This window comes from Streptococcus sp. HMSC056C01, from assembly GCF_001811305.1.
GTDB lineage: Bacteria > Bacillota > Bacilli > Lactobacillales > Streptococcaceae > Streptococcus.
In genome coordinates, this window is sequence record NZ_KV804207.1 from 115344 (window position 1) to 171512 (window position 56169).

Here is a 56169-nt window from a genome sequence, read left to right on the forward strand (position 1 = left end):
ACTGGAGCGCGCTTCCTCTTCTATAAAGGACTTGGGGCTCGTTTGGAACGTGCTATCTACAACTTTATGTTGGATGAGCATGGAAAAGAAGGTTACACTGAAGTCATCACACCTTACATGGTTAACCATGATTCTATGTTTGGTACTGGTCAATATCCAAAATTCAAAGAAGATACATTTGAATTGAAAGATACGAACTACGTCCTCATTCCTACCGCTGAAGTTCCTCTGACTAACTACTACCGTGATGAAATTATCGATGGCAAAGATCTACCAATCTACTTTACTGCTATGAGTCCATCTTTCCGTTCAGAAGCTGGTTCTGCTGGTCGTGATACTCGTGGCTTGATTCGTTTGCACCAATTCCACAAGGTTGAAATGGTAAAATTTGCCAAACCAGAAGAATCTTACGAAGAATTGGAAAAAATGACAGCCAACGCTGAAAACATTCTTCAAAAACTAAACTTACCATACCGTGTAGTTGCTCTTTCTACAGGAGATATGGGCTTCTCAGCTGCTAAGACTTACGACTTGGAAGTTTGGATCCCAGCGCAAAATACCTACCGCGAGATCTCAAGCTGTTCAAATACTGAAGATTTCCAAGCACGTCGTGCCCAAATCCGTTACCGTGATGAAGCAGATGGTAAGGTTAAACTTCTACATACCTTGAACGGTTCTGGACTTGCCGTTGGACGTACTGTCGCTGCTATTCTTGAAAACTATCAAAACGAAGATGGTTCTGTTACTATTCCTGAAATCCTTCGTCCATACATGGGTGGAGCTGAAGTTATCAAACCATAATTAAATAGATGTAAAAAGAGGAGGCTGAGCTTCCTCTTTTTGAGTAATTCAAAAGAAACAGGTAGAAATCTTTCATTCTACCTGTTTTTATTTATTTCTTAGTAGCCACCCATCATTGATGGATCCATAGCTGGCGCTGGTGCAGCGGGTTCTGGTTTATTAGCCACAACGGCTTCTGTTGTTAGAATCAAGCTTGCTACTGAAGCTGCGTTCTGAAGGGCTGAACGGCTAACCTTAACAGGATCGATAATTCCTGCTTCAATCATGTTAACCCATTCACCTGTCGCAGCGTTGAAGCCGGTACCAAGCTCTGCATTTTTCAAACGATCAATAACAATTGAACCTTCATAACCTGCATTGTAAGCGATTTGACGTACAGGTTCTTCCAAGGCACGAAGAACAATGTTGCGTCCTGTTGCTTCATCACCTTCTAACTCCAAGGCAGCAACAGCAGAGATAACATTAACAAGGGCAGTACCACCACCGGCAACGATTCCTTCTTCAACAGCTGCGCGAGTCGCATTGAGGGCGTCTTCGATGCGGAGTTTCATTTCTTTCAATTCTGTCTCTGTTGCAGCACCGACCTTGATAACAGCAACTCCACCTGACAATTTAGCCAAGCGTTCTTGGAGTTTTTCACGGTCAAATTCTGAAGTTGTTGTTTCAATTTGAGACTTGATGACAGCGACACGGTTAGCAATTGCTTCAGGATTTCCTGCACCTTCAACAATGACTGTGCTATCTTTATCTACAGACACTTTAGCTGCTTGACCTAAAGCTTCGATGGTAGCATCTTTCAACTCAAGCCCAAGGTCTTCAGTAATAACGGTACCACCTGTCAAGATTGCGATATCTTCAAGCATAGCTTTACGACGGTCACCAAATCCAGGCGCCTTAACAGCAACGACGTTGAAAGTCCCACGAATCTTGTTCAAAACAAGAGTTGGAAGAGCTTCACCGTCAACGTCATCAGCAATAATCAAGAGTGGACGACTGCTTTGAAGAATGCTTTCTAGAAGTGGCAAGATTTCTTGGATATTTGAGATTTTCTTGTCAGTGATTAAGATGTATGGATTTTCAAGGTCTGCAACCATTTTTTCATTGTCAGTGACCATGTACTGTGATAGATAACCACGGTCAAATTGCATTCCTTCTACGACTTCAAGCTCTGTTTCCATACCACGTGACTCTTCAATGGTGATAACACCATCTTTACCAACTTTTTCCATGGCTTCAGAGATGTATTCACCAACTTTTTCAGAACGAGAGGATACTGCAGCAACCTGCGCAATAGCTTCTTTATTGGCTACTGGAATAGCATTGTTCTTCAAGGCTTCTACAGCTGCAGCAACCGCTGCTTCAATTCCACGACGGATACCGATTGGGTTTGCTCCAGCAGTAACGTTTTTGATTCCTTCTCGAACGATTGCTTGGGTCAAGACAGTTGCAGTAGTTGTTCCGTCACCAGCGATATCATTGGTTTTAGAAGCCACTTCTGACACCAATTTGGCACCCATATTTTCAAAATGGTCTTCTAGTTCGATTTCTTTAGCGATGGTTACACCGTCATTGGTAATCAATGGTGAGCCGAATGATTTTTCAAGAACGACGTTACGGCCTTTAGGTCCCAAGGTTACTTTAACAGTGTCAGCTAGGATATCAACACCGCGAACCATAGCTGAACGTGCATCAGATGAAAATTTAATGTCTTTTGCCATACTTACTTCCTCCTATTATTCTTCCACGATTGCTAAGATGTTAGCTTCACCAACGATGACATATTTTTCGTCACCATCTTTGACCTCAATACCTGCATGAGCTTCAACCAAAACCTGATCTCCAACTTTTACACTTGGGGCAACCAAATCACCGTTCAAGGTGCGAACACCTTGTCCAGTAGCCACTACTGTAGCTGTTTTCGTTTCTTCTTGGGCTGATTTTGCGAGGACAAAGCCTCCGACTGTTTGTTCTTTTTCTTCAATTTTCAAGACCACGCGGTCTCCTAATGGTTTCAACATCTGCTTTCCTCCATAACATAATCATATTGTTAGCACTCTTTACGAACGAGTGCTAAACCATAGTTCTATTGTATCACTTAGTCAGAAATAGTCAAGAAAAAACACCTCAAAATGAATGAGATGTTCCTTTAATACTAATTGAGAATCGTCAATTTTTGATTGAAATCATTGATAACCTTTTGGAGATTGATCCGTCCTCGATAGATACCATATCCAAAAACCACCATTCCCAATATTCCAACCAAGGCAAGTAAAATTCCGAAAATTAAGATTGGGAGGAAGCTTTTATGAAAGAGATAAATTAAGACCATACCTATACTGGCAATGATAAAGAGTAAGCTAAACCAACGGCCAAGATTTTCAATCATATGACGTTGATACTTAATTTCTGTTTCATATCCATTAACAAGTTCTTGTTTTGTAACCATGAGGATTCTCCTGACAAAAATTGAGAATGAAGGGTAAGAGAAGGAGGTTAGTCTACTTCATTCTCAAAATTTTCTACTAGTAAGTATGTGCTTTTCTTGAGCTTAGTAATTAAGATGTGGGTCAAAGATACCTAGAGCAACACCGACCAAAGCGACAACAACTAGAAGCAACATTACTTTGTTTGGTGAAACTTTTTTCTTAGACATTAACCACCAGCAAATAGTGATGAAAGTTGCTGTCAAGAGACCTGGATAAACACCATCAATCTTTTCTTGGATATTTAAGAAGACTTTTCCTTCAGAATTCTCGAATTGAAGAGCTGTTGTAACAGATACCCAAGTTGCTGCTACCGCACCGATAACCATACCGCCGACAACGCTGATTGCTTTACGAAGTGCTTGTCCTTTTGGTCCTACTAGGAATTCAACGGCTTTATCCCCTAATTGATACCCTTTAAAGAAGGCAAAGCGCATACCAAAGTATACTAAGAGGTTCCATACGACGATGTAGAAGATAGCACCAGCGATGTTACCACCTTTAGAGAGACCAAGGGCAATCCCCAAAAGAACTGGAATCAAGGTCCCAACGACCAAAGAGTCACCGATACCAGCGATTGGCCCCATCAAACCGGCACGCATACCATTGATGGTTTCACCATCCACTGCATCTCCGTTTGCACGCGCTTCTTCCAAACCAGCCGTAATCCCTACAACGAGAGAGCCAAGTTGCGGTTCAGTATTGAAGAAGGCAGTATAGGTTTGCATAGCATCTTTTTGTTCTTCTTTTGTATCATACATTTCTTCTACGATTGGAAGCATAGAAGTCAAGTACCCAAAGGTTTGCATGTGTTCTTGAGAGAAACAAGTCAAATGACCATAATACCAATGATGAAATGCTTTTGCTAATGTTTTCTTTGAAATTTTCTTTCTATCAGCCATTTTAAATATCCTCCTCATCATCGTCTACGTAAACAGCCCCAGCTGGAACAGCTTTCATAGATTTGATTACTTCAAGTTCATAGTAGATTACTGCAAAGATCAATGAAACAACTGCACTCGCTACCAAGTTCAATCCTAGAGATTTAGCCAAGGTAAATCCAACAAAGAATGGAATGAAGTCAGTTGCTTTTGTAACAATTTGTTTCAACAAGATAGCAATACCGACACATGGGAGAAGGGCTCCAACTGTAAAGAGGGCTTTCATCCAGAAACCATCCATAGGAAGGTAAAGTTTCATCAAATCAACCATGTTTTCACCATATTTGGTGATAATCATAGTTGGAAGGAAAGAGAAGAGGAAGTGAGAAATCCAAGGATAAACCCAGTCAACTGCGTAGAGTTTTTTGAAGTTTCCTTCTTCAACGGCTTTCCAACCAATGTGTTGCCAAAGCAAGTTCATTGTAGCTGTACCGTAGAAAAGAACAGTACCGATTGTCCCAACGGCTGCACCGATTGGGGCTGCTGCTGCTGCAATTCCAGCTTCGTCTGTGATGTGATTTGCATGCACAAACAAGATAGCAAGAGGAACACCGATATAAGAGATTGCACGAACATCAGCAGATACGGTTCCACCAGGTGTTACCAAGGCGATATAAACGACTTGAAGGGCAACCCCGACCATAATACCGGTTGTCACATCTCCAAGAATTAAACCTGAGATCAACCCACCGATCAAGGGACGACCGAGTGTATAGTTCCCGATACTGGAACCTCCCATACCAGGCATTGAAGACAAGCTGGCGAAAACTGCAAGCAAGATTGCTTGAATCCATGAAATTGTCATAACAAACGCTCCTTTTGTTTGTAAATTTATTTACCTAACTAATAAAACTGTTAGGTTTAAAAACCAAATTTAGATTTGAAATCATCCCAGTAACCAATTGAAACATCCGGCAACAATTGGAATTTCACCTTATATCCTGCTGCTTGAATAGCCTGAAAGGCTTCTGCTTCTTCCTGGGTGATGGATTGGTTATTGCCCAATTTCATTGCACCAGGTCTATCATTTGCAGGGCCAACGATGATTTCTCTGACATCACCTGGGACAAAACCTTGATCCACCAAAATTTCCTTCATATCGATTGGGTTTTTGGTAATCAAGAAGTACCGACTGTCAGATTCCGTTACTTTTGCTGACTTTTCTTTAAAGGCTTCTTTTGTCCATACAAAGGTTTTCTTGTCTGATGCGCCTTTGTAAGCTTGGATCAAAACCTTGTTTGATGCTGCTGCATCGTTTACGGCAATCAAACCATCACATGGTTTTTCTTTTGCCCAGCGTGTGACTGTTTGACCGTGAATCATGCGATCATCAATCCGTACAAATGTTACTACCATAAGGTACCTCCCAATTAAATATCGTCATCATCTTCTTCAGCACTAGTGGCTGAAACTTCAAAAGGTTGTAGTGCAGATTTTGCTTCTGATAAGATAGTTGCTGACAAATCGTCTCCATCCAACACATCCTTCATCACAACTGCTGTCAGGGCCATGGTCAGGTTCATCCCACCAAGAATCAAAGTTCCATCTAGCTTTCCAGCTTCTTCTAGGACACTGGCTGCCGTGGTTAATGGACTACCACCTACAATGTCTGCCAAGATCAGCACAGAATCATCTGCTGTCAATTCTGAAATGCTCTCTCTAAAATCAACTGCAAAGTCATCGACTGATTTTCCTTCTTTAAGTCCAACTGCGATGACCTGATTCATCTTGTCACCAGCAAACATAGCTAGCGATGTTTTTAGTCCTTCTGCCAATCCACCATGACTGACTAAAATGAGATATTTCATTTTGCTACACCTCCTTTATTTGACTCTATTGTAGAATATTTGGAAGCGCTTTTACATTGTCAAATGTCACATGATAAACATGACATTTAGCAACAAAAAAATGACATCTGTCACTTGACACAATGTCATCTTATTTTTCTTTAAACTCCTACCTGAAGACTACTTTCAATTTCCCTCTGAATTTGAGGCAAGCGGTTCTCGACATCTTGATCGCGCAAAGCATTGCCAATCAAGTAGTCCAGCTTTTCCAACATTTCTTTAGAGACATTCTTGGGACTACTTTCAACAGCTTGTTCCATGATACGATTCAAGGTCTGATTGGTCAAGGAGTCCGTGCCAAAATCATCTACCTGTAAAAGATCTTTACTAGATTGACTTTGGACCACCTGTGGCATAACGGAAATCCCTTGAGATTGAGCAAAGAGGAGTTGTTGAATTTCTGGATCTTCTGTCAACAATTGCATCAATTCCCAAGCTAACTTGGAATGAGGAGTCCGAGCAGACATGGCAAAAGAAGTCGTCGTAACCAAAGTCGCCTTGGTAGTTTTTGACTTAGCAGGCATAGGGATACAGGTCCAGGTGAAGTTTGAATATTTTGAAACATGGTAAGGATAAGGTTTATAGGTTCTATATTGAGCCAAAGTCATGGGATAAAAAGCGACTTTTCCCTGGTCAAAATCTTTGGAACTCACCTTATAGTTCTTATTCAGCTCTTCCAATTTTTGTAAAAAAGTCAATGATTCTTTGACTTCTGGAGCCGTAAGTTTAAGCATCCCACCTTGAAAGAGACTACCCCCATTTGCTGCCAAAGCTTCTTTCCATGTATATTCTGTACTCCCAAACTGATCCAATTGACCATCTCCATTGGTATCTTTGGTTAGTTTTTTACAAATTGTATAGAACTCTTCCAAGCTCCAACCTTCCTTGGGAACCTCAATGCCTTCTTTATCCAGCAAATCTTTATTGACACACATCAAAATAGGATTACTTTCATAAGGTAAGGCATAGGATTGCCCCTGATAGACACCTGATTCAAATGCAACAGGATAAAAAGCAGCTTGGTCTTCTTGATTCATATAGTCATTTAATTTCTCTAGAACGCCACGCGCCGCCAATAAGGACAGATCTTGTTCAGAGACCATGAACACATCCGGCGTCTTTCCTGAAACAATCTTTTCTGAGAGCCAGTCTGAATAATCTGACTGTGGAATCCCATTTTCATATTCCACACGGACATTAGGATGGGACTTTTCAAATTTTTGAATCGCAAGATCCAAAGCATGGGAGCGTTGACTGGTCGGTACATCCCAACTAGACCCTGCATAAACGCCTATATGGAGCACGATCGGTTGTTGTTTCCACCAATAAAAGCCAGTACTCACAGAGACCACAAAAAGGAGAACGATTCCCCAACAAAGATGCTTTCGGTTTAATTTCATTCCGTATTTCCTTTTGAAAAATCGCGTCTAGTCACTCCTGTTTGAACTGACCAAATTGCTAATTGCGTTCGATCTCTTAGGTTTAATTTCGCCAAAATCGTTGATAAGTAATTGCGCACAGTTCCTTCTGATAAGAAGAGTTTTGCAGCAATTTCTTTGTTTGACTCGCCATAACCGACTTCTTGAATAATTCGCCATTCTGTCGTGCTCAAATCCTTGACGTTGTCCTCATCCACAGCAATAGAGAAATTCGATTTGGCCATTTGAGAGAAGATCTGAAAGACCTTGCTTGCGATATTGGGATTGATCATAGCTCCACCCTGATGCACCACCTTAATAGCCTCATAGAGCTCTTCTGTAGAGGCTCCCTTTAAGAGATATCCTGAAGCACCATACTTGAGTGCACTATAGATAAATTCATCATCGTCAAAAGTTGTTAAAATAATAATTTTGATATCCGGAAAGTGTTCTTTTACTTCTTTTGTAGCCAAAACCCCATCCATGCCTGGCATCCGAATATCCATCAGGATCAGATCAGGATGCGTCTGTGGAATACTGGACAAGACATGATTCCCATCTTCCACTGTAGCTACAACTTCGATGTCGGAGTGAGCCGACAAAATAATTTTCAAAGATTCTCGAATCAAAGCTTGGTCATCTGCCACCATTACTTTTATCACCATATCTTATCTCCCTTCTTTATATTTTGGTAAACTGACACGTGTGAAAAATCCATCACGACTTTCAAATTGAAGCTGTCCTCCTAGTATGGAAATACGCTCCATCATCTGTTTGAGTCCATAACCATAAGTTAAGGTTTCAAACCCAACTCCATTATCTTGCAAAGCGATCAAATAATTCTCTTTATCCTCAAAAAAATGGAGTTTTAGCTGGCTGGCGTGACCGTGGCGAACCGCATTGGTCATAGACTCTTGAATCACACGAAAGATCGTATCTTCAATCATGACATCCATATCGACATCTACCCATTCATAGTTTAGATCAACTTGTAAGTTGGAAAGAATTTGATACTCGCGGATGGTCTTTTCTAAAGCATCTTTGAGAGTTCGTCCCTCAAGGGCTCCCGGACGAAGACGATTAAGAGAACCTCTCACATCTTGGATTCCTTCACGGACCACTTCTGATACGTTTTTCACCTGCTCTTTTGCCCGATTTGGATCGATATCGATCAAGACCCCAACAGCATCTAAACCTGCTGAGATGCCTGTTAGTGCGTGCCCCAGAGTATCATGAATCTCACGAGCAATCCGCTTACGCTCCCGATCCTCTGCAATCTTCTCAGACAAGGCCATATAATTGTTCAACTCCGTATTAACCTTGGACACCATGGCCAATTCTTCCTCTACTTCGTGGTTCTCCGCAAGGACGTTCATAATATAAAACAAAAGTGAAATAATGAAGAGTACCATATTCGAAGCATAAAGGGAATTCTTTAAGAAAAAGGCCAGAATGCGGATAGATTCAGGATAAAAATGAATATAGACATCTAAGGACGGAATCGGGAAGAAAAGCGAAAAGACATCTGAATTTGTCACAAGGAGCATCAAAAAGCTCACTAGGATAAAGGCAAACCAATACTTCCGATCTCTCTTGGTATTCAACTCTTTGGAACCATAGAAGATATCCGCAAAAACCAAGAGAATGAGCCCGTTATAAGCTACATTTTGAACCCACATCAGAAGCAGCATCAGGAGAATCTCCAGAATATTCCTCTTATCAAAAATAGACCATCGACTCGTTTGAGGCAGATATCGACTCATCGATATCAAAGCAATCCCAGCAAACAAAACTGCAGACAACCAAAAAGTCGTAGATGGAGCAAAGGGAATACGCTCTAGGCGCTCTAATAATAGAGAAGCTTGGCGTTGAGCTATGATATAGTTGGTTGCTTGAAGATAGATGATACTGTTTAGCATAACAGCGATAAAATTGACGACCATAAGAATGGCCAAACTGTATCGAACACCTCTAAACTTTCTCATTACTGCCACCCATTCACATCAAACTGATCAATGTTTTCCTTTGTCATCATTTCAACTGGAATGCTCACCTCTTTGGTATAGCTCTTCCCTTCAGCAATATCTTGAATGACCTCCATCACGCGGTCTCCCATCTTCAAAGGAGACTGAGCAACGGTTCCCACAACATCATCCGTCGAGTGCAACAAAGATTTCATATCTGGTGAACCATCGATTCCATAAATCGCAATGGGGTAAGTTATTCCTTGCTCCTTAATTGCAGCCAGAGCTCCTATAGCTGAGCGGTCATTTAAGGCAACCAAGGTATCAATTTCAACCCCTGATTGTAAAAAATTCTGGACAGCCGGCATAGCAATCTCCGTCTGCCCCTTGGTTTCCAGTTCCGAAACAATCTGATAAGAACTGTGCCCCTCAATAGTGTCTTTAAACCCCTGAATCCGCGTATCTGCTGAAACAGTCCCCTTATGTTCCAAAAGGAGGACCCGAGCACTAGAAGAACGTTTCATCAACTCTTTAGCAATCAATACTCCCGCTTGGTAGTTATCGGATACAATACTTGCATCTGGCTTAAAATTCTTCAGTTGGGTATCGACCGCAATGATTTTAATTCCTTGTTTTCTAGCTTTTTCAAGAGCAGTTAAAATTGACTGGCTATCCCCCTTGACCGGATTGATCACTATCATATCAACTTTTTGAGCACAAAAATCATCAATCTGTTGGCTCTGTCTTTCTTCGTCCAATTCTGGATCTCGGACGTAAACAAGAGCTCCTCTTTCATCGGCAATTCGACTAATTTCCGAATGAATACTTTTATAGAACCCATTGTTCATGGTCATATAGGTGACACCAATTTTAGTCTGATCCTTGATGCCACTTGTTTGACAACGACCGAAAACCCATAATAGAACACAGACCACTGGAATCAGCAGTAATAGACGCTTTATCAGCCATTTCAACAATTCTATTTTCTCTTTATTTTTCGTCAAATTTCATTCCTTTTCTGAAAATTTTGAATATATATTACTTTATTCTACTACTTTTTCAAAAAAAGTGCTTGATTTTATTGTACAAGTGCATTTATTTGACCTATCTTAAGAAGTAATTTCCGAACAATAACACAAAAAACAATAGAAAAAGCTGGTCTATAGGCGAACCAGCTCTTCTATTTGATTGATATTAAAATGGAAGTTCCTCTTCTTCCAAGACCAAATCTGCCAAGTCTTGTCCTGCATTATTTTCACGCATAGCACGTTGGGCGCGACTTTCTAAGAGTTGGAAACCTGTACAGAGAACTTCTGTTACATAGTTGGTCTGGCCATTCTTCTCAAACTTACGGGTACGAAGTTCCCCATCCACAGAAATGAGACTGCCTTTGCTACCATAACTTGCCAAGGTTTCAGCCAATTTGCCCCAGACCACAATATTGATGAAGTCTGCTTCACGTTCCCCATTTTGATCTTTATAACGGCGATTCACTGCGATAGTTGCTCGTGCAACAGACTTGTCATTGTTGGTTTTGTGCAATTCTGGTGTAGACGTCAAACGTCCAATCATAATAACTTTATTATACATTTTTCATCCTCCTACTTATCTATTCGAAGGAAATCAAAAAAAGTTACAAAATTTGTAACTTTTTTAAAATAATGTTAGTCTCTATGAATCATAAATCCAGTTGCTTGTTGATTGGCCATGATGGTCATATCTGTAATTTGCACACGACGTGGCTGACTGGTCACATAAACTACAGCATCTGCGATGTCTTGTGCCTGCAAAGCTTCGAGTCCCTGATAGACCGTTGCAGCCCGTTCCTCATCTCCATGGAAACGGACCTTAGAAAAGTCAGTCTCTACAATACCAGGCTGAATGGTTGTCACCTTGATATCCGTTGCGATGGTATCAATCCGTAGTCCATCTGAAAATGTTTTGACTGCAGCCTTGGTTGCTGAATAGACTGCTGCACCAGCGTAAGCGTAAATACCTGCGGTTGAACCCATATTAATGATATGGCCTTGATTTGCAGTCACCATAGAAGGCAAGAGACAACGAGTAACAGCCATCAAGCCCTTGACATTGGTATCCAGCATGGTCAGCATATCCAACTCTTCATAGTCCTGATAGGGTGCTAAACCTAAAGCAAGTCCAGCGTTATTGACCAAGATATCAATCCGTCCTACAGTTTCTAGAATTTCTGAACAAACAGTCTTAACCATTGTCATATCGGTCACATCAAGGGGAAAGGTCCAGACTTTTTGATTTGGAAAGGCTTCTGCGAACTCAGTTTTGAGAGCTTCAAGTCTTTCTCTTCGACGCCCTGTGAGAACGATATTCTCACCTTTTTCTAGATAGGCGCGCGCAATTGCTTCACCAATTCCTGATGTTGCACCTGTAATCACTACATTTTTTGCCATCTTACTTTCTCCTATCTAGTTTAATAGATACTAGTTACAAATTAAGCTGTCCAGTGTTTAGCCGGATCGAACGGAGTCCCAACAACTTGGTCGTCTGACAGTTCAATGACACCACGTTTTTGTGGAGCATTTGGCAAATGCAATTCACGAGGACTACACATCATACCAAAGCTCTTTTCCCCACGAAGTTCCCCTGGGAAAATGAGATTGCCTTTTGGCATCATTGCTCCTGGAAGAGCTACAATGGTTTTCAAACCAAGACGCGCATTTGGAGCACCTGCCACGATTTGCACTGTCTTATCATTTCCAACAGCAACTTGGCAGATATTCAAGTGGTCACTATCTGGATGTGCCACCATCTCTACAATTTCTCCAACCACAAATTTCGGTTCCTTGTCATTGATAATCTCTTCGGTAAAATCTTGAGCTTGCAATTCTTGGTTCAAACGAACTACTTGGTCGTCAGTTAAAAAGACTTGCCCGCGCTCAGCGATTTCAAACATGCTAGAAACTTCAAAAATGTTCCAAGCAACAGTTTCACCTGTTTCCTTTAGGAAAACACGCGCCACATTGCCTTTACGTTCAACATCTAGTTTAGCATCGCCACTGTTTTTCACGATGACCATAAGGACATCACCGACATGTTCTTTGTTATATGTAAAAATCATTCTTTCTTTTCTCCTATTTTAATCCTGCTAAAAAGTCGTTAATTTGTGCCTTGGTTTTACGGTCACGATTGACAAAGCGTCCAATCTCCTTGTCCTTATCTAAGACAACAAGACTTGGAATCCCGTAGACATCCCAAAGTTTGGCTAAGTCCATGTACTCATCACGGTCTACTCGTATAAAGGTAAACTCTGGATTTGACTCTTCAATCTCTGGCAATGCAGGGTAGATATAACGACAATCGCCACACCAATCCGCAACAAAAAGGAAGACCTTCTTGCCATCCTGTTCAACTAGATTAGCTAGTTCTTCCAAACTATGAGGAATTATCATAAGACTTCCTCCTCATAGATAAGATCTTCATCTTCATAGACAAAGGTATAGTGACGACCATCCTCAAAAATGACACCACCAACGAGACGTTCTAGGCTACTTTCATACACTTGGACATAGAGAGTCGCTATCTCACCCATCTCTGAAAAGGAGTCACGCACAATAGCGGTCAACTCTTCCTGCGTTTTCATGAGTTTGTGATCATCGGCTACTTTCTTAGCTCCAAAAGCAAGTGCTCCGAGGCCTACTAATGCCAAACCTGTTTTAATGATATTTTTCGTTTTCATGCTAACATTGTAACACAAAAAGATAAGTAGGACAAATCGTGAATGCTATTTTCGTTTGAACTATAGTTCCTCATTTCAAGAAATATTGACTCCTATCTCCTCCTATGGTACAACACCTCAAAGTAATGATTTACTTATCTATAAAATTCTAAGGAGACTCTATATGAACAAAGAAAGTTATTTTGACGGTGGATTACTCAGCTTTATTGGGCACTCAATTGTCGCTTTTTTCATCATCGCCTTAACTCTAGGAATTGCCACACCTTGGGCCGTTTGTTTTATGCAAGATTGGAAAATCAGACATACTGTCATCGATGGTCAGCGTTTATACTTTGATGGAACTGGCGCCCAGTTATTTGGAAATTGGATCAAATGGTTCTTACTGACGATTATCACTCTTGGAATCTATTCATTTTGGTTAAAAATAAAAACAGAACAATGGATTACCAAACATACCCATCATATGTAAAAAGTGCGGTTTATAGACCACACTTTTTTTATAGCTCTTAATAATGTCTCTCACCAAACAAATCCTCTGGCAATTCATGGAAACCCTTGCCTGCCTTGAAGTTTTCAAATTTGCCTAGCAAGAACTGGTAAGCATCCAAGCGGCTTTCATAGCGAATCATGGCATCTTTAGCACGCTCATCTTGATCTTCTTCATAGACCTTTTGGCTTTCCTTGAGCGCCATATCATTAATCATGATTTGGGTATTAACCCAAGCTTCAAATTCTTTCATAAATTCTTGTTCGTAACTCATTTTTTCTCCTTATTCTAATCCACGGAAATAGTCTGTATCAATCTCACGGTAAGGCTGGATATCCTGAACATACTCCAATACACCTTGAAATTCTCCATTTTTATCGTGTACTGCAGCATAGGTGATATGGACAAACTTACCTCGTGACTCGGACTTGAACCACATCTCATACTTGTCCTTGACCCCGTCACGAAGACCTTTCATAATGGTCTTTACCTTATCAAGGTACTTGGGCGGGTGACAAAGCTCAACATTTCGCCCTACTTGAGAAGGTGTCCGCTTGAAAATCATCTCATCTGCTGGCGTATTGTCATTGTAATACTGGAAAATATCATCCTTATTAACAAAGGTAATTTCCATTGGCAGATGGTTGAGAATAAGATTAGCCTGCTCGACTGAGAGATAGCCATTACCGAAAGCCTGTTGGCTATGGCGGTCCAGCACTGCTTCCTTTTCCTTAGGTGTGAAGGTGATGGTAAACTGACCTTCTGGCGTATCGATAACCTTCTGAACTTGGCCTTCTGCTGCGTCTAGTTGCACGGGCTCTTCTGCACTCTTTTCCTCAACAAAGCTTTTACGTTCTGGCACCCATTTTTCAGAAGGTCGGATGATAGCATAACCATAAGCATCACTTTCCTCGGCAATCTGAATCCAGTCATCCTGGGTAAAGGATTCGAGTAGAATCATGAGGAGGATGGATTCTTCCTTGAAAATCATACTTTCAAACTCTGTCGCAAAAGCTTCAAAAGCTTCCTTTACAGTGCTAATGGACACTTCTGGTAGGGACTTGGCTGTCGCCAGGGCTTTCTGAAAAAGTTCCCTGATCTGGTCATCGACTCCCCACATGACTTTTGGTGGTGAATCATGTCCATAACGCTCCATAATAGGAAAGAAGAGTTCTTCCTTACGCTGGTAGTGACGGTCAAACTGGCCTACAAGCCCCATCTGACGAACCAAACCCTTACGCATTTCCGCCAGCATTTCCTCGTCTTCCATAGACTCATATGTATCTAATAATCTACGAACACGAATCAAGGCAGCACGAAGGGCTAGATTTTCATCCTTAAAGACACGCACGGGATGACCTGGATGCTCGGTATCTTCAACTTCGATACCCTTAACAGCATTTTTAAAGAGATTGGCATGGACATCACAGAGCTCCATGACGTCTTCAAATGTCACACCTGAGTCAGAGTTCATCAACTCATGCTCCATGAGAGAAATCTCGATAGCTGATACACCTGTAAAGGTCGCATCAAAGCGCTCCTGAACGGATTCAGGTGAGGCTCCATTATGCAATTCTAATAAAATATCCCGTAGGACATGAATTCGTTCATCTGCCATTAGTCTAATCCAATCACTTCGTAACCATTTGCTTCCAGTGTGCGTACAATCTTATCCATAGGAGTTCCCTCCAGCTTAGACCCCTGTTTGAGCGATACTTTTCGTCCGACTGTATTTCGCATCAAGGGATTTGCAAGAGGTTTAAAACCAAGTTCTACTAGGATATCTAAAACTTCTGGATGTTTGTCCACCACTTCCGCAACAGGAATAGATACATCAATGATATTGTCCATCATAACCTCCATCATATTCTCTAACAGTTTTTTCTTTTTTATTATACCACAAGGGCAAAGATTAAAAAACTAGCAATAGAAGACTTGCTAGTTTATTTCGTATTACTTCATTATTTCTAATTATATAGACTCTTACTAGTAAAACCTCAAAGTCTTATCCTTACCATGATCATCAGAGAAGTTTGAAAAACCAGTCTATGATCTTGAAAAGAATCTTATAAAACAACAATTGGAAGGCGAAAGAGATTAGGAACCAGAGAATTTTTATCAGACCAACAATTGGTGTTATAAAAAGAAGAGTAAAGAATCTCCAAAAAGATTTCATTCTTTATCCTCCGGCTTCATCAACCAAGTAGCTGTATCCATAAGCTTATCTACGAGAACTAATTTCGCCAAACTAACGACTGTGTTTTCATCTTTTTTTATGGTTTCTGCAACTTTTAAAGCTTGGGTTGTAAGAAGATAATTGCCATAAGTTTTGGCCAATACTTTTATGATCCCCATGTCAATCTCCTTCGATGATTTCAACCTCTTTTTGGATAGTGGCAACATCTCTTTGATATTGTGCTTCATCGTAGTTAATCAATTTGGACAATTCTTTTTGCAATCTTTCTCCCATGGGTTTCATGGTCGCAAAGGTTAAGCCACCTGATAGGACTCCACCTAAGATAGGGATAACTTTCCCCATCCCCTTAGCCAATCCTCCCTTGGTCAGATTCACTCCAAAGATTTTCAGAACTTTTTCCAAAATTGGATACCAAAGAGTCTTTGTCAAAGCCTTTCTGTTTACAATTTTCATCACTTGCTTAGCAACTGAAACACCACCAGAACGAAGTAGAGCGCCCGCACCATTTACTCCCAACATCACTCCCAGATAGAGCAAGAGGGTATTTTTAGCTTCTTCGCTCAGCTCATTTCGCGAAGCCCAGAGATCATCGTAGCCGTAAATATAGCCTAGCTCCTGGGCTAGTTTTAATGAAAATGCGTAAAACTGGGCTACATCTGTCGGAATGGTAACTGCCATGGCAATACCTCCAGGCAAACCTGCTAAAACAGATGTCCCACTTGCCAGTAAAACACTGTCTTTAATACAGGCATTGGCCACTCGATCTAAGGTTTCCTGAGGTAATAAAGCTGTCGGCCCTTCTTCCAATAATCTAGGAATATCCTTTGAAGCCACTTCCTTAGAGAATTTATCCATTAAAAATTTTGACCGGTTCACTTTGACGACAGGAAGTTTTACTACCTGTTGCAACACTTGCATCGCCACATCTTCTTTAGCCATCTCTATCTCCGTTTTTCATTCATATCAAGCTTTATCTTATCATATTTATGGAATAAATGATATTTTCAAGATCTATTTTATTTCCTTGATTTCTACTCATCTAATCTGATTAGACAACGACCTACTTATAGACACACAAAAAAGAGGGTTGCCCCTCTTTCTTATACTCAATGAAAATCAAAGAACAAACTAGGAAGCTAGCCGTAGGTTGCTCAAAACAGTGTTTTGAGGTTGTGGATAGAACTGACGAAGTCAGTAACCATACCTACGATAAGGCGACGCTGACGTGGTTTGAAGAGATTTTCGAAGAGTATTAATTTTTATCCAGATTGCGTAACATCTCGTCAATCTTATAAATCCATAATTTCTTTTTTCTTTCGATTAAACTCTTCCTGAGATAATATATCTGCATCTAAAAGTGATTTGAGTTTAGTTAGAGCTTCGATTTGCTCATCAAAAGATAAACTTGGTTTAGTTGCTTTTTCATCTAACTGTTGTGCCATATTCATACCAAAAATCATCCCCGCACCATCTCCTAGCCCATGTTGTTCGATCCCTGATGCGACTTTTTGTTGTGCAGCAATATTAGAAGCTTTCTGCGATACATCATCAAAGGCCTTTAAATTCATCTTATTTGATGAAAAGTTCTTAACTAATTCCTTAGATTCTGGTGAGAATTCTATATTAGCAATAGCAACTTTTATAATTTCAAACCCAAAACGATCTTTCCAAGTACCAGCATACTGTTCATCATTCGATACTTGTTCTGCAAGTACTGATGCTTGTGATGGTAGTTGTGAGATACGATAAGTTGTTGATAACGAATTAAGGGCAACGGTAAAGGATTGAAGAAATTCCGTGACTATCTGAGCCCTTGCTTGAGCACTATCAAAGCTATAGTAGGTTACATTTGCAGGAAGGAAATTTTTTACAAACTTGATAGCATCCGTAATTTGAATAGAAAAAGTTCCAAAAGCGCGTACTTCTAAGTCTGTTCCATAAAACAAGTCGTTATACATAACCGGACCACGAGTACCAAACCTAATATCGCGAATTTCTCTCAAATTGACAAAACAAATCTGTTTTTGCTGATCACTTTGTCCGCCAAATCCAACACGATTAACAACATTATCAAACAGTGATTTTTTTATCCCATCACCATTAAAAACACTACTCTCCCCATTTTGATATTCATATCCACCTGGTTCAGTGATAATTTCTTCTATTCCAGACTGACTAAAAATAAAAGCAGCAGTATTTTCAGGAATAAATATCTTAGACCCATTTGAAATGACACCTATAGACCCTTGACTATTAACTCCTCTACCATTATTGCTGACTTGAAGAACACCCGGACTTACAGCTGTATGTTCATCAAAAGCCTGAACTGTAATAATCTCCTTCCATTGATCTGCAAAAGTACCACTAATTGAATCTGTAAATGCTTTAATTATTCCCATATTTCATCTCCTACAAGGTCTGTTCCATATCACAAAAACTACATTTGACAGTTTGTTTTACGGTTCCAGACAGAGGAGCTCCACAAAAACTGCATTTAGTAGATAGTTTCTCTGGTTCTGCATCCTTAATACCAAGCCCTGCTTTGAAAGTGTCAAACGTATCTTTTAGAGTCTCTGCCAAAATTTCTACACCAAATAAGCTATTATCACCCAAGGTTGCAAAGTTGCTTGTATCACCAGAGATTAATTTAATAATATTTGTTGCCCACTTTTCAGTATCCTTAGTATTAGAGAATGAGAAGATAACTTGTCCACCATTATAATAGATTTCTAATCGTTTCATACCATTGGATTTTGTAACTGAAACTTGTGGTTTCCCCTCAAAAACCTTAATTTGGTTAATTGGTATAATAGTTTGATCTTTTTTTCCTCCAAAAATACCTTTTTTGATATGTATCAAGTGTAGATTTGTTAAAATTAATTCATCTGTAGACAAACCATTTTTCCCAAAACTCACATGATCACTATTCATAACCATGTATTCATGAGGTAACAATTGATAGTCCATCCCGAACTCCATTCTTATTTTTAAAGACTAGCTTTCCATTGTTCTACTTGTTCGTGTAGAGAATCACGATATTCCTTTAAAAACTTAATTATTTCCTCTTTTCCTTGAATAGGTGCTTTCTTCAATGGACCATATTGTTTTTTCTGTTCTTCCATTTCTTTTTTAGTACTATCTTTTAATTCTTGGATAGAAGCACTATCTTCTAAAACAGTTCCCTTAAAGGCTTCATCTGCTTCGGTATAGTAATTATTAACAATTTTCTCATACATAGTCAAATAATCTTCATAAGTTTTGATAGATTCAATTGTCTCATCACTGACATCTTGTGGATTAAAGTCACTAGAACCTAATTTATCTTTTGCTTTATCTAAAAATCCTTTTTTCCCAGAACTTTCTGTTTTACTATCACTAGATGAATTACTTGTTTTTTCAGACAGAGAACTACAAGCAACTAGAGTAGAAACAGACAGACATAATAAAGCTAAACGACAAACTTTTTTTACATTATTCATTAATAGAATCTCCTTTTATTTATGAAATTATCATATCATATTTCCTAAAAAAAAAGCATTTTCTGATTAGCAAACATTTTATAAATACAGAATCTCATTTTTAAAAGAATATTTTTCCATTTTAAATTCCAGCTATTTTCCACACAAAAAAGAGGGTTGTCCCTCTTTCTGCTTAATTTTTATCCAGATTGCGTAGCATTTCGTCAATCTTGTTTCCATATTCGATGGATTCGTCTTTGACGAAAGTTAAGTCTGGAATTTTGTACAATTTCAAATTGCGACCAAGTTCACGTTTGATAGTGCCAGTTGCTTTTTCAAGCCCGACTTGAGCTTTCTGATTATCTGAGGCAAGATTACTCAAAATAGTGTAGTAAACCTTAGCCATAGATAAATCACCTAGCATCTGAACATCAGTGATAGTCACACCTTGGACACGCGGATCACGGACTTTCTTTTGCAAAATCTCATTGACTTCGCGCTTGATTTCCATGCCCACACGATCCGTACGGAAATGATTTGCCATGCTTTTTCCTTTCTCTCAATTGAACCAAAAGCTAGGCCAGCAGACCTAGCTTTGTCTAGTAGATAGAGGAACTAGAGCCATTTGAATCTAGGAAACAAGCCATAGATAGAACTAAGGGTTCATCAAGGCGTTGTTGACGACGAGTCAAATCGGCTATTGTTTCTCTATTATCTCTTGATTTCTTCCATGATATAAGCTTCAATCACATCATCCATCTTGATATCATTGTAGCCATCAATCATGAGACCACCTTCACGGCCGTTTGTAACTTCTTTAACGTCATCTTTATAGTGTTTCAAGCTAGCTAGGGCACCATCGTAAATAACGACACCATCACGGATGACACGGACTTTAGAGTCGCGAGTAACTTTACCGCTGGTAACCATAAATCCACCGATTGTTCCCACTTTAGATACCTTGAAGGTTTCGCGGATGATTGCTTCACCGATAACTTTTTCTTTAAATTCTGGGTCAAGCATCCCTTTCATAGCTTCTTCCATCTCTTCGATAACCTTGTAGATGATGCTGTGGAGACGGATTTCTACATCGTCAGCTTCTGCTTGTTGACGAGCTTGTGGTGTAGGACGCACGTTGAAACCAACGATAAAGGCATTTGAAGCTTCGGCAAGAGTCACGTCAGATTCATTGATAGCACCTACTGCTGAGTGAACAATAGTTACTTTAACGCCTTCCACATCAATCTTTTGAAGTGATGCAGAGAGAGCTTCAACAGAACCTTGTACGTCGGCTTTGATGATGACGTTAACAGACTTGAGTTCTCCTGCTTTAAGGGTATCAAAGAGGTTTTCAAGGCTGACACGTTGAGTAGCTTGACGTTGCTTCATAAGAGCACGTTTAGCACGTTCTTCACCAGCTGCACGCGCAGATTTTTCATCTTCGTAAACAGCAAAGTGGTCACCTGCCATTGGCGCTTCATTCAAACCAGTGATCGATACTGGTGTTGATGGGCCTGCAACCTTCACACGACGTCCAAGATCGTTAGTCATAGCACGGACACGTCCAAAAGTATTTCCGACAACGATTGGATCTTGGACATTCAAAGTACCTTGTTGAACAAGAAGGGTTGCAACTGCACCTTTTCCTTTATCCAAACGAGCTTCAATAACAGTACCGATGGCACGAACTGTTGGATCAGCTTTGAGCTCTTGAATTTCAGCCACAAGTAGAACAGTTTCCAAGAGTTCATCGATATTTTGGTTGAACTTGGCTGAGATTTCTACGAACTCAGAATCTCCACCCCAAGCTGTTGACATAACACCATGTTCAGCCAATTCACCGATCACACGTTCTGGGTTAGCACCTGGTTTATCGATTTTGTTGATAGCTACGATGATTGGAACATTAGCCGCTTTTGAGTGGTTGATGGCTTCGATAGTCTGAGGCATTACCCCGTCATCTGCCGCTACGACCAAGATGGTAATATCGGTAACAGAAGCACCACGCGCACGCATAGAAGTAAAGGCCGCGTGTCCTGGTGTATCAAGGAAGGTAATCTTCTTACCATTTTCTTCGATCTGATAAGCACCGATATGCTGAGTGATACCACCAGCTTCTCCCGTAGCAACACGAGAATTACGAAGGGTATCCAAAAGGGTTGTTTTACCATGGTCAACGTGTCCCATGATCGTTACAACTGGTGGACGCTCTACGAGTTCATCTTCATTGAGATAACCCTCTTCAGCAAAGAAACGTTCGATATCAGCATTGTCCACCTCAACCTTTTGTTTAGCTTCAATACCGTAATCTACCATGAGGAGTTCGATTGTTTCACCGTCCAAGGACTGGTTTTGTGTCGCCATCACACCCATCATGAAGAGTTTCTTAACAATCTCAGCTGGTTCGCGTTTGATACGTTTTGCGATTTCCGCAACGGTCATACCATCTGTATATTCAAATTCTGTTGGCAATTCATGGAACTTACGCTCTGTAACAGGTTTTGGTGCCTGATTACGGTTATTTTGCTTATTGCCTTTTTTATTCTTTTTGTTATTGTTCCAGTTACTATTTCTTTGATTTCTCACTTGATTTTGACTACTTCGATTCTTTTGTTGTTTTCTAGGACCATCTTCTTCGTGATCGTAATCATCACGATCTTTGTCTGGTCGGGCTTGTTTCTTACGACGTGTATCCACTACAGGTTCTTTAGCTGCAGGAGCTACTTCAACCACTGGTTGAACTGGCTGCGCTTGTTCAGCTAACTTAGCAGCTTCTTCAAAGATTTCCTCAGGTTCCTTGCGTTTGTTTGCTTGAGCCAAGGCTTCTTTGGCAGCTTGAGACTGCTTGAAGCGTTCCTCACTTGAACGAGCATATTCTGCATTTTGCTCTGCTTTTAGAGCAGCTGCACGGGCTTTAAAGTCAATACGTGGTCCAGACTGATTTGGACGTTTGTCCTCTTGCTGACGACGATCATTCCCACGATTTTGCTGACCTTGTTGTTTTTTACCTTGATCATTGAATCGACGGTTGTCACGATTGACTTGACCTTGTTTGCCACCATTACGGTTATCATTTTTTTGACGATTCCCATTTTGCTGGTGGTCACGGTTATTACCCTTATTTTGCTTGCGTCGTTCAGCCTGCTCTTTTGCACGTGCTTCACGCTCAGCCTTAAAGTTTCGACTCTGCGGTTTTGCTGGTGCCACTTTTTCTTCTTTAGGGGCAACAGCTGCTGCTGGTTTTGCCTCTTCCTTAGTGACAACTGGTTTTGGAGCCACAGGTTTCGATTCTACCTTTGGAGCAGGAGCAGGTTTAAAACTTGCTACGATTTTTGAAGCAGCTGCTTCCTCCACACTTGATGAGTGGCTTTTTACATCCAAGCCCAACTCTTTTGCACGCGCTACAACTTCTTTACTTTCTTTTCCAAGTTCTTTTGCGATTTCGTACAATCTTTTCTTAGACAAATCATGTCCTCCTCTTCTATTCCATAAGAGACCTCATTTTCTTTGTAAATCCAGCATCTGTCACAGCCAAAACTTTTCTTGATTTTCCGACTGCTATGCTTAATTCCAGTGTTGAAAACACGGTAATAACTTCTACTTGATAATAATGACTTTTATCCTGAATTTTCTTGGCCAGGTTGGGACCAGCATCATGGGCGAGAAATACCAGTTTTACTTTCTGGTCTTGGATAGCCTTGACGACCATTTCTTCACCCGAGATGATTTTCCCTGCTCTCTGAGCAAGTCCCAAGAGATTAGCAATTTTTTGTTTATTCAAGTCCTAACTCTCTTCTTTTCACTTTGTGATCGACATAGGCAATCAACTCGTCATAAAAGCTTTCTTCAACTTCCATACTAAAGCTACGGTTAAAGACTTTTTTCTTTTTGGCCTCAAGGGCTTCTGCATTGTCTAGCTTGATATAAGCACCACGACCATTAGCCTTGCCTGTCGGGTCGATAAAGACCTGTCCCTCTTTGTTCTTGACAATACGGAGTAAATCGCGTTTATCAATCACTTCATTGGAAACCACAGACTTGCGCAAAGGGATTTTTCTAGTTTTCATCTTCCCCTCCTCTGATCAGCTTTTATTCTTCGACCAATTCGTCTGTTTCTACCTGGTCAGCTTGTTCTGCTGCTTCCATGGCTTCAAACTCACTTGCAGACTTGATATCAATACGGTAGCCTGTCAAATGAGCTGCCAAACGAACGTTTTGTCCACGACGACCAATCGCAAGAGAAAGCTTGTTATCTGGCACAACGACCAAGGCACGTTTACTGTCGTTTTCATCAAAGATAACTTGGTCAACTTCAGCAGGAGCGATAGCGTTGTAGATAAATTCAGCTGGATCTGCTACCCATTCGATAACGTCGATGTTTTCTTCGATTGGAACCATACGGTCGCTCTTGGCATCGTAGCGAGCTGGGTGGAATTTGCTAGTGATTTTCTTGATGTTAGCACCACCACGTCCGACGATTGTCCCGATCGCATCCACGTTTGGATTGTGGCTACGAACAGCAACCTTGGTACGGTCACCTGCTTCACGAGCTACGCTCATAATCTCAACTGTTCCGTCATAAACTTCAGGAATTTCTTGTTCCATTAAGCGTTTGATCATTTCTGGATGGCTACGGCTTACAAAGACATTCACTCCACGAGGATTGTCTTCAACCTTGTAGACATAAACTTCGATACGATCGTGAGAAGCAAAGACTTCTCCAGGAATTTGGTCTTGTTTTGACAATTGAGCTTCGATGCTGCCAAGGTTGACATAGATAAAGCGATTGTCGAAGCGCTCCACTGTACCTGACATGATTTCTTGTTCATGCTCTTTGTAAGTGTTGTAGGTGATAGCACGTGTTTGCTTGCGCATTTTTTCCATGATGGTTTGTTTTGCAGACTGGGCTGCTACACGACCAAACTCACCTGGTGCTTCTTCAAATTTAATCTTGTCCCCAAGCTCGTAAGCTGAGTTAATGGCAAGAGCATCTTTCAAGCTGATTTCCAAACGGCTATCAAATACTTCATCAACAACTTCACGAACAGTATAAACTGTAAAGTCACCTGTCTTTTCGTTGAAATCAATGGCTACACTATCAGACTGCCCATAGCGTCTGCGATAGGCTGAACGAAGTGATTCTACCACTGCATCAATGATGTCTTCTTTTTTGATTCCCTTGTCTTCTTCCAAAATGCGGAAGGCCTCTAGCATTTCTTTACTCATCTTCTATTCACTTTTGAATCTTCAAAAGCTTCCTTTCTTTTACTATAATTTTACTGCTAAACGTGCTTTTGATACCAAACTGTATGGGATTTGGACTGTTTTCTTACGAGTCTTGTCCATATATTCCATAGTCAACTCATCCTCTTCAAAGGCTAGCAAGGTTCCTTCAAAGACCTTTTGCTTATCGATGGCTTGGTAAAGTCCAACATGGATGTATTTCCCAACCGCTCCAGCGACTGCTTCCTTGGTTTTCAAAGGACGCTCCAATCCTGGACTGGTAATTTCTAGGAAATATTGTTCTGGGAAGGGATCTGGCTTGATAGTATCTAGGACAGGACTGATAATCTCTGTCAAGTCCGCTGTGTCGTTCAAGGTAATTCCCTCTGGTTTATCTACAAAAATACTAAGAATCATGTCACTGCCAATCTTTCCGTACTCGATATCCACGAGTTCAAAGGGAGCTTCAATGACAGGTTCTACGACTTCTCTGACTAATTCTACGATAGTTGCGATTGCGTCCACCTCCTCATAAGCAAGAGGCGAAGATATTTCCCCGCCTCACTTTCTCATATTCTTACTTACAGTATAACACTTTTGACTACTTATGTAAAGTATAAGCACTCAGAAGGCTTGATTTTAAGCTTTTTCTTAAAATTCTGCCTCAACTCGGTAGATAACTTGACCCTTACTTGAGAATTTTTGTTCATATTCTGTCATGACATTGCCTTCAAAGTCGCTGGCGTGCAAATCTAACCAAACGCCATTGAGCTTCATGCCATATTGAGAAAAACTCACTAGGCTATATTCAAACAAGCCACGGTTATCTGTCTTGAAATGAATCTCACCGTGTTCAGGCAAGATACGCTTGAAGGTATCCAAGAAACTCTTATAGGTTAGACGACGCTTTTCATGGCGTTTTTTAGGCCACGGATCTGAAAAGTTCAGGTACAAACGATCAATCTCACCATCTTCAAAGTAGTCGGTCAAATCTGAACCATCAACCCACAACAACTTGATATTGGGTACAGCAACTTCCAAGACCTTGTCCAAGGCATAGCTCAAAACAGACTTTTGAATATCAATCCCGATATAGTTGATATTAGGGTTTTGCTTGGCCATACCTGTCACAAAAGCACCCTTACCACTACCAACCTCAACATGGATAGGATTGTCATTTCCAAATAAATCTCGCCATTTCCCTTTGGCTTCTAAAGGATTTAAGACAACATACTGAGGATTAGCCTCTAGTAATTCTGTTGCCCCTTTACGATTTCTAACTCTCATCTCTTCTTTCCATACTTGTCACGGAAGATACGCAAAGCATAAATCTCCCGATTGACATTTTCTAGATCTTCATTTGTATAATATTTGGCAATCTGGCTCAAGAAGGATAACTGAGCATACCAAAATAGTTTGTTGATGACTGTTTGGTTGTATTTGTAACCGTAATAAGTCAACCACTCTTTCCACTGATAGTCTGGAATATAGTGACATAGCATATGCGCTACATCAAACATGCGATCCGTTAAACGAACGGAATCCCAATCCACTAAATAAACAAGACCGCTCTCTGTCTCAATCCAATTACTATGTCGTACATCTCCATGAACGATCGTTGCATAATCTTCCCTAAAGTTTGGCAAACTTCCTCGCAAATCCTCTACTACCATTCTTAGATATTGATTGTTCTTCAAGGATTCTGGAGCATCTTTTAACCAAGCCTGAAGCAAGTCAAAAGGTGTTTCTAAAGAATAGCCTAAACGAGTCAATTGCGTCATCAAAGGACGCGAACGATGCAAGCGGCTCAAAATATTGATAATCTGCTTGCGATTCATATCATAAGGGGTCAAAATTTTACCATTCAACCATTCTTGGGCACACATATCACGCCCATCCGATAAACGGCGAGTCCATAATAATTGAGGAGCGATTTGTTCCTTGGCTAAACCAGGTAGGATTGGAGAGGTGTTCATTTTAATAAAGACGCGCTTCCCATCAGGGTAGCTTCCCATATAAGCTTTTCCGCTTTTCCCAGGTATAGGGGTCAGCGTTAGCTCAATATCACCCAAGTCCATTTCTTTCCTCCGTATAAAGTTTCCTTACTATTCTACTAGTTTTTAGGCTATTCGTCAACCAGTCCAGACCTGATTCTCAAATAAAAGCCCTTTATCCAATTTTGTTAAAAGAAAAAGGCAAGCAGAGAGATCTGCCTAGCCTTGCTCATTCAATTTTTTTAGCAGAAAATTGTAAGGAAAAAATCTATGCTTAATCTGATAATTCAAGCTTTTAACTGGTTCTCATCATGCAAATACCCTATGTAAAAAAGTCATGATAAATGGTAAGTTTGCGATGATATTATTAACAATATGAATCGTATAAGAAGGATAGATAGTCTTGGTATAGCGTGTCAAACCACCAAAAATACAGCCAACTGCTGTATAAACCAGAAGGTCTAGTAGACTAGGAAAACTTGAAAAATGAGGTAAGGCGAACAAAACCGATGGGAATAGAATATCCAGTCCCCATCTTGAATTCTTAAAGAAGGCATGTTGAAGTAGTCCCCTACATACCAATTCTTCCATCAGAGGTCCTAGTACTATTAAGGTTAGGTAAACTCCGAACTCTGCAAAATTGGTCTCACTATAAGCAATAAACAAATTCCAACCTTCGTTTGTCCCCTGAACATGTTTAGCTGTCAGATAGTTAAAGCTTATAAGAACGACAGCTGCTAACATCGTCAGAACAGAATAACTCACCCACTTTTTCCTAGGGATACGAAAGAGATAAGCATGGCCCGATCTAACCAAGAACCACATCATCAAACCGATAAAGAGAAGACTGATGATGTTTCGAATCCAGATAAGATTTCCTACCCAAGACGAGAACTCCCAATAATTTCTCCAAAATTGGGTTGTCCAAGACAACCCGAAAAACAAAAATAAATAGGAAAGAACTGCACTCGTTTTGAAAAGAATAGAATATTTTTTCATAGAAACTCCCTAATAGCTTTGCTATCGTAACTGCCACTAATTATCATTTAATCCTCCAGCATTCAGTCTCGGTAGTTCTCACTAAACCTTTGACAAGCCAATACTTCTATCCGTAGTATACTTTTGTTGCTGTTCGAAACTGTACCTAGTTAGTCACTCGTTTTCCGTCAGGTTACAGCCAATCTTTTCAAACAAGAATACCTCATCCCTTTTTGACCCGATCATTTTATAAAACTTGATACTCTCGATGAAAAGCCTTGGCAGATACCACTCTATGATTTGTGAGGTCAAGATAATCTCCTGGATAGCCAAGGACATACATACTATAACCAGCAAAACCTCCTCCTGCCGTTCCGACTAGACCAATTTTGAGATTGGTTACAAGAGAAGACTGAAGTCCTGCCATTAAAATTCGGACATGATTGTCTAGCCATACTATGTAATTCTTTTGCAAAGCGTCTTCTACCCAACCTGGTTTAGGAGTATCTTTACCAACTTCCCAAACTTCTACTATTTGATTTTTATATTTTGCTTGCATCTTTTTAATCTTTCTTTTAGGACTCTCACAGGGTTTTTATGTTCTTCTTACCTGGTCTATGTTTTACCAGACTATAGATCGTAACAGGGGTACTTACCAGTACAAGAACATTTCTCCAGAGTTCTGTTGAAATCATGAGTACTCTTATACAAAGAACAAGAGATAGCAATATTATTACAACTCGGGCAAATAAATCTAACAATTCGACATACTTTTTCATTTGATTCCTCCATCTATTGATTTCACATCTACCAGGTCAGTTCCCTAGTCACTATGATGCCAACTGATCATCCTCTACATTCCTTTGTAAATTTAACCACTGTCAACTACTAGAAGAATGATAAACAATTGTAACAAATATGGACTAAGATAGGCACCGATAGATTTTGACTCTTTTTATAAGCAAAGCCCAGCATCAAACCTCCAAATAGATAATAGATAAATGAAGGAACATCATAAGGAGCATGCAGGAAAGAGAAGAGAGAGGCAGTCAGTATAAGCCCCAACCAAGAATTTTCAAAAACCGCACCTTGAAGGATACCTCTGAAAACAAATTCCTCCAGAATAGGCCCAAAAACTGTCACGCTTGCAATAAAGGATAAGGAAATTCCTGTACCAGTAGCCTCAAGGTGTTGATATCCAGCACCAGAAGATACTGTAAAAAAACTATAATAACCTATATTTACCAGCACACAAATAAGAAAGCTTCCAATAAAAAGTAGAATTTCTTTCTTCGTTAACCTTCTTAGCGAAACCATATCAAACCATTTCGCATAGGCAACACTCAGTGAAATCCAGAAAGTCTTTGCTATAATAAATAGGTACTCGTTTAGAAAAAAATCTCCTTGATTGATGGTATAGCCTACTGTAGTAACTATTATAAAGGCTAAAAATCCAACAAACACAGCATGACATTTATTAAAAATGGCCATAAACACAACCTCTCTCCTATTTAGAATCATCAAAATAAGGATGCAAGAATTTTGCATTTTACAGATGATCCTTAGCAGATATTAATTTGAAACTATTCATTCTATTTAGATGATCCATTACAGACCTATAAAACTTCTATGTTCAAGATTCAAAGTGGCTTTTTCTCCATTTTTTATTGAACTGAACGAAGATATAAACCGAAGCAAAGTATGCTAGTGCATCCATTACATAATACCACTCATTTCCCCTAAGCGGATAAAGACAAGTTTGCATGATTACATACAAGATGACAATCGTAATTATTTTTTTCGCCATAAGAATCACTCCTTTATTTCAGTTTAGCATTGGTATCCTTGTAACTTTTACACACTCAGTATAGCACTGCTTTTTTAGGTTTTGCATCCAAATCTTAAACGGTCGTCAAAAACTCTTAAATTACAAGAATTTCTCTTAAAAAAGACCAGCAGTCTGAAAACACTGCCTGTAAGTTCTTTTGTGAGCTTACTTTTTATAATACTTCAAGCCCCAAATGAGCAGCAGCATGATGATTAAGCAGAGAACAGAAGCAATATAACCAATCAGTTGTTGATAGGATTCTGCCGCCGTCATACCTCTATACAAACCGATAATAGACATAAAACCTGTCAATCCGATGAACATGAGTTGATTGGTTCTAGGATTGACCAACTCATCATCTTCAAACTTTCTCACTCTCATTTCTCTAGTGAGGTAAACAATCACCAAAATAGAAGACAAGTTGATAATCACTAGAAGCAATTGGAAAACCAAGGAAAAATGTAAAAACTGACGAGATAGAAATAAATAAGTAGAGATCAGTACAGGTAACTGCCCTAGGAACAATCTCGCAAGGAAGATGTTCCGTTTTTTAGCAAGAATAGTTTTCATTTCTTTACTCCTTTCTTTTTCATTAAAGCAAAATAGATTATAACTGCAATCAGATAGGCTATGGTATAAAATAAATGATACCAATTACTCTCCCCAAGCGGAGACATGATTAGATACAAGATGAAAATGACAAGTATTTTTTTCTTCATAAGACTTCCCCCTAAATATTTGTTGAGCAAAAACCTTTACACTGCCAGTATAGCACTCCTTTTGACCTTAATTTACCCAAATCATGAATGGTCATCGAAACCTCCTAAATTGTAGAAAAAAAGCAAGCACGAAAAATATGCTTGCCCTAATAAACCATAACCAATCAAAATGCTCTCATCCTTACTTCCCTTTTTTCTGATACATTCTCATGATAGCTAGGACGATAAAGGCTACCCAGCTTGCTAAAACTAGAAGGGTGACGCCTGTATGTAAGATTTCAGGTGTCCTCTCTATTCGGCTGATGAGACGGACTAAGGATATCACTGCCATCTGAATGAGGATCAAGGATTCTGCCCTAACCAATGATGTCTGCTGATTTTCAACTGCATGTAAAAAGGCTGGTAGCAAGACACAGGTTGAAACAATTATAATCAGATTAGCTCCTGTACCTTCTCCTTCGTTGACTAGAGAAAACATGAGAAGATTGGATAGGATGATCAGTACAGAACAAGCTATAAAATAAAATTTCTGGTTCATTTGTTTTTCCTCGAATATTATAAAAAGTCAGGTTGGATAAGGATAAATCGTTGCAGTGTTTTTCAACCTAAAATGCCACGGTTCTCTTGTTCACACATTCTCTAATCAGAACTTGACAGCAAATGAACCGCCAAAACCTGACGAAAGACTTGATCTTGACAGGTGGTATTGAGACTGGCATTGGGATAACTTTCCACAATCTTCATGACGGTATAGAGACCAACACCTCGGTCCTCCCCTTTAGAACTAACTCCAAAAGAGAAGATTTCAGAAACATCTATACCCTCTTCTTTGATGGAGTTTTCAATGATAAAGGTCTCCTGTGCGCCATTTTTTATAAAGGCGATTGAGACATGAGGTTGACTAGCCTCTGCACTAGCTTCAATGGCATTGTCACAAAGGATAGACACAATAGTCAGAAAATCAAGCAGACTCATACTCTCGACTTGAATCTCCTCAGGAACTTCGACATTAAAGACAATTTCCTTTTCTCTAGCTTTTAGAAATTTGCCTGCTAGGAGACTTTTAAGGGCACGGTCACGAATATTCACCAATCTGCCAAGGTCATATTTATTGTCCTGCAATTTTTGGCTAGAGTCCTTTAAGACGGAGTCGTAGACCTCTTTTATCTGCTCCATATCCTCCTCTTCAATGCCCAGACGTAAGCTGGTCAAGAGGTTGGTATAATCATGACGAAAGCTCCGTACTTCCTTGTAAAGCTCCTCTATATGCCGACTATACCGCTCCATATCTCTGTAACGCAAGTCCTGCTCTTGGTTCAGTCTCTCATGGAGTTTGTCCTTCAAATAGGTATCCAATTTCTTGATAACCCCCATAAAAAAGAGCAAGTAAAACACTAGGATGAGATGGCGCACAGTCTTTGATTGAATACCTTGTTCATATTCAAAGTAAGACAGAGTTTGTATCACCAAATAGTAGGCTCCCATTATCCAGTTAATCTTAGTCAGGGACTTTTGAAAACCTTTATCGAAAATATCTTTTTTCAAGTTAGTGAAATCATAGTCCAACCATTTCAAAAAGACTAGGGAAATGAAGAAATTGAAAATTATTATACATAACCAAGCAAATGAGTAATTGTCATCTATTTGCCCTTGGTCTAAAAACGGAAGCACAAAATAAGAAATACCTCTATGAAAGAGATTCACTAATATCATTGGGAAGAGACCATAAAAGAGGAGGAGTTTTTTAGGAAGTCCTCTTAAAAATAAGAAAGATAAGCCTATGCCGTACAAGGGTTCCATAAAATAAAATAGGTAACTATCTCCTACCATATAATCAATCATTAAAAAAACAAAGGCCAACAGTATCTTAAAAAGAAAGGCCTTAAAAATCCTCTCAAAAGTGATACCAATTCCATCCACCTTAAAGAAAATGACAATTTCTAGCCCATGAGTAACAAGTGTATACAACAATATCCAAGCAATATTCATAAACTCTCCTAGCTCAATGTAAGTTATTAATAGCCTCAGACACCTCCCTGACCTTATAACGTGCGATCAGACAGCTTCCGCCATTGGGAAAGAAAAGGAGTTTTTCTTTCTTATCCAAACGAACTACATTAGTTGGATTGACTAGAAAAGAGCGATGGCACTGCAAGAGACGAGGCTCCTGCTTGAGAACCTCCTCTAAACTCGCCGTAAATTCTAACCTGTCTGTCTTGGTATAGAGAATAACACGATGGGGTCTTGGGGACGTTTCGAGATAGTAGACCTCTTTAAAAGGATACTGAAATTGGGCAAATTTTGATTTAAAGTAAAAGCAATCTTCTGCTAGACTTTTACTGTCTTGACTATTGGCATAGAGGAGGACTGTCTCGATCTGAGATTCAAACTCCTCTGCCGATAAGGCCTTATCAATGTAGTCCAAAGCTGACACTTGGTAGCGAAAGGACAGGGGCATAAACTCCGAGTGAGTTGTCACAAAGACGATCAGGGCATAGGGGTCCCTATCCCGAATCTTTCTAGCTACTTCTAGTCCCTTCATCTCTTCATTTCGAATCTCAATGTCCAAAAAGAAAAGCTGATGCGCCCCCTTCTCATGCACCTCTGCCAGCAATTGGTCTGGCTTTCCAAAGACCTCAAAAGAACTGGGAATGATACTCTGTTTTTTCAAAAGTTTTTCAATCGTCGTTTCAATTCTTGCTTGTTGGGAAAAATCATCTTCTAAAACAAATATTCTCATCTTCTTACTCTCCTTGTCTCAACCATTTTTGGCGAATTTCTCTATAACGACGTCTGGAATACTGAACAGCATATCGATCTTCTTCTCCAAGAAAAAGAATCTTCGATTGGAGTTCCATGGATTTTACTCGTTCAAGGTTGACCAGACAATTTCGATGACATCTCGTTAAAGTTTCCCCATATTGTTTTTCAAGCTTGCTTAAATTTTGAAACAGATCAAAGCTAGCGTCTTCTGTAACAATCTGCACGGTATGGGCTTTCCTTGGATGCGTTTGGATGTAGTAGATATCCTTTATGTTTAATTTGAAAATTTCTTTCTCTTTTTGGATGATGATATAGTTCATGGATAAAACCTCCTGAAGAGAGGATACCAAAAGTCTAGAAACTATTTTTCACCAAATCCTAAACGGTTCTTAAAAATTCCTAAAGAGTCGAAGTTTTTTTCGAAATAACTATGATAACCTTACAACTATTTTATCATAAAATCCCGCTATTACCATTCAGGAAATTTCAATGACAATTAAAGATTTGTAGGTAAAAAAAGAGGAAAAAGTGATAGGCTAGGATTATAGAAAGACAAAGGCTTTAAACAACTTTAAAATCATTACAAAGGAGGAATTCTCATGACGGAAACAGACCCAATCAAAAGAGCTCAGACACTGATAACTGAGTTAAACAAAGCTTACCAAGTCTGCAAACAGGCAACAGCTGACGATGTCCGTTTCCAGGAGCAGCTGGACAATATCCTCCGCTTTCTCTCTAAAGCTGAGACAGTGGATAATCGATTCTTGATTGAGCTGGAAAAATTTTACCAAACTTCCAGTCTTCTCATGGGTCTCAGTGCTCTCAATCCAGATGCTCCTACTCGCGCCGCTTGGCGGGCCTACGACCGCTTTCACTTTGACCAAGTCAAGACCAAGTTGAGTCTCTACGGTCCAACTATTATCTTGTAGTAACAAAAAAGAAGCTGAGACAGATTGAACTCAACTTCTTTTTTAGTATCATATAAGCAATGTAATACTCAATGAAAATCAAAGAGCAAACTAGGTCGCTAGCCACAGGCTGCTCAAAGCACTGCTTTGAGGTTGCAGATGGATGCTGACGTGGTTTGAAGAGATTTTCGAAGAGTATTAGTCCTGCATCTGACGTTTCACCTGATAAGGAAGATACAAGATTTGCAAGACCAGTCCAGCTCCAAGGAGGACTAGAAGGGCTAGTTTTTCTTGGAGGGTAATCAACCCAACTACCAGTTGAACCAATAAAACAAAACCAGTCAATCCTCGGACAACTGCTTGTAATCCCTTTTCCTTTTGCCCCTTGTCTAGCGGGAAAAGTTGGGTCAAATATTGGTAATCAAAGGCATGATAGAGGGCCAGCAACTGAAAGAGCAAGAGATAGTTAAATAAAACTACCACTGCTGCGGCTATCCAAGACTGCTCGACAAAGATCAAAGCCAGCAAGGATAGGAAAAGGAGGCGAAAACTGAGGGCAAAAAGATCTCCATTTCGCAGATAAGAACGAAGATAGAGGTTCTGCCAAATCTTGCTCGGCACCTTCTGAACTGCTTTTAGGATAACATCTAGATAAGCTCGTCTCTTGACGCTGTTTGAAATTCCCTTGACTTGGGTAAAGAGGGCAAAGAAGCGAAGCAAGAACTGCTTGCGTTTACTTTCTTGGGCAATCACATAGTCCCAGTCCAGATGATTTGCACTAAAAAACTTGCCAGCCTTTTTCTGAAAAAGGAAATATTTCACGACTCCCAAAAGAAGAACATAAACACCAAAAACCACTAAGCCCAAGCCCATAGCTAAAAATAAAGGAGCAAAAAGGAGCAAAAAGAGAGTCTGTACACTAACCCAAAAGATGAAGGAAACTAGGCTTTGCTTTTGGATATGTTCTCTCACTTCTTCTTCAGCTACTAAGAGAAAGAGCTTATCAGGCGCTTCCACATAAGTCGCTATTCCTCCCCAAAGTAAGAGTAAAACAGAGACAATCCCAATTAAACCTAGGATTGGTAAATGATTCTCAGGGAAATGCTGAAGCAGTTGACTATACTGATAGGCTAGAAAACCTACCAAGACCAGTAAAAACAAGACAAAGTGATCATTGAGCACATAACGCAGATAACCGACACACTCTTTACGAAAAGCCTGCTTTCGCTTTAGAAACAAGTCTTTCATCGGTCCTCCTCTTTGGTCAAAGCCAAATAGATATCATTGAGACTTGCTTCTGGCATGGCAAAAGCTTGTCTCAGCTCTTCAAGATCCCCTTTAGCTCTCACTTGACCTTTGTGAAGAATGACAAAAGAATCACACATTTTTTCAGCAGAGTCAAGAACGTGGGTACTCATGAGGATCGACTTCCCTTTTTTCTTTTCTGCTTCTAGAAGATGAATCAAGTCCGAAATCGCCAAGGGATCAAGACCAAGGAAAGGTTCATCTACGATAAAGAGACTCGGATCCACGACAAAGGCACAGATAATCATGACCTTCTGTTTCATCCCTTTTGAAAAATGAACTGGGAACCAATCTAACTTCTGGTCCAAACGAAACATTTTTAAAAGAGGTTCTACGCGTTCAAAAGCTAAATTTTGCTCAATACCATAGGCCATGGCAACCGTCTCAATATGCTCTCTAAGAGTCAATTCCTCGTACAAACTAGGAGTTTCAGGAATGTAACCAATCTGCTGACGATATTCTCGAGGATTAGCACGTAAGGTTAGACCATCGATACTTATTTCTCCACTATAAGGTGTCAACAGTCCAATAATTTCATTGATGGTCGTTGATTTCCCAGCACCATTGAGACCAATCAAACCGACTAACTGCCCACTTTCAACGGTAAAAGACACATCTTTCAAAACAGGGACATGGACATAGCCACCTGTCAGGTTTTTAATTTCTAACATATTTTCTCCAAATCTGGTATAATGTAGCTATATTATATCAAAATTCAATACAGTAGAGGTAGATTTTATGTCAGATTGCATTTTTTGTAAAATCATCGCAGGAGAAATCCCTGCTTCAAAAGTATATGAGGATGATCAAGTTCTTGCCTTTCTTGATATCTCTCAAGTGACCCCTGGTCACACCTTGGTCGTACCCAAAGAACACTATCGCAATCTTTTGGAAATGGATGCTACAAGCGCTAGCCAACTGTTCGCACAAGTACCAAAGATTGCTCAAAAAGTCATGACAGCTACCAAGGCTACTGGTATGAATATCATCGCAAACTGCGAGGAAGTAGCTGGACAAACTGTTTTCCATACCCATGTCCACCTTGTCCCTCGTTACAGTGCAGATGACGACCTCAAGATTGACTTTATCGCACACGAACCAGACTTCGACAAACTTGCCCAAGTCGCTGAAACTATCAAAAATGCTTAAGGAGTCACTATGAAACTATCAAATTTACTACTTTTTGCAGGCTCTGCAGTCGGTTCCTACCTCCTCGTTAAAAATCGTGAAGCTATCACTGAAGAAGTTTTAGATACTACTGATCGCGTTGAAGCCATTAAGGATGACTTGGATATCATCCAAGATAGCCTGCAAATTATCGACCAACAAAAAGAACTTATAAAGGAATATCAAAAAGATTTGACCTACAAGTTTAAAGTTCTGGAAAAAGACCTTCAAACGAGACTCGCTGTACTAAAAGAAATGCAGGAAACTGAAGAAAAATAAGGAAAAGAAAAACTCCAACTTTCCTTTATTCCCTTTAAATCCATTTTGGGTTAGCAGATCCTAACAGGACAGGGAGGACATGAAAATGAAACAGTTTTTAAAAGTTCTGACGCGGATCATCCTGATCGTTTGTGGTGCTCTCTGCCTTCTTGCAGCTCTAGCATTTCTACTAGTGGCCAATCTTTTCAAGGCCTCACCAGGTGATATTCGAGAAGGAAATGAATCCTTAAGACAAATCTTCATCTCCCTTGACATGCCTCCTGAGAAAGTAGAATCAAATGGAAAGTATCAATTCGAGGGTGGAGGCTTAGATTTTTATGTGACTTTCTCAGATGAGGTCATCAATAGCAACCCTGTCCTAAAAGAAAGTCCCAACCTCACTAAAAACCGACTCAAAGTCTATGTCTTAAACACAGGAGATATTTCCTACCATTCAGTAGAAGACAACTTATTCAATCATGGTTTATTCCAATTTTTAGAGGAGGAAAGCAGGAAGTATTTCCAAGAAATCGGAAAGAAATCAAATCCTTCTTACTTTATTCTATCTTGGCAGGATCAGGAAAGTCTGAAAAAGGGAATCGCATTCTATGAAAAAGCTTTGAACTTGGTGGATATTCAGGATAATTCGGCGACTAAGCGCATTGATACCGTCACAGTTAAGCCTGGCAAAGAAGCGGAGTTCAAGCAACTCATCCAGGATATGGATGCGGCAGGCTTACTCAAGCAAAAGTATAAATAATAGGCTAACTGGAAAATGATTTTTCGACGCTAAATTTTCAAAGATAACACAAAAAGAGCCATTCGGCTCTTTTCAGATTGAAGACAAACACCATTTGGAATGTTTGTCTTCGGTCTGAAATCCTCGGCTGACCCGAAGATTTTTTCTATTTCTTAAAGCCTAAAATGCCGTAGACCGGTGAAAATCATAGTCAAGCCATGCTTATCATCTGCGATAATAGACTCCTCATCACGGACAGATCCACCTGGCTGGTTCGACCCAGTCCAACACTGGGTGTTATGTAGTCATTCGTCATGATGATATCATTTGATTTCACGTATTTGACAGCCTTCCAAGCAAAATTAAAAGTTCTTCTTTTTTATTAATATTATTTAAATCAAAACTAAATAATATGAGCTACGAAAGAAAATAATCGTAAAAATTTTCCATCATTCAAAGCATTAACCGCTTGTTATAATATGTACTTATGGTTATAAAATAGTTAAATCATACTTATCAATTCGCTCTTCGTCTTTTTTTATAACAATATGAATATCAACTTCATGTTGAAAACTATATGATTCAAATGCAAGTTTCAGTAACTGGAGTCGTTGCATAGAATTTAAACTTCCTTCTTTAAATTGAATATTCCCTCCTATAACAGAGCAAACAACTGCCTTCCCATGTGCATTATCATCTATAAATTGACAAAGTTCATATATCATCGAAAAGTAATCTGTATACGTATTTAATTCAATATTATTGGTATTTGTATACTCTGCTATCCTCAATAGAAAGTAATTATCGCAAGCGATAATTCTTTCCTCTGATTCTTTTAGTTCATTCAGTCTTTGATTATCTATACAATTGTTATCTCTAAATTGAAACTGAACTGATTTTATTCGTATATCAGCCTGATCACAATCTAAATTTCTATCCATAGGTATTACTTTTATAAATTTATTGAAATCTTCATCAAATATATTCCCATAATATATATTTAAAATTAATTTTGAATCTTTACTAACATAACGATATAAATATTTTTCTAGTATTTTATCTAATACGTATTTATTCCAAAACCAAGCTCCCAACAATGAAAACATAACAATGGCCAACTCAAATTGTAGAAAATAACATTTTGGAATAATAAGTTGCAAAAACTGTAAAAAACTAAATATTGATGCCCAGGGGAAGAGCCACTTCAATATATGTTGGATGATATCTTGTCTTTCTTTCTTTTTTTTCAAATTCATTTTTATTTTCCTAAATTTCTATAATAGTATTTTGGAGGATTCTGCTTCATAGTGTTATCTTGATTATGTAATCGTTTATATTTTATTGCATCTAAATCAACCTCACAAATATCAACATGAGTATTTTTGGCACCCTTATGGATTGAAATCTGCCTTCTATATTCTTCCTTATACGGGCTAAACACTTCAACCCCCCCTAGCTGTGAATAATTGGTTATAGTTGACACAGCCATCAAATCACGTGATAAACTTTCTGCTATCTGTTTATAATACTTAATATCCTTATTATTAGTAATTAAATGTACTACCTCTGGTTCTTCTTTTGATATTTCATACTTCAAATCTAAAGAAGCTGCTTCATAACAATTTAATACCGCATGGGTACTATCCTTGAATTTTACTATATGCTGATTTTCCCAATCGGATGAGTCAGGAATATAAATTTCCCAATTTTTGTTACGACTGAACCTACTTCCCTGAAATATTTCATATTCAATAGGTGAAGGGTATAATTTTGGTAGTAAAATAATCTCCGTATCTTTATATTCTTTCTCTCCTTTCAACACTTTAAAGGGTCTAATAATAAATGTTAAATTTAATACTTTATTCTCGTTCTCTAGATAGATAAAATCCAAGCCACCAATTACTAATATTTTTGTTTTTCTAGCAAACCTGACAAGTGAATATATTTCTTGCAATGGTATACCTTGTTCAGGATACAATAAAACATCTGTTTTATTCCTATCTGCTTCATTTAGCGTAAGTATAATGTCTTTTATATTGGATTTATTTTTTGAATAATCTTCAAAATATTTTAGTCTCTGACTATATGTTTCAAAATTACTCTGAGATAGCACAATTTTTTTCTTATAGTTATAATCCCCAATTTTTATTCCGTCATTACCATCAAAAACAATAATACCTTTTTCATTATGATAATTATTTCGAAAATTCTTTTTTACTACATCCAAAAAATTTTTGTCAACATTTGAAACAACTAATGATCTAGAGCAACTAAATTCAGCCAATTTTCTTAATTGCTTCTCAAAATAAAATAGACTGTCCTTTTCAACTATATTTCTTAATTTATATCTTGGATATCGAAAGTACTCTTGTATTTGATATAACGAAGTACCATATCGAGCTTTAAAAGTATGTTCAAGATTATTCTTGAAATTTGATAGAAAAATCTTAAACAACTTACTTTTTGGCTCTACATTTTCTTCTAGAGACTGGAGCCTTTTCATAAATTCTAATTTATCCAATTTAATACTAGATTTTTTTGCCAATTCTTCACACAATAGAATTTTATTTGAAACTAATTCAATTATAATTAACTGATACCAATAATCAAATAAATTCAAAAAAAATTCATCATCAACAAATGAGTAAAAGTATTTAAGAAACTTCTTTGCCAAGTTTACATTCTCTTCATCAATGTCCTCTTTAAGATTCCAAAAAATATAGTTGAATACCGTAGAAATAGTCCGACTAATATACTTTTTATCTCTGACTATTGTAAATAAGTCTGAAATTTTCGTAAGTCCTTGCGTTAAGTTATAGGCATTTTCAAATTCTTTATCATATTCATTAGGGTCTATTAATCTATAACTATCACTGGAAAGTTGTTGAGTTTCTTTCGCGAATTTATTCAAATAATTGATATCGTTCCGTTTATTAACAATAAAAAATAATGTTTTATCTTCACTAAGTTTGACGGACTTCTTCTCATTTAATTTAAGTGAATCTCTTATTTGTGTGATTTTTGCTTTTATATTATCTATTTCAGGCAAGTCTCCTGGTTTATATTTTTCAGAAACATCTGTTTTTACCAAAAAAACAATATCATCTACATATCGACTATAGTTTACTGGATAAAACGTTTGCTTTATTTTATTGTCTAAATCTAATAGATAAAAATTGATTAAAATGTTGCTGGGTAAAAATCCAATTGGCAAAACTGTTTCAGAAACTAAATTATTATCTACTTTTGAATCTTTTAAAAAATCTCTTATTCCTTCTAACTCATTATACTTTTCTATAATCTTAAAAATATACTCTGTAATAAATTCAAAATTCTTTGTATAATTTTGTCCTAATTCTTCTACTAATTCTTTTTTTAACTTTTCGACATTTACATTGTAATAACATCTTGACAAATCTGTTTGTACATATATGCCTGTTTCTTTTTCTTCTATCCATTGACGCATCTTATTAAAATTCGAATCTCTGAATTCAGAATAAGCATCGAAATATGGGTTAAAAAAACTACTTTGAGATTGAGAAAGTCTATTAGCATATACATCATCTTTAAGCCTACTATCAATTAATCTAGCAACAGTTTCTAACCAAATTGCACTCACAATAAAATCTTGTAAACTTATCTGAATAAAATAATTAAATTCGATCTTTCCTGATATTTTTTTAGATGAAGAAAAAGTAACAACATTGTGAGATTGATTTTCAGATTCTTCTCTAACTTTTTTATACATTGAAACTGCTTTAATTTCGTCTAAGCAAGGCTCAATTGTCTGACTTATTAACTCCTTCTTAATAGAAGAAATTCTTGAAACAAGCATATCTAGAAGATTTTCCTCTTTATCTCCACTAAACCAAGCTGACCAATTGTAAAACATTCTCTTGTTGTATTTTAACTCATTTAAAATTTTTGTAGCTACAATTTTTTCATTAACATCATTAATATCCATATTGTTTTTATCTATCAATTGATTATACCTCTTCACTCTCCATAATCTTAGTATATCAAATTTTTTTTGCATTTAAAACTTAAATATAATACTTGCAACAAAAAACATCCAATTTCTTGGATGTTTCAAATTTAAGACAAAGTCCTTAGAACTCAAGTTTCTAAGGGCTTTTCTTTTTATGGTTTCAAGCCAGTTTTTCTCATAGAGAAAAACAAGAAAACCACCAGCTATGCTGGTGGCTGAAAAGGCTTCTAGCTTCCATTTATTTTTTCAAGTATAATCTAATTGTTCAGGTTAGATAAAGGAGGAAAAATAAATGGCTAAAACCAGTTACAGTTTATCACATACCAAATGAATGTGCAAATATCATATAGTTTGCACACCTAAGTATCGCCGTAAGGCGATATATTACAAAGTCAGGTCGGATTTGATAGATATTATTAAACATCTATGCCGTTGTCGTGGCGTGGAGATTATCGAAGGTCATATGATGCCAGACCATGTACACCTGCTTGTACTGATACCTCCCAAACTTTCGATTTCCGATTTTATGGGGTATCTCAAGAGTAAAAGTGCATTGATGATATTTGATAAGCACGCTCATTTAAAATATAAGTATGGAAATCGAAAGTTCTGGGCTAGAGAATACTATGTAAGTACCGTTGGACTAAACGAAAAGACCGTAGCTAAATATATTCGCGAGCAGGAAAAGAATGACATTGCACTCGATAAGCTGAGTGTAAAAGAATATGAAGATCCGTTTTCTGATGGTGGATTTAGAATAAGGTAAAAGCCCGTTGTGACGGGCATTAGTCAAGTAATATAGCACGACCTGAACGAAGTTCAGCGAGCGTCTTTAGACGTCGCTGAAGAGAAACGGCTTATAGCCGGTGTACAAGCCACCCGTTTTCACGGGTGGTTATGATTCATTCTCCTTCAAAGGCATCTTTAATATGGTCAAAGAAGCCCTTTTTCTTAGGATTGACTTTTAGATCACCAGCAACTGCGAATTCTTTCAAGGCTGCTTTTTGGCGGTCGTTCAAGCCTGTTGGTGTTACAACATTAACAGTAACGTATTGGTCTCCAAGGGCACCACCACGAAGACTTGGAGCTCCCTTACCACGTAGGCGGAATCGTTTACCAGTCTGAGTTCCTTCTGGAATGACTAATTCTACATCACCATGAACTGTAGGGATGTCTACTGTATCACCAAGTGCTGCTTGAACAAAATTGAGGTTCAAATTGTAGAAGATAGTGGTTCCTTCACGTTCAAACTTATCGCTAGCTTCAACTGAAACCACCACGTACAAGTCACCATAAGGTCCACCGTTAAAGCCAGCTTCACCTTGACCAGCTAGGCGGATCTGTTGACCTGTTTCCACACCAGCAGGGATTTTTACGTGTACGCTATGGGCTTGTTTTTCATGACCAGTTCCATGACAGGTTGTACATGGATCTTTGATTTCTTGACCACGGCCATGACAGACATCACAGGTTACTTGGCGACGCATCACACCGAGCGGTGTTTGGGTGTCAACATTAATCACACCTGAACCATGACAGCGTCCACAAGTAACTGGACTTGTTCCAGGTTTAGCACCAGACCCATTACAAGTACGACAGCTTGCTTCACGATTGTATTTGACTTCCTTTTCAGTACCAAAAATAGCTTCTTCAAAAGTCAAATGAACGCGATACTGGAGGTCGTCACCTTGACGAGGGGCATTTGGATTACGTGATGCACCGCCACCACCAAAGAAGCTTGAGAAGATATCTTCAAATCCGCCAAAACCACCTGCTCCATCGAAGCCACCGAAACCGCCAGCACCACCAAAACCACCATTGGCACCCGCAGCACCGTATTGGTCATAGGCAGCACGTTTCTGTTCATCGCTCAAAGTTTCATAAGCTTCTTGAACTTCCTTGTACTTGTCCTCAGCTCCAGGATCCTTGTTGATATCTGGATGATATTTTTTAGATAATTTCCGATAGGCTTTCTTGATCTCATCTTGAGACGCATTTTTCGAAACGCCCAAACGGTCATAAAATTCAGTATTGTTCATACAAGATACTAAGAGCGAACAGAAAGCGACTGAAATTTAGGAAACCGACAAGAAATCCTGATTTCTTAGGAGGTTTATCTAATTTCCAAGCTTTCCGCTCGAGTTCAATTCCCCGAACGCTCTTTGTTCCTTTCTATTGATGTTGTGAATCAAACCACGAATTTAGGTCGGGTTCAATTCCTTTCTTTCATATTGAATTAGAAACTTTGGAACCCGTGTTCAGTTGCAAACACTCTTTGTTCCTTTCTATAATTTATAAGTAAATCTTTAGAGGCTGTTTTCTAAACTCTGCTTCACTTGATCAAACTCTTGGTCCGATAGAGTAAATATCAAATCCTCTTCTGCATACTCCTTGTGCTCTTTAAAATAGTTGTCCGTATTTTCTGCCAGCCCTAAACTTAGAATCACTTTTCTTGCAAACTCTTGGTACGCAAAACCGATAGCCGTAATGATTTGTTTATCTTGCACAACCAGTTTGGGTTGGAAATTCTCACGAGGAAGAAATTCAAAATAGTCAAAGAAGTTTTGCCAAATTCCACCTGTAAATTTCGTATCCTTCAACAAGCCTGCTTTCGCCAATAAAAGAGGCGCTGAAGAAATGGCTGCAATGAGGATATCTTGCTCACCAAGGCCCCTCAAGAACGAAATCAATTTCTCATCGCGTAGAGCAGGACCTATATTCACCATTCCTGGCAAAATGATACAAGAATAATCTTCTAGGTTTATTTGATCCAGTGTTTTGGTCGGTTGACAGGGCAAACCATCCTCAGAGACCACCTTCGAGTGATCTGAAGCGACATAATCAATCGTGATATCAAAAGACAGAGCTAAAGTACTCGTTAAAGCGGTTATCTCATAAAGAGAAAAATTAGGATAAATGATACAAAGTACTTTTTTCATACGCAACATCCTCTATTTTACCGAAAAACAGAGGCTGGGTTGCAACCTCTGGATTTCTTCTTATCATTACGACGTTCAAAAACAAAGTCGATTATACTATGTTTTTGAACTAGTAAGGCTGAATTGAGTTTCGGATTAAAGGAATCCTAAAATCTCGGAACCTTTCTTTATTTCAGGAGGTTCCGCTAAAACAATCCACTGGATTGTTTTACTTTTCAGTAAACTCTCCGTCTACGACGTCATCGCCTGCGTTTCCTGTTGCTTGTGCGCCTTCTGCTCCTGCTTGAGCTTGTTGAGCTGCTGCGGCTTGTTCGTAGAGTTTAACGGCAAGTCCTTGAGCTTTTTCGTTCAATGCTTCAAGTTTTGCTTTCATTTCGTCCAAGTTGTTGTCTTCTTGGGCTTTCTTAAGCTCATCGAGGGCAGCTTGGGCAGCATCACGTTCTGCATCGAAGACTTTACCTTCAGTTTCTTTGATTGTCTTTTCAGTCGCAAAGATTGCTTGGTCTACTTCGTTACGAAGGTCAACTTCTTCTTTACGTTTCTTATCTGCTTCAGCGTTAGCTTCTGCATCTTTCATCATGCGGTCGATTTCTTCGTCTGTCAAACCTGAGTTTGATTGGATAACGATTGTTTGTTCTTTTTGAGTTCCAAGGTCTTTGGCTTTAACAGATACGATACCGTTCTTGTCGATATCGAAAGTTACTTCGATTTGTGGGATACCACGAGGTGCAGCTGGGATATCTGTCAATTGGAAACGTCCAAGAGTCTTGTTATCTGCTGCCATTGGGCGTTCACCTTGAAGAACGTGGATATCAACGGCTGGTTGGTTGTCTGCTGCAGTTGAGAAGACTTGTGATTTAGATGTTGGAATAGTTGTGTTACGGTCGATGAGTTTTGTGAAGACTCCACCCATTGTTTCGATACCAAGTGACAATGGAGTTACGTCAAGAAGGACAACGTCTTTGACATCACCAGTGATGACACCACCTTGGATAGCAGCACCCATGGCAACAACTTCATCAGGGTTCACTGATTTATTTGGTTCTTTACCAGTTTCAGCCTTAACAGCTTCTACAACGGCAGGGATACGAGTTGAACCACCGACAAGGATGACTTCGTCGATATCTGACAAGCTCAAACCTGCATCTGAAAGAGCTTGACGAACTGGAACTTTTGTACGTTCTACAAGGTCACGAGTCAAATCGTCAAATTTAGCACGAGTCAATGTCATTTCCAAGTGAAGAGGTCCAGCCTCGCCAGCAGTGATGAATGGCAAGCTGATTTGAGTTGAAGTTACACCAGAAAGGTCTTTCTTCGCTTTTTCAGCTGCATCTTTCAAACGTTGAAGGGCCATCTTGTCTGTTGACAAATCAATGCCGTTTTCTTTCTTGAATTCTGCTACCAAGTGGTCGATGATTTTTTGGTCAAAGTCGTCACCACCGAGTTTATTATCCCCTGCAGTTGCCAATACATCAAAGACACCGTCACCCAATTCAAGGATAGATACGTCGAATGTACCTCCACCAAGGTCGAATACCAAGATTTTTTCTTCTTTATCAGTCTTATCCAAACCATAAGCAAGGGCTGCTGCAGTTGGTTCGTTGACGATACGTTCTACTTCAAGACCAGCGATTTTACCAGCGTCTTTTGTTGCTTGACGTTGAGCATCGTTGAAGTAAGCTGGAACTGTGATAACTGCTTTAGTTACTTTTTCACCAAGGTATTCTTCAGCGTAACCTTTCAAGTATTGAAGGATCATAGCTGAGATTTCTTGTGGAGTGTATTCTTTACCGTTAGCAGAAACTTTTTCAGAAGTACCCATCTTAGATTTGATAGAAATCACTGTATCTGGGTTTGTTACTGCTTGACGTTTTGCTGCGTCACCAACGATGATTTCACCGTTTTTGAATGACACTACAGATGGAGTTGTGCGGTTTCCTTCTGGGTTTGCGATAATTTTGCTTTCAGTTCCTTCAAGAACTGCTACTGCTGAGTTTGTTGTACCTAAGTCAATACCGATAATTTTTGACATATGTTTTTCTCCTTGTTATTTTTTCTCTTTTTTCTTTTTGATACTCTTCTTAAGTGGCGACGTCGTCAGAGCTTGACTTCGTCAATCTCTTTGACTAAACTTTGAGCCTAAGGTCTCAAAGTTTGCGAAGATACCGCCACGGCGAAGAGTATCGCCTTTGGTTCGCTTCGCTCACTATTGGCAAAGCTGAACCATTGTTTATCTTTCTTTCATAGTTTATTGTCGTTTCGGACAAGGTTTCAATGTATATAAGTTGCGACACGAGAAGTCGAAATCGATATTATTTCGACGACGAGTTAGTAAGGAGGCTAGGCAAACGCCATAGCGATTGCCGTTTTCTGACGAGTTGCTTTAGCTACCGTCAGAATTGCCTAGTTATAAACCACTACCATAGCCGGTCTTAGGATGCGGTCATGAAGTTTGTAGCCTTTTTGGAAGACTTGTGCGATGGTGTCTGCTGGATGTTCGTCATCTGCTGGAACTGTTTGAATAGCCATGTGGTAGTTATGGTCAAATTCTCCATCTGCTGGGATTTCTTCGATCCCTTCTTCTTTCAGAGCATGTACCAAACTTTCTTGGACCATTTCCAAGCCCTTCTTCACATCATCTGTCAACCCTTCGACGGCAAGGGCACGTTCGAGGTTATCAAGTGATGGCAAGATTACTTTTGCCAAATCTTGACTGCGATAGCGTTGCAAGAGTTGGCGCTCTTCGTTGGCACGGCGCTGAATGTTTTGCATTTCTGCATGAGCACGAAGGTATTTATTTTCAAATTCTTCGGCACGTTCATTGGCCAAGTCCAATTCAGACTTTTCAGGTCTTGTTTCTTCAGCTGTTTCCACAACTTCCTCTTCTTTTACTTCTTCATTTTTAATATCTTGGGCCATTTTCGCCTCCTTTAATGATTTCAATCTTAATTCACTTCATAGTGATTACTGCTGAGATAGCGGTAAAAATCCGTCAACTTCATAGTCAAAACTCGATTAACTACATTGAGTTGATTGACCAATTGTTGATAATCCAGATTAACTGGACCAATAATCGCCAGAATTCCAAACCCACGATAGGGAATCAGGAACTTACTGCTAATCACTGCTAAGTCAGCAAGACAAGATTCTTGGCTATCAGCAACTCGGACACTTTGCATCTGGTCGCCAATCAGATTCTCTCGAATTTCCAAAGCTACCTTTTGTGGCTGATCAAAAAATTGATAGGCCGCTAAATTAGCGAAATTCAAAAGATTGACTTTGCCAGAAACCACGATATTTTCATTGAACATTTCTTTGAAGATATGCTCAATAAGATCCATAACATTATCCGTTGTTGTGAAGTAACGTTGGATAATTTGCGGAATCTCCGTCCGAATCTTGTAGTGAATATCCAAAACAGTCTGATCCAGGAAACGTTCTTGAATCATGGTCTTGAGGCGGTTCAAATCCTCCTGCAAGAAATTTCTCGGAATCAAAAACTGACTGGTAACTGTTCTAGACTCATCAAGCGTAAAAACAGCAAGAGCTGTATGTTGCCCGAGGACAACAATATCAAAAGCTGTCAGCTTCTGCCTACTTGGTTCTACATCCAGTGCTACAACCGTACAACCACTCAAGTCTGACAAAATTTTCGTCGCCTCTTGAAGAATATCCTCTAGCTTGAAGAATTCTTGATCAAAGGCTTTTACAATCTCATAAACTTGATTTTCAGCTAAACGGTCAAAGGATAGGGAGTGTTTGACATAGTATTGAAAACCAGCCACACTCGGCATCCGACCACTGGAAGTATGAGCCTTTTCAAGTAAACCTTGCTTTTCTAGAGCTGCCATGTCATTTCGAATGGTAGCACTACTAGAGTTGATAGACTCTTGCAAGGCTTTGGATCCAACAGGTTCGTGCGTTTTGGTAAAGATGTCAATAATCAGATTTAAAATATTCTGCTGACGTTCTGTAACCATCTCGCTACTCCTCTCTGATAGATCTTTTTAGCACTCGAGGCATCCAAGTGCTAACTTATGATTCTATTATACACCCTTAGAAAAGAATGTCAAGACAAAAACTCAAAAAATTAGCACTCTTTTGTCAAGAGTGCTAAAAATCGGTCTGAGGACCTAAAAAATCATCTTATATTCACAAGATATTTCTTTTTAAGTCTGTAAAAACTATAGATTAGATAGGAAATCATGAGGGCATAAAGGGCAAAAATAAGGAAGAAAGATTGAGAGAGACTTTCGCGAAACAAGCTCATACAAATAACTAGACCGCCAGAGATAGAAACTATAGATGGACGAAGTCTAGATTTCACATCGGCCCATTGAAGACGATTGTCCATGAAAGATTGATCATTTGAATCTACATCACAAGTTGCTTTTCGAAAAACAGTATAAGAACAATTTTCCACAAATTCCCATCCTCTATCCTTAATACTTTGTAAATCTACCTCATTTTTTCTAAGGTAGCTAGTATTCCACACACGGTAAATCACATCATCTGGTCGGCATTGTTCAAAATAGAAAAAGCCAAAACGATTCGATTTAAATTTCCAACCTTTCAAATGCATCTCATGTAAATAATCTTCTACCTTATCCAAATCAAAAATGGTAAACATTCGAAATTGTACTTTGCTATTCATTGTCTAACCTCCAAAATGGTTTTATTTATCAGATAATTCTTTCCACTTTTGAAACAATCTCCAAAAAATATAAGAAATCTGAATCGTGAAAACTATCAATAAAGTACAGTCTATGATAACAATCAAAAACATTCCCCAACTGAAAGAACTACCTCCACTGACAAACTTTGAGAAAACCGGTAGTAGCGCTAAAAAGAGAAGCAAAATAGGAAGCATCCGCATTGTTAAAATCTTCTTGACCATTGCTAACTTCCCGGCCGCGTCATTATAAATTTCAAACTCGGCATCCGACTCAACTCCAGAATAAAGCTTTCTAAAGTAGGAAAAACCATTAAAGTCTGTTATATGCTCCCACCCACAATCTTTAAATAGTTGTAAATAGGAAGCTCTCTCTGACTTTTTCATAGGATAAAAGTCCAACTGATAAACCACCTTCTCCGGTTGGCACTTTTCAAAAGTATACTTAACCGCAACTACTAAGTTAGAATAACTTACTTCCTTAAGTTTCCAGCCCTGAGCATGCATTTCTCCGAGATAGAGAGCCTCTTTATCATAATCCGCAATGGTAGCAATTCTATAAACAACTTTCTTTTCCATCAAAGCTCCTCCCGACTGTTTCTATAGAGCCGTTCAATACGTTTCAACTCAATGTCTAAAACTTTTCGGCCCAAGTCTGTGATCTGATAGATTTTTCGTTTTTCCTCTTCTCGGACAAAGGAAATCAAACCATCCTTTTCCATCTTTGACAGGGTTCCATACATAGTCCCAGGACTAATCGAAACCTGTGAATCTGACATCTCTTTGACCTTTTGCGTAATACCATAGCCATGATTTTCCTTCTGCAGACAGAATAGAATATAAAATCCCGTTTCAGTCATGGGAAGGTAGACACGCCTAATCTTATCTGTTAATTCCATTTAACCAGACCTCCTATTTAGTTCGATATATCGCACTTCGTTATACAAAATATATCACACCTCGATACAAAATGCAAGAAAAAAAGATCGTCCTCACGGACAATCTTTCTGATTTATCATTAGTAAAGATCTAGGTAGTTATCAATTTCCCATTGTGAAACAAAGGTAGCGTAGCTTGCCCACTCGATACGTTTGGCTTCAAGGAAGCTAGTATAGATGTGCTCACCTAGGGCTGCTTTAACCACTTCGTCTTCTGTCAAAGCTTTCAAAGCATTGTGAAGAGTTGATGGAAGGTCTGTGATGCCAGCCTCTTTACGCTCTTCAGCAGTCATAATGTAGATGTTTTCTTCGATTGGTGCTGGTGCTTCGATTTTGTTTTCGATACCGTTCAAACCAACTTCTAAAAGAACAGCCATAGCAATATAAGGGTTTGCCATTGGATCCACGGAACGCAACTCCAAACGTGTTCCCATTCCGCGTGATGCTGGTACGCGGACAAGCGGTGAACGATTGCGACCTGCCCAAGCGATGTAAACAGGGGCTTCGTAGCCTGGCACCAAACGTTTGTATGAGTTAACGGTTGGGTTCATGATAGCTGTATAGTTGTAGGCATGTTTGATCAAACCACCAAGGAAGTAGTAAGCAGTTTCTGACAATTGCATTCCTTTTGGATCATTTGGATCAAAGAAGGCATTGTTTCCTTCAGCATCAAACAAGGACATATTGCAGTGCATTCCTGAACCAGCGATACCAAATTTAGGTTTAGCCATAAAGGTTGCATACAAACCATGTTTACGGGCAATTGTTTTTACAACTAGTTTAAAGATTTGAATCTTATCACAAGCACGAAGAACTTCATCGTACTTAAAGTCAATCTCATGTTGACCTACAGCAACTTCGTGGTGACTTGCTTCAACTTCAAATCCCATTTTGGTCAAGACGTTAACAATCTCACGACGAGTATTGTCAGCAAGGTCTGTAGGCGCCAAATCAAAGTAACCACCCTTGTCATTTACCTCAAGAGTTGGATCTCCATTTTCATCAAGCTTAAATAGGAAGAATTCTGGCTCTGGTCCAAGGTTGAAAGATTTAAATCCAACTTCTTCCATGTGACGAAGAGCACGTTTGAGGTTCCCACGAGGATCTCCTGCAAATGGTTCCCCTTCTGTTGTATAGACATCACAGATCAATCCTGCGACACTACCGTTCTCATCTCCCCAAGGAAAGACTGTCCAAGTGTCCAAGTCAGGGTAGAGGTACATATCTGATTCGTTGATACGAACAAACCCTTCAATAGAAGATCCATCAAACATAGCCTTATTTGACAAGACCTTGTCTAGTTGTTCATCTGTAGCAGGAATTTCGACGTTTTTCATCGTTCCCAAAATATCTGAAAACATGAGACGGATAAAGGTTACATTTTTTTCCTTAACTTCACGACGAATATCTGCAGCTGTGATTGACATGGTTTTTCTCCTTATATATGACGACTTGCGGTTGCCTAACCGCGACCAAAAGGTGATTGTTGAGAAGCGAAGCGACTTTGCTGGAGAACTTCATTCCGAAGCGCTCTTCGTACTTCAGTTTGACTCACTGGCTTTTTAGACTTCGCCTCACGTTCAGCATATTTTTTCTTGATGGCAGCAATGTTCAGACCTTCAGAGATATAATCTTTAATCTCAAGCAACCGATCCATGTCATTTAAAGAATACATCCGGCGATTACCTTCGTTTCGATCAGGTTTTATCAACTCCTGATCTTCATAATAACGAATTTGACGCGCCGAAAGATCGGTCAGCTTCATAACACTACCAATAGGGAAAACTGCCATATTGCGACGAAATTCTTTTTCCTTCATGTGCACTTCCTCTTCTTTCTGTCTATTATAGTCTAAAAAAATTCAATCGTCAATCAATAATGTTATATCTTGTGACATTATTTTGTTTTTTTCAGTAAAATGCTCCGTAAACGATCAATATCGTAATTTACAAGAATTGCTACAAAAACACCCATAAAGGTTTCAAAAACTCGAGCAAACACGTACAAAACTGTCTCACCGTTTGGAATTGATAAGGTAATAATCAACATAGCCGCAACTCCACCGATAACACCTGCTTTATTGTTCATAGCAACATTTGTCATAATGGTTAACATGGTACAAATTGGAACAACAAGGAGAGTTACCCAGAAGGCGCCATGAAAAAGATTATTTAAGAGAAAGAAAATCAGGGCATAAAAACCACCGATACTATTTCCGAGAATACGAGAAGTACCAAAATGAACACTCTTGTCAAAGTCTTCTCTTAAACTAAAAACTGCAGTCAAGGCTCCAATCTGAAGTCCTTTCCAACCAAAAAAACCAAAAATCATGAGAACTAAAAAAACAGCGATCCCTGTCTTGAAAGTTCGCATCCCTAACTTAAACTTGGATTTGTCAAATCTATACTTTTTAAAATAACTCATCATTTCAACTTTCTATTTCCATTTTACCATAAATTTACCTATTTTTGAGAAGGGGATGCAATAAACTGATGGAAATAGAAAAGAGAAGGAACTTAATCCTTCTCTATCTGATGATTCCACACTCTCTTTTTAGAACAAATACATGAAAGCCAAAGTCAAGAGACTAGCGAATAAGCCCACTCCCCAGAAAAAGAAGTCGACCTTCCACTCACTCCAAGCTTGGCCTTTCCCAGAAAAGCCCCCCAACTCAAAATGATGGTGAACTGGTGTCATACGGAAGATACGTTTTCCTCCAGTCAACTTAAAGTAGGTGACTTGCATCATAACAGATGTTGTTTCAAAGACATACACTAGACCAATCAAAAGCAGCGTCCATTCTTGGTGCAGTGCCATGGAAATAGCCGCCAACATCCCTCCAAGGGCTAGGCTACCTACATCTCCCATGAAAACTTTAGCAGGCTTGTGGTTAAAGACAAAGAAGCCAAGAAGACCACCAATCATAGCTACAATCACTAGTAAGATATCGAGCTGATTTTGCACATAGGCAATCACTCCATAGGCAGATAGGCTAATCACCACAGAAATACTTGCCAAGCCATCGATTCCGTCAGTCAGATTAACTGCATTTGAAAAACCGACCAACCAGAAGAGGGCAAAGAGAATATAAAGAACACCTAAATGCAAGGGAAAACCAAATACATTTAAGATATCTCCTCCTCTTTCATAGAAGAAATAGAAGATAACTCCTCCGACCAACTGAAGCAAGAGCTTCTGTTTAGGATTAAGTCCTTCATTGATTTTGCGGAAAACCTTGAGGAAATCATCCAAGAAACCGACCAAACCATATAAGACCAGGACAAAGAGGATCATTCCGACATTATTGGTTAATTGATTAGTCACGAGAGCAAGGACCAGACTAACTAAAACTCCTGCTAGGAGAAAGACGAGTCCTCCCATTGTTGGTGTCCCAGCTTTTGCTTGGTGTTGTTTGACATCCTCATGCATCTGTTGACCGGTAATCTGTGCTTTATGGTAAAAACGGATAAAGGCTGGAATTCCTATGACTGTTAGAATAAAGGCAATCACTCCAGCAAAGATAGAAATAAGCATTCTAATCTCCTAATGTTATTTTTATTTTCTGTAAATCTTTTAAAGCTGTATTAGAACGAACACTTTGCTTTTTAACAGTTTCTCCTGTGCCTTCAAACTCAACTTCAAGATTCAACCATTTGGCAAAGGTTTCAACATTTTTCTTAGACCAGCCATATAAGTCAGGCATCTCTTCTACCTTGTCTGAAAGGAGTAAGATTTGCTCATTAGCGTCTAGATTTGTTCCTTCTGCCACTGAACTGTCCTTGATTTTTGTTCCTGAACCGATAACGATTGGTTGAACAAGATTGCGTCTCAGTTCCTCTGCCATATCTCCCGGACTATAGTCCTTGGTCGCTGGCATTGCATAACTAGTTGTTGTTGTAACTTGATCCAGATTTTTAGCTGTAGACTGAAGATTAAGAGATTCTTTCATAGCAGAAGCTCGTTCAAGAATAGGATTAGCAAATTCTCCAAACCAAGGTGTAGAAAAGTGTTCTGGCTGTTGAACTGTTACGTAAAGAATAAAATCAGGATTTTCAGAAGGATGCATGGTTACTACAGAAAAGATATAATTGGTTTTCCCAACTAAATATCCTCCGTTTTGCTCATCGGCAATTTGAGCTGTTCCAGATTTGACAGAAACATTCTGACCAGGAACAGTAATTACTGGTTTATTATCATTACGATTATACATGGTCCCATAAATAGGGTCTGTACCAACCAAAATCATGTTTTCCCTAGTCAAACTAGCCGTTTCTTTAGAAACAGGATTACCCACAACTTCTTTTTGCGACTTCCGAACTGACTGATCATTTGGATCATAAAGGGCGCTAATAAACTTTGGTTCTAACATAACTCCGTCATTCGCAATGGCTGTAAAAGCACGTAGCATCTGGGTCTGCGTTACAGAAATCCCCTGACCAAATGCACTCATGGCAATATCGACAATATTATCTGCAGGCAATTGACCTGAATACTCATCAGTCAGACCAAAACGCGTCGGCACCCCAAACTTAAAGCGATTGAGATAATCCAACCAAGTAGCATCTCCCATTTTTTGTTCAAGTAGACTCATTCCAACATTACTGGAGAGAGCGAAACCTTGTAAGAAAGTCATCATCCTACCAGTAGTCAAACCAGCATTAACATCCCAATCTCGAATCGTCGCATCCGCTATTTTTAATTCACTGCTATTGAAAACTTCTCCTCCTGGGAAAGTGTTATTATCAATAGCAGCAGCGAGCGTCATAACCTTCATGGTTGACCCCGGCTCATAGTTACTTTGATAGAGGATATCACGCCAAACAAAGTCCTTAGTCAGCCCTTCCTTAGTATCAGCATCGAAGGTTGGTCTCTGCGTCGTTGCAAGAATTTCCCCTGTTTTAGCACTGACCAAGGTTGCTGTCATATACTTGCCTTTTACTTTCTCTTGAAAGGCATCCATTTGACTTTCCATAAAGGACTGCAAAGGACTAGATAGGGTCGTATAGACGTCTTTCCCGTTTACGGTCTGTTGGGTGACTTGTTCTGTACCAGGAACAATATTACCTAGACGGTCTTTTTCGTATGTAATAATACCATCTGTCCCTGCCAATAAACTATTTAAGGAACTCTCGATACCAGATGTCCCAATTAGACTTTTCGTGCCATCTTCATTTTCATGTAACTGTGCTAAACCAATAAAGGATGATGCAAATTTCCCATTTGGATAACTTCTATTTGGACTAGTCGTAAAATTAATACCCTCAACCTTAGCAGTTTCCAAATCCTGTTTAATGGACATCATATTAGCGTAGGTAATCCCATTTCCTTTAGCACCAAAGGAAACCTGTTTGAGATTTGGTTGAGAGAGTTGATCCTTTACGTAGGTCTCCTCCATATCCAAGTACTTATGGAAAATTTCGGCTACCTTATTGTACTGAGATTCCTCTACATATAGAACATCTCCATTAGCTGATTTATAGTCTTTATCAATGACAGCATAAACATTATAGGACGTTGCATCCTCAGCAATTGGCGTTCCATTACGATCATAAATGGTCCCCCTCTTAGCAGGAACTGTTAGAGTCGTTTGGTGAACCTTACTGGCTTCTTTGACCAGGTCAACACCAAACTTCTTCCCCGTACCAGTAATCACCGCAAAATTAACCAAAAAAACAGCAAATAGAAAGACGGCCAAGAGACTGAGGCTCTTCCCAACTCGTCTGCGGTTTTCAAGGGGAGATTTGCGATTCTTAATGGCAAAGTGTACTATTTTTTCTTTCCAGGTTTTCATATACTACTCCGCCGATCGAATATTTTCATTATTCAATTGCAACTCTTGAGAATTTGCAATTCCGGTCAAACGTTCTGATCGGATCAATTCATTAACTTCTTGTTTGGCATCATCTAGCTCTGTCTTTTTTTCCTCGATTTGTGCATTGACTCTTGTCAAATCACTCTGGACCTGAAAAAGTTTTGTCTGCATATAGACTACACTAATTGCTAAGACAAGGGCTGTGATGGCAATTGAAAAGTAAAAGGCCTTTTCAACACGTGAAAATTTTTTTATACGAGCTTGTAGCAATTGGCTCGTTGTTCCTCTGTTTTCTGCCATTATTTCCTCTTACTTGTGAATTTTTCTTGCCACTCGAAGCTTGGCTGAGTGGGAACGATTATTGGCTTCCAATTCTTCCTTGCTTGGTAAAATCGGCTTCCGAGATACCAATTCCATTTTGGGCTTGAGATCATCTGGGATGAAAGGTAGTCCTTTAGGAACTTCAACTGTAGAAGCTTCCTTAAATAACTGCTTAGTCAAGCGATCTTCAAGCGAATGAAAAGTGATGACTGAGATTCTTCCGTCCACTGCTAGTAATTCCATAGCTTGTTGGATGGACTCATCTGCAGCTCCTAATTCATCATTGACCTCAATACGGATGGCTTGGAA

66 protein-coding genes and 1 pseudogene (2 of these 67 running past the window's edge) are annotated in these 56169 nt (G+C 39.2%); 7 read left to right on the forward strand and 60 right to left on the reverse strand.

The features are described 5' to 3' along the window. A protein-coding gene (serS, locus tag HMPREF2795_RS06540; protein WP_075228500.1) for a serine--tRNA ligase crosses the window boundary here: on the forward strand, window positions 1-801 show its 3' portion. The gene continues 474 nt to the left of window position 1, outside the view; only the last 801 of its 1275 coding nucleotides appear in the window; its start codon lies beyond the left edge, outside the window; the stop codon is at window positions 799-801. 98 nt (window positions 802-899) lie between these two features. Here the strand turns inward: serS and groL are convergent, their stop codons facing one another. The 16 genes from groL to HMPREF2795_RS06620 all read right to left on the reverse strand — a co-directional run bounded on the left by groL (window position 900) and on the right by HMPREF2795_RS06620 (window position 13166). After that, a complete protein-coding gene (groL, locus tag HMPREF2795_RS06545) occupies window positions 900-2519 on the reverse strand; it encodes a chaperonin GroEL (protein ID WP_075228501.1) in 1620 nt (539 codons plus the stop codon). A 15-nt stretch (window positions 2520-2534) separates the two neighbouring features. Beyond that, window positions 2535-2819: a co-chaperone GroES gene (gene groES / locus HMPREF2795_RS06550; RefSeq protein WP_049530110.1), complete on the reverse strand. Its 285-nt coding sequence runs from the start codon at window positions 2817-2819 to the stop codon at window positions 2535-2537. Between the two features lie 134 nt (window positions 2820-2953). Continuing rightward, on the reverse strand, window positions 2954-3247 hold the full coding sequence (locus HMPREF2795_RS06555) for a hypothetical protein (protein WP_000256767.1): 294 nt from the start codon (window positions 3245-3247) through the stop codon (window positions 2954-2956). A gap of 102 nt (window positions 3248-3349) precedes the next feature. Continuing rightward, window positions 3350-4204, reverse strand: coding sequence for a PTS system mannose/fructose/sorbose family transporter subunit IID (locus tag HMPREF2795_RS06560; RefSeq protein ID WP_033586897.1), 855 nt, complete (start codon window positions 4202-4204; stop codon window positions 3350-3352). Then, entirely contained in the window at window positions 4188-5030 is an 843-nt protein-coding gene (locus tag HMPREF2795_RS06565) for a PTS mannose/fructose/sorbose/N-acetylgalactosamine transporter subunit IIC (RefSeq protein WP_000156207.1), read from the reverse strand. The genes HMPREF2795_RS06560 and HMPREF2795_RS06565 overlap by 17 nt, the downstream gene beginning before the upstream one ends. Before the next feature lie 56 nt (window positions 5031-5086). Next, window positions 5087-5581, reverse strand: a complete 495-nt coding sequence (locus HMPREF2795_RS06570) for a PTS sugar transporter subunit IIB (RefSeq protein ID WP_000261776.1) — start codon at window positions 5579-5581, stop codon at window positions 5087-5089. 14 nt (window positions 5582-5595) lie between these two features. Further along, window positions 5596-6033, reverse strand: a complete 438-nt coding sequence (locus HMPREF2795_RS06575) for a PTS sugar transporter subunit IIA (protein ID WP_075228502.1) — start codon at window positions 6031-6033, stop codon at window positions 5596-5598. A 140-nt stretch (window positions 6034-6173) separates the two neighbouring features. Continuing rightward, window positions 6174-7472 carry an ABC transporter substrate-binding protein gene (locus tag HMPREF2795_RS06580; RefSeq protein WP_000774036.1) on the reverse strand — a complete coding sequence of 433 codons (1299 nt, stop codon included), beginning with the start codon at window positions 7470-7472 and terminating at the stop codon, window positions 6174-6176. Next, on the reverse strand, window positions 7469-8152 hold the full coding sequence (locus HMPREF2795_RS06585) for a response regulator transcription factor (protein ID WP_025171300.1): 684 nt from the start codon (window positions 8150-8152) through the stop codon (window positions 7469-7471). The genes HMPREF2795_RS06580 and HMPREF2795_RS06585 overlap by 4 nt, the downstream gene beginning before the upstream one ends. A gap of 6 nt (window positions 8153-8158) precedes the next feature. Beyond that, window positions 8159-9475, reverse strand: a complete 1317-nt coding sequence (locus tag HMPREF2795_RS06590) for a sensor histidine kinase (protein WP_001224944.1) — start codon at window positions 9473-9475, stop codon at window positions 8159-8161. Then, entirely contained in the window at window positions 9475-10458 is a 984-nt protein-coding gene (locus tag HMPREF2795_RS06595) for a substrate-binding domain-containing protein (protein WP_000164670.1), read from the reverse strand. Before HMPREF2795_RS06595 ends, HMPREF2795_RS06590 begins: the two co-directional genes overlap by 1 nt. A 190-nt stretch (window positions 10459-10648) precedes the next feature. Next, complete coding sequence (locus HMPREF2795_RS06600; protein ID WP_000282453.1) at window positions 10649-11044, reverse strand: single-stranded DNA-binding protein; 396 nt, start codon at window positions 11042-11044, stop codon at window positions 10649-10651. 74 nt (window positions 11045-11118) lie between these two features. Beyond that, window positions 11119-11880, reverse strand: coding sequence for an SDR family NAD(P)-dependent oxidoreductase (locus tag HMPREF2795_RS06605; RefSeq protein ID WP_001107739.1), 762 nt, complete (start codon window positions 11878-11880; stop codon window positions 11119-11121). Between the two features lie 41 nt (window positions 11881-11921). Next, on the reverse strand, window positions 11922-12548 hold the full coding sequence (ytpR, locus tag HMPREF2795_RS06610; protein WP_000578300.1) for a YtpR family tRNA-binding protein: 627 nt from the start codon (window positions 12546-12548) through the stop codon (window positions 11922-11924). 13 nt (window positions 12549-12561) lie between these two features. Beyond that, on the reverse strand, window positions 12562-12879 hold the full coding sequence (locus HMPREF2795_RS06615) for a thioredoxin family protein (protein ID WP_000586527.1): 318 nt from the start codon (window positions 12877-12879) through the stop codon (window positions 12562-12564). Beyond that, on the reverse strand, window positions 12876-13166 hold the full coding sequence (locus tag HMPREF2795_RS06620) for a DUF4651 domain-containing protein (protein WP_000850670.1): 291 nt from the start codon (window positions 13164-13166) through the stop codon (window positions 12876-12878). Before HMPREF2795_RS06620 ends, HMPREF2795_RS06615 begins: the two co-directional genes overlap by 4 nt. A gap of 163 nt (window positions 13167-13329) precedes the next feature. On the opposite strand from HMPREF2795_RS06620, the gene HMPREF2795_RS06625 reads away from it, so the two are divergent. Further along, complete coding sequence (locus HMPREF2795_RS06625) at window positions 13330-13635, forward strand: DUF6693 family protein (protein WP_001031486.1); 306 nt, start codon at window positions 13330-13332, stop codon at window positions 13633-13635. Between the two features lie 37 nt (window positions 13636-13672). On the opposite strand, the gene HMPREF2795_RS06630 is transcribed toward HMPREF2795_RS06625, so the two are convergent. The 24 genes from HMPREF2795_RS06630 to HMPREF2795_RS06755 form a co-directional block, all read right to left on the reverse strand. Next, window positions 13673-13927, reverse strand: a complete 255-nt coding sequence (locus tag HMPREF2795_RS06630; RefSeq protein WP_000119716.1) for a DUF1912 family protein — start codon at window positions 13925-13927, stop codon at window positions 13673-13675. A 9-nt stretch (window positions 13928-13936) separates the two neighbouring features. Beyond that, window positions 13937-15271 (reverse strand): DUF438 domain-containing protein, encoded by a 1335-nt coding sequence (locus HMPREF2795_RS06635; protein ID WP_000752903.1) that lies wholly within the window; start codon window positions 15269-15271, stop codon window positions 13937-13939. Then, window positions 15271-15504 (reverse strand): DUF1858 domain-containing protein, encoded by a 234-nt coding sequence (locus HMPREF2795_RS06640; RefSeq protein ID WP_000368732.1) that lies wholly within the window; start codon window positions 15502-15504, stop codon window positions 15271-15273. The genes HMPREF2795_RS06635 and HMPREF2795_RS06640 overlap by 1 nt, the downstream gene beginning before the upstream one ends. A gap of 321 nt (window positions 15505-15825) precedes the next feature. Then, window positions 15826-16008 carry a hypothetical protein gene (locus HMPREF2795_RS06645; protein WP_000511389.1) on the reverse strand — a complete coding sequence of 61 codons (183 nt, stop codon included), beginning with the start codon at window positions 16006-16008 and terminating at the stop codon, window positions 15826-15828. 1 nt (window position 16009) lies between these two features. Then, window positions 16010-16789: a hypothetical protein gene (locus HMPREF2795_RS06650; RefSeq protein ID WP_001040188.1), complete on the reverse strand. Its 780-nt coding sequence runs from the start codon at window positions 16787-16789 to the stop codon at window positions 16010-16012. A 350-nt stretch (window positions 16790-17139) separates the two neighbouring features. Further along, window positions 17140-18249, reverse strand: coding sequence for an SPFH domain-containing protein (locus HMPREF2795_RS06655; protein ID WP_000511358.1), 1110 nt, complete (start codon window positions 18247-18249; stop codon window positions 17140-17142). A gap of 10 nt (window positions 18250-18259) precedes the next feature. After that, on the reverse strand, window positions 18260-18817 hold the full coding sequence (locus HMPREF2795_RS10335) for a hypothetical protein (protein ID WP_000386256.1): 558 nt from the start codon (window positions 18815-18817) through the stop codon (window positions 18260-18262). 20 nt (window positions 18818-18837) lie between these two features. After that, complete coding sequence (locus tag HMPREF2795_RS06665; RefSeq protein WP_001067002.1) at window positions 18838-19329, reverse strand: hypothetical protein; 492 nt, start codon at window positions 19327-19329, stop codon at window positions 18838-18840. A 172-nt stretch (window positions 19330-19501) separates the two neighbouring features. Next, window positions 19502-19852: a 30S ribosome-binding factor RbfA gene (rbfA, locus tag HMPREF2795_RS06670; RefSeq protein WP_001273596.1), complete on the reverse strand. Its 351-nt coding sequence runs from the start codon at window positions 19850-19852 to the stop codon at window positions 19502-19504. Between the two features lie 167 nt (window positions 19853-20019). Continuing rightward, window positions 20020-22773, reverse strand: coding sequence for a translation initiation factor IF-2 (gene infB / locus HMPREF2795_RS06675; RefSeq protein ID WP_000039184.1), 2754 nt, complete (start codon window positions 22771-22773; stop codon window positions 20020-20022). Between the two features lie 16 nt (window positions 22774-22789). After that, window positions 22790-23089 carry a YlxQ-related RNA-binding protein gene (locus HMPREF2795_RS06680; protein WP_001041383.1) on the reverse strand — a complete coding sequence of 100 codons (300 nt, stop codon included), beginning with the start codon at window positions 23087-23089 and terminating at the stop codon, window positions 22790-22792. After that, window positions 23082-23375, reverse strand: a complete 294-nt coding sequence (gene rnpM, locus HMPREF2795_RS06685; protein ID WP_000857562.1) for an RNase P modulator RnpM — start codon at window positions 23373-23375, stop codon at window positions 23082-23084. The genes HMPREF2795_RS06680 and rnpM overlap by 8 nt, the downstream gene beginning before the upstream one ends. Before the next feature lie 22 nt (window positions 23376-23397). Beyond that, window positions 23398-24534: a transcription termination factor NusA gene (nusA, locus tag HMPREF2795_RS06690; protein WP_000032287.1), complete on the reverse strand. Its 1137-nt coding sequence runs from the start codon at window positions 24532-24534 to the stop codon at window positions 23398-23400. A 42-nt stretch (window positions 24535-24576) separates the two neighbouring features. After that, window positions 24577-25056, reverse strand: a complete 480-nt coding sequence (rimP, locus tag HMPREF2795_RS06695) for a ribosome maturation factor RimP (RefSeq protein ID WP_000338687.1) — start codon at window positions 25054-25056, stop codon at window positions 24577-24579. A 126-nt stretch (window positions 25057-25182) separates the two neighbouring features. After that, on the reverse strand, window positions 25183-25818 hold the full coding sequence (gene trmB, locus HMPREF2795_RS06700) for a tRNA (guanosine(46)-N7)-methyltransferase TrmB (RefSeq protein WP_001266101.1): 636 nt from the start codon (window positions 25816-25818) through the stop codon (window positions 25183-25185). After that, window positions 25815-26609 (reverse strand): cell cycle regulator CcrZ, encoded by a 795-nt coding sequence (ccrZ, locus tag HMPREF2795_RS06705; RefSeq protein ID WP_000362994.1) that lies wholly within the window; start codon window positions 26607-26609, stop codon window positions 25815-25817. Before ccrZ ends, trmB begins: the two co-directional genes overlap by 4 nt. Window positions 26610-26834: 225 nt before the next feature. Then, complete coding sequence (locus tag HMPREF2795_RS06710; protein ID WP_075228503.1) at window positions 26835-27524, reverse strand: CPBP family intramembrane glutamic endopeptidase; 690 nt, start codon at window positions 27522-27524, stop codon at window positions 26835-26837. A 226-nt stretch (window positions 27525-27750) separates the two neighbouring features. Further along, the gene (locus HMPREF2795_RS06715; RefSeq protein ID WP_001148182.1) at window positions 27751-28062 is read right to left on the reverse strand and encodes a hypothetical protein; all 312 of its coding nucleotides are present in this window, start codon (window positions 28060-28062) and stop codon (window positions 27751-27753) included. A gap of 329 nt (window positions 28063-28391) precedes the next feature. After that, on the reverse strand, window positions 28392-28994 hold the full coding sequence (locus tag HMPREF2795_RS06725) for a CPBP family intramembrane glutamic endopeptidase (protein WP_000974185.1): 603 nt from the start codon (window positions 28992-28994) through the stop codon (window positions 28392-28394). A gap of 502 nt (window positions 28995-29496) precedes the next feature. Then, window positions 29497-29901, reverse strand: a complete 405-nt coding sequence (locus HMPREF2795_RS06730) for a hypothetical protein (RefSeq protein ID WP_049508531.1) — start codon at window positions 29899-29901, stop codon at window positions 29497-29499. Window positions 29902-30231: 330 nt separating this feature from the next. Next, window positions 30232-30588, reverse strand: a complete 357-nt coding sequence (locus tag HMPREF2795_RS06740) for a hypothetical protein (protein ID WP_049527003.1) — start codon at window positions 30586-30588, stop codon at window positions 30232-30234. Window positions 30589-30689: 101 nt separating this feature from the next. Beyond that, window positions 30690-32039, reverse strand: coding sequence for a sensor histidine kinase (locus HMPREF2795_RS06745; RefSeq protein WP_049508526.1), 1350 nt, complete (start codon window positions 32037-32039; stop codon window positions 30690-30692). Window positions 32040-32052: 13 nt separating this feature from the next. Then, window positions 32053-32790 (reverse strand): response regulator transcription factor, encoded by a 738-nt coding sequence (locus HMPREF2795_RS06750; protein ID WP_049527002.1) that lies wholly within the window; start codon window positions 32788-32790, stop codon window positions 32053-32055. A gap of 4 nt (window positions 32791-32794) precedes the next feature. Further along, the gene (locus tag HMPREF2795_RS06755) at window positions 32795-33133 is read right to left on the reverse strand and encodes a LytTR family DNA-binding domain-containing protein (protein WP_075228505.1); all 339 of its coding nucleotides are present in this window, start codon (window positions 33131-33133) and stop codon (window positions 32795-32797) included. Window positions 33134-33412: 279 nt separating this feature from the next. Between HMPREF2795_RS06755 and HMPREF2795_RS06760 the strand changes: the two genes are divergently transcribed. Further along, a complete protein-coding gene (locus HMPREF2795_RS06760; RefSeq protein WP_075228506.1) occupies window positions 33413-33742 on the forward strand; it encodes a helicase BlpT in 330 nt (109 codons plus the stop codon). A 177-nt stretch (window positions 33743-33919) separates the two neighbouring features. On the opposite strand, the gene HMPREF2795_RS06765 is transcribed toward HMPREF2795_RS06760, so the two are convergent. Next, window positions 33920-34969, reverse strand: a complete 1050-nt coding sequence (locus HMPREF2795_RS06765) for an ABC transporter permease (protein ID WP_075228507.1) — start codon at window positions 34967-34969, stop codon at window positions 33920-33922. After that, window positions 34966-35697 carry an ABC transporter ATP-binding protein gene (locus tag HMPREF2795_RS06770; RefSeq protein ID WP_075228508.1) on the reverse strand — a complete coding sequence of 244 codons (732 nt, stop codon included), beginning with the start codon at window positions 35695-35697 and terminating at the stop codon, window positions 34966-34968. The genes HMPREF2795_RS06765 and HMPREF2795_RS06770 overlap by 4 nt, the downstream gene beginning before the upstream one ends. Before the next feature lie 67 nt (window positions 35698-35764). Here HMPREF2795_RS06770 and HMPREF2795_RS06775 point away from each other — a divergent pair, with 67 nt between their 5' ends. The 3 genes from HMPREF2795_RS06775 (at window position 35765) to HMPREF2795_RS06785 (ending at window position 37211) form a co-directional block, all read left to right on the forward strand. Beyond that, window positions 35765-36175: an HIT family protein gene (locus tag HMPREF2795_RS06775; protein WP_075228509.1), complete on the forward strand. Its 411-nt coding sequence runs from the start codon at window positions 35765-35767 to the stop codon at window positions 36173-36175. 9 nt (window positions 36176-36184) lie between these two features. Beyond that, complete coding sequence (locus HMPREF2795_RS06780; RefSeq protein WP_075228510.1) at window positions 36185-36472, forward strand: hypothetical protein; 288 nt, start codon at window positions 36185-36187, stop codon at window positions 36470-36472. A gap of 85 nt (window positions 36473-36557) precedes the next feature. Then, entirely contained in the window at window positions 36558-37211 is a 654-nt protein-coding gene (locus HMPREF2795_RS06785; RefSeq protein ID WP_075228511.1) for a hypothetical protein, read from the forward strand. A 152-nt stretch (window positions 37212-37363) separates the two neighbouring features. On the opposite strand, the pseudogene HMPREF2795_RS10340 reads toward HMPREF2795_RS06785, so the two are convergent. The 3 genes and pseudogenes from HMPREF2795_RS10340 to HMPREF2795_RS06795 all read right to left on the reverse strand — a co-directional run. Further along, window positions 37364-37551, reverse strand: a pseudogene (locus tag HMPREF2795_RS10340) (bifunctional phosphoribosylaminoimidazolecarboxamide formyltransferase/IMP cyclohydrolase PurH); the annotation flags it as partial. Between the two features lie 130 nt (window positions 37552-37681). After that, on the reverse strand, window positions 37682-38446 hold the full coding sequence (locus tag HMPREF2795_RS06790) for a hypothetical protein (RefSeq protein WP_075228512.1): 765 nt from the start codon (window positions 38444-38446) through the stop codon (window positions 37682-37684). A 2-nt stretch (window positions 38447-38448) separates the two neighbouring features. Then, window positions 38449-41154, reverse strand: a complete 2706-nt coding sequence (locus HMPREF2795_RS06795) for an RNA-directed DNA polymerase (RefSeq protein WP_075228532.1) — start codon at window positions 41152-41154, stop codon at window positions 38449-38451. 355 nt (window positions 41155-41509) lie between these two features. On the opposite strand from HMPREF2795_RS06795, the gene tnpA reads away from it, so the two are divergent. Then, window positions 41510-41944: an IS200/IS605 family transposase gene (gene tnpA, locus HMPREF2795_RS06800; protein ID WP_075228513.1), complete on the forward strand. Its 435-nt coding sequence runs from the start codon at window positions 41510-41512 to the stop codon at window positions 41942-41944. Between the two features lie 136 nt (window positions 41945-42080). On the opposite strand, the gene dnaJ is transcribed toward tnpA, so the two are convergent. The 15 genes from dnaJ to rsmH all read right to left on the reverse strand — a co-directional run. Beyond that, window positions 42081-43217, reverse strand: a complete 1137-nt coding sequence (gene dnaJ, locus HMPREF2795_RS06805; RefSeq protein WP_075228514.1) for a molecular chaperone DnaJ — start codon at window positions 43215-43217, stop codon at window positions 42081-42083. 267 nt (window positions 43218-43484) lie between these two features. After that, complete coding sequence (locus HMPREF2795_RS06810) at window positions 43485-44117, reverse strand: DJ-1/PfpI family protein (protein WP_075228515.1); 633 nt, start codon at window positions 44115-44117, stop codon at window positions 43485-43487. A 208-nt stretch (window positions 44118-44325) separates the two neighbouring features. Next, window positions 44326-46149 carry a molecular chaperone DnaK gene (dnaK, locus tag HMPREF2795_RS06815; protein ID WP_075228516.1) on the reverse strand — a complete coding sequence of 608 codons (1824 nt, stop codon included), beginning with the start codon at window positions 46147-46149 and terminating at the stop codon, window positions 44326-44328. 371 nt (window positions 46150-46520) lie between these two features. Then, entirely contained in the window at window positions 46521-47036 is a 516-nt protein-coding gene (gene grpE, locus HMPREF2795_RS06820) for a nucleotide exchange factor GrpE (protein ID WP_075228517.1), read from the reverse strand. A gap of 26 nt (window positions 47037-47062) precedes the next feature. Then, window positions 47063-48097, reverse strand: a complete 1035-nt coding sequence (gene hrcA, locus HMPREF2795_RS06825; RefSeq protein WP_045763634.1) for a heat-inducible transcriptional repressor HrcA — start codon at window positions 48095-48097, stop codon at window positions 47063-47065. Window positions 48098-48258: 161 nt separating this feature from the next. After that, the gene (locus tag HMPREF2795_RS06830; RefSeq protein WP_075228518.1) at window positions 48259-48771 is read right to left on the reverse strand and encodes a DUF2812 domain-containing protein; all 513 of its coding nucleotides are present in this window, start codon (window positions 48769-48771) and stop codon (window positions 48259-48261) included. A gap of 21 nt (window positions 48772-48792) precedes the next feature. Beyond that, window positions 48793-49368, reverse strand: coding sequence for a DUF2812 domain-containing protein (locus HMPREF2795_RS11025; protein WP_075228519.1), 576 nt, complete (start codon window positions 49366-49368; stop codon window positions 48793-48795). Continuing rightward, window positions 49368-49688: a PadR family transcriptional regulator gene (locus tag HMPREF2795_RS06840; protein ID WP_075228520.1), complete on the reverse strand. Its 321-nt coding sequence runs from the start codon at window positions 49686-49688 to the stop codon at window positions 49368-49370. The genes HMPREF2795_RS11025 and HMPREF2795_RS06840 overlap by 1 nt, the downstream gene beginning before the upstream one ends. Before the next feature lie 119 nt (window positions 49689-49807). Next, window positions 49808-51154: a type I glutamate--ammonia ligase gene (glnA, locus tag HMPREF2795_RS06845; RefSeq protein ID WP_075228521.1), complete on the reverse strand. Its 1347-nt coding sequence runs from the start codon at window positions 51152-51154 to the stop codon at window positions 49808-49810. Between the two features lie 35 nt (window positions 51155-51189). Further along, window positions 51190-51546 carry a transcriptional repressor GlnR gene (gene glnR, locus HMPREF2795_RS06850; protein WP_000659543.1) on the reverse strand — a complete coding sequence of 119 codons (357 nt, stop codon included), beginning with the start codon at window positions 51544-51546 and terminating at the stop codon, window positions 51190-51192. A 77-nt stretch (window positions 51547-51623) separates the two neighbouring features. Next, window positions 51624-52151: an FUSC family protein gene (locus HMPREF2795_RS06855; protein ID WP_025171302.1), complete on the reverse strand. Its 528-nt coding sequence runs from the start codon at window positions 52149-52151 to the stop codon at window positions 51624-51626. Between the two features lie 129 nt (window positions 52152-52280). Beyond that, on the reverse strand, window positions 52281-53261 hold the full coding sequence (gene mraY / locus HMPREF2795_RS06860; protein ID WP_075228522.1) for a phospho-N-acetylmuramoyl-pentapeptide-transferase: 981 nt from the start codon (window positions 53259-53261) through the stop codon (window positions 52281-52283). Between the two features lies 1 nt (window position 53262). Continuing rightward, window positions 53263-55518: a penicillin-binding protein PBP2X gene (pbp2X, locus tag HMPREF2795_RS06865; RefSeq protein ID WP_075228523.1), complete on the reverse strand. Its 2256-nt coding sequence runs from the start codon at window positions 55516-55518 to the stop codon at window positions 53263-53265. A 3-nt stretch (window positions 55519-55521) separates the two neighbouring features. After that, complete coding sequence (ftsL, locus tag HMPREF2795_RS06870; RefSeq protein ID WP_049508288.1) at window positions 55522-55839, reverse strand: cell division protein FtsL; 318 nt, start codon at window positions 55837-55839, stop codon at window positions 55522-55524. A 9-nt stretch (window positions 55840-55848) separates the two neighbouring features. Continuing rightward, on the reverse strand, window positions 55849-56169 hold the end of the coding sequence (gene rsmH, locus HMPREF2795_RS06875) for a 16S rRNA (cytosine(1402)-N(4))-methyltransferase RsmH (protein ID WP_075228524.1). It continues 630 nt past the right edge of the window; only the last 321 of its 951 coding nucleotides appear in the window; the start codon falls outside the window, past its right edge; it ends in the stop codon at window positions 55849-55851.

Excerpts from the sequence above, each read along its gene's own strand:
- groL (WP_075228501.1), bottom strand. The coding sequence starts at position 2,519 with ATGGCAAAAGACATTAAATTTTCATCTGATGCACGTTCAGCTATGGTT.
- groES (WP_049530110.1), bottom strand. The coding sequence starts at position 2,819 with ATGTTGAAACCATTAGGAGACCGCGTGGTCTTGAAAATTGAAGAAAAA.
- HMPREF2795_RS06555 (WP_000256767.1), bottom strand. The coding sequence starts at position 3,247 with ATGGTTACAAAACAAGAACTTGTTAATGGATATGAAACAGAAATTAAG.
- HMPREF2795_RS06560 (WP_033586897.1), bottom strand. The coding sequence starts at position 4,204 with ATGAGGAGGATATTTAAAATGGCTGATAGAAAGAAAATTTCAAAGAAA.
- HMPREF2795_RS06565 (WP_000156207.1), bottom strand. The coding sequence starts at position 5,030 with ATGACAATTTCATGGATTCAAGCAATCTTGCTTGCAGTTTTCGCCAGC.
- HMPREF2795_RS06570 (WP_000261776.1), bottom strand. The coding sequence starts at position 5,581 with ATGGTAGTAACATTTGTACGGATTGATGATCGCATGATTCACGGTCAA.
- HMPREF2795_RS06575 (WP_075228502.1), bottom strand. The coding sequence starts at position 6,033 with ATGAAATATCTCATTTTAGTCAGTCATGGTGGATTGGCAGAAGGACTA.
- HMPREF2795_RS06580 (WP_000774036.1), bottom strand. The coding sequence starts at position 7,472 with ATGAAATTAAACCGAAAGCATCTTTGTTGGGGAATCGTTCTCCTTTTT.
- HMPREF2795_RS06590 (WP_001224944.1), bottom strand. The coding sequence starts at position 9,475 with ATGAGAAAGTTTAGAGGTGTTCGATACAGTTTGGCCATTCTTATGGTC.
- HMPREF2795_RS06600 (WP_000282453.1), bottom strand. The coding sequence starts at position 11,044 with ATGTATAATAAAGTTATTATGATTGGACGTTTGACGTCTACACCAGAA.
- HMPREF2795_RS06605 (WP_001107739.1), bottom strand. The coding sequence starts at position 11,880 with ATGGCAAAAAATGTAGTGATTACAGGTGCAACATCAGGAATTGGTGAA.
- ytpR (WP_000578300.1), bottom strand. The coding sequence starts at position 12,548 with ATGATTTTTACATATAACAAAGAACATGTCGGTGATGTCCTTATGGTC.
- HMPREF2795_RS06615 (WP_000586527.1), bottom strand. The coding sequence starts at position 12,879 with ATGATAATTCCTCATAGTTTGGAAGAACTAGCTAATCTAGTTGAACAG.
- HMPREF2795_RS06620 (WP_000850670.1), bottom strand. The coding sequence starts at position 13,166 with ATGAAAACGAAAAATATCATTAAAACAGGTTTGGCATTAGTAGGCCTC.
- HMPREF2795_RS06625 (WP_001031486.1), top strand. The coding sequence starts at position 13,330 with ATGAACAAAGAAAGTTATTTTGACGGTGGATTACTCAGCTTTATTGGG.
- HMPREF2795_RS06630 (WP_000119716.1), bottom strand. The coding sequence starts at position 13,927 with ATGAGTTACGAACAAGAATTTATGAAAGAATTTGAAGCTTGGGTTAAT.
- HMPREF2795_RS06635 (WP_000752903.1), bottom strand. The coding sequence starts at position 15,271 with ATGGCAGATGAACGAATTCATGTCCTACGGGATATTTTATTAGAATTG.
- HMPREF2795_RS06640 (WP_000368732.1), bottom strand. The coding sequence starts at position 15,504 with ATGGACAATATCATTGATGTATCTATTCCTGTTGCGGAAGTGGTGGAC.
- HMPREF2795_RS06645 (WP_000511389.1), bottom strand. The coding sequence starts at position 16,008 with ATGGGGATCATAAAAGTATTGGCCAAAACTTATGGCAATTATCTTCTT.
- HMPREF2795_RS06650 (WP_001040188.1), bottom strand. The coding sequence starts at position 16,789 with ATGGCTAAAGAAGATGTGGCGATGCAAGTGTTGCAACAGGTAGTAAAA.
- HMPREF2795_RS06655 (WP_000511358.1), bottom strand. The coding sequence starts at position 18,249 with ATGGGAATAATTAAAGCATTTACAGATTCAATTAGTGGTACTTTTGCA.
- HMPREF2795_RS10335 (WP_000386256.1), bottom strand. The coding sequence starts at position 18,817 with ATGGACTATCAATTGTTACCTCATGAATACATGGTTATGAATAGTGAT.
- HMPREF2795_RS06665 (WP_001067002.1), bottom strand. The coding sequence starts at position 19,329 with ATGAATAATGTAAAAAAAGTTTGTCGTTTAGCTTTATTATGTCTGTCT.
- rbfA (WP_001273596.1), bottom strand. The coding sequence starts at position 19,852 with ATGGCAAATCATTTCCGTACGGATCGTGTGGGCATGGAAATCAAGCGC.
- rnpM (WP_000857562.1), bottom strand. The coding sequence starts at position 23,375 with ATGAAAACTAGAAAAATCCCTTTGCGCAAGTCTGTGGTTTCCAATGAA.
- nusA (WP_000032287.1), bottom strand. The coding sequence starts at position 24,534 with ATGAGTAAAGAAATGCTAGAGGCCTTCCGCATTTTGGAAGAAGACAAG.
- trmB (WP_001266101.1), bottom strand. The coding sequence starts at position 25,818 with ATGAGAGTTAGAAATCGTAAAGGGGCAACAGAATTACTAGAGGCTAAT.
- ccrZ (WP_000362994.1), bottom strand. The coding sequence starts at position 26,609 with ATGGACTTGGGTGATATTGAGCTAACGCTGACCCCTATACCTGGGAAA.
- HMPREF2795_RS06710 (WP_075228503.1), bottom strand. The coding sequence starts at position 27,524 with ATGAAAAAATATTCTATTCTTTTCAAAACGAGTGCAGTTCTTTCCTAT.
- HMPREF2795_RS06715 (WP_001148182.1), bottom strand. The coding sequence starts at position 28,062 with ATGCAAGCAAAATATAAAAATCAAATAGTAGAAGTTTGGGAAGTTGGT.
- HMPREF2795_RS06725 (WP_000974185.1), bottom strand. The coding sequence starts at position 28,994 with ATGGCCATTTTTAATAAATGTCATGCTGTGTTTGTTGGATTTTTAGCC.
- HMPREF2795_RS06730 (WP_049508531.1), bottom strand. The coding sequence starts at position 29,901 with ATGAAAACTATTCTTGCTAAAAAACGGAACATCTTCCTTGCGAGATTG.
- HMPREF2795_RS06740 (WP_049527003.1), bottom strand. The coding sequence starts at position 30,588 with ATGAACCAGAAATTTTATTTTATAGCTTGTTCTGTACTGATCATCCTA.
- HMPREF2795_RS06745 (WP_049508526.1), bottom strand. The coding sequence starts at position 32,039 with ATGAATATTGCTTGGATATTGTTGTATACACTTGTTACTCATGGGCTA.
- HMPREF2795_RS06750 (WP_049527002.1), bottom strand. The coding sequence starts at position 32,790 with ATGAGAATATTTGTTTTAGAAGATGATTTTTCCCAACAAGCAAGAATT.
- HMPREF2795_RS06755 (WP_075228505.1), bottom strand. The coding sequence starts at position 33,133 with ATGAACTATATCATCATCCAAAAAGAGAAAGAAATTTTCAAATTAAAC.
- HMPREF2795_RS06760 (WP_075228506.1), top strand. The coding sequence starts at position 33,413 with ATGACGGAAACAGACCCAATCAAAAGAGCTCAGACACTGATAACTGAG.
- HMPREF2795_RS06765 (WP_075228507.1), bottom strand. The coding sequence starts at position 34,969 with ATGAAAGACTTGTTTCTAAAGCGAAAGCAGGCTTTTCGTAAAGAGTGT.
- HMPREF2795_RS06770 (WP_075228508.1), bottom strand. The coding sequence starts at position 35,697 with ATGTTAGAAATTAAAAACCTGACAGGTGGCTATGTCCATGTCCCTGTT.
- HMPREF2795_RS06775 (WP_075228509.1), top strand. The coding sequence starts at position 35,765 with ATGTCAGATTGCATTTTTTGTAAAATCATCGCAGGAGAAATCCCTGCT.
- HMPREF2795_RS06780 (WP_075228510.1), top strand. The coding sequence starts at position 36,185 with ATGAAACTATCAAATTTACTACTTTTTGCAGGCTCTGCAGTCGGTTCC.
- HMPREF2795_RS06785 (WP_075228511.1), top strand. The coding sequence starts at position 36,558 with ATGAAACAGTTTTTAAAAGTTCTGACGCGGATCATCCTGATCGTTTGT.
- HMPREF2795_RS06790 (WP_075228512.1), bottom strand. The coding sequence starts at position 38,446 with ATGAATTTGAAAAAAAAGAAAGAAAGACAAGATATCATCCAACATATA.
- HMPREF2795_RS06795 (WP_075228532.1), bottom strand. The coding sequence starts at position 41,154 with ATGGATATTAATGATGTTAATGAAAAAATTGTAGCTACAAAAATTTTA.
- tnpA (WP_075228513.1), top strand. The coding sequence starts at position 41,510 with ATGTGCAAATATCATATAGTTTGCACACCTAAGTATCGCCGTAAGGCG.
- dnaJ (WP_075228514.1), bottom strand. The coding sequence starts at position 43,217 with ATGAACAATACTGAATTTTATGACCGTTTGGGCGTTTCGAAAAATGCG.
- HMPREF2795_RS06810 (WP_075228515.1), bottom strand. The coding sequence starts at position 44,117 with ATGAAAAAAGTACTTTGTATCATTTATCCTAATTTTTCTCTTTATGAG.
- dnaK (WP_075228516.1), bottom strand. The coding sequence starts at position 46,149 with ATGTCAAAAATTATCGGTATTGACTTAGGTACAACAAACTCAGCAGTA.
- grpE (WP_075228517.1), bottom strand. The coding sequence starts at position 47,036 with ATGGCCCAAGATATTAAAAATGAAGAAGTAAAAGAAGAGGAAGTTGTG.
- hrcA (WP_045763634.1), bottom strand. The coding sequence starts at position 48,097 with ATGGTTACAGAACGTCAGCAGAATATTTTAAATCTGATTATTGACATC.
- HMPREF2795_RS06830 (WP_075228518.1), bottom strand. The coding sequence starts at position 48,771 with ATGAATAGCAAAGTACAATTTCGAATGTTTACCATTTTTGATTTGGAT.
- HMPREF2795_RS11025 (WP_075228519.1), bottom strand. The coding sequence starts at position 49,368 with ATGGAAAAGAAAGTTGTTTATAGAATTGCTACCATTGCGGATTATGAT.
- HMPREF2795_RS06840 (WP_075228520.1), bottom strand. The coding sequence starts at position 49,688 with ATGGAATTAACAGATAAGATTAGGCGTGTCTACCTTCCCATGACTGAA.
- glnA (WP_075228521.1), bottom strand. The coding sequence starts at position 51,154 with ATGTCAATCACAGCTGCAGATATTCGTCGTGAAGTTAAGGAAAAAAAT.
- glnR (WP_000659543.1), bottom strand. The coding sequence starts at position 51,546 with ATGAAGGAAAAAGAATTTCGTCGCAATATGGCAGTTTTCCCTATTGGT.
- HMPREF2795_RS06855 (WP_025171302.1), bottom strand. The coding sequence starts at position 52,151 with ATGAGTTATTTTAAAAAGTATAGATTTGACAAATCCAAGTTTAAGTTA.
- mraY (WP_075228522.1), bottom strand. The coding sequence starts at position 53,261 with ATGCTTATTTCTATCTTTGCTGGAGTGATTGCCTTTATTCTAACAGTC.
- pbp2X (WP_075228523.1), bottom strand. The coding sequence starts at position 55,518 with ATGAAAACCTGGAAAGAAAAAATAGTACACTTTGCCATTAAGAATCGC.
- ftsL (WP_049508288.1), bottom strand. The coding sequence starts at position 55,839 with ATGGCAGAAAACAGAGGAACAACGAGCCAATTGCTACAAGCTCGTATA.